43 protein-coding genes and 2 riboswitches (1 of these 45 running past the window's edge) are annotated in these 57,671 nt (G+C 71.8%); of the genes, 25 read left to right on the top strand and 18 right to left on the bottom strand.

Translation table 11 applies throughout. From position 1 onward, the window contains the following. Positions 1-313: the beginning of an enhanced serine sensitivity protein SseB gene (locus tag ACWDZ4_RS08915; RefSeq protein WP_451507740.1), read on the bottom strand. The gene continues 461 nt to the left of window position 1, outside the view; only the first 313 of its 774 coding nucleotides appear in the window; the start codon lies at positions 311-313; its stop codon lies beyond the left edge, outside the window. 10 nt (positions 314-323) lie between these two features. Further along, positions 324-1,064: an AAA family ATPase gene (locus ACWDZ4_RS08910; RefSeq protein WP_451507739.1), complete on the bottom strand. Its 741-nt coding sequence runs from the start codon at positions 1,062-1,064 to the stop codon at positions 324-326. A gap of 170 nt (positions 1,065-1,234) precedes the next feature. Then, positions 1,235-1,353: riboswitch (glycine riboswitch) on the top strand. Then, positions 1,354-1,453, top strand: a riboswitch (glycine riboswitch). It abuts the riboswitch before it with no gap. A 40-nt stretch (positions 1,454-1,493) separates the two neighbouring features. On the opposite strand from ACWDZ4_RS08910, the gene gcvT reads away from it, so the two are divergent. From gcvT to ACWDZ4_RS08860, 10 genes are all read left to right on the top strand, one after another. Then, positions 1,494-2,609, top strand: a complete 1,116-nt coding sequence (gene gcvT / locus ACWDZ4_RS08905) for a glycine cleavage system aminomethyltransferase GcvT (protein ID WP_451507738.1) — start codon at positions 1,494-1,496, stop codon at positions 2,607-2,609. A 58-nt stretch (positions 2,610-2,667) separates the two neighbouring features. Beyond that, positions 2,668-3,048, top strand: coding sequence for a glycine cleavage system protein GcvH (gcvH, locus tag ACWDZ4_RS08900; protein WP_451507737.1), 381 nt, complete (start codon positions 2,668-2,670; stop codon positions 3,046-3,048). A gap of 19 nt (positions 3,049-3,067) precedes the next feature. After that, positions 3,068-4,330 carry a serine hydroxymethyltransferase gene (glyA, locus tag ACWDZ4_RS08895; RefSeq protein WP_451507736.1) on the top strand — a complete coding sequence of 421 codons (1,263 nt, stop codon included), beginning with the start codon at positions 3,068-3,070 and terminating at the stop codon, positions 4,328-4,330. A 140-nt stretch (positions 4,331-4,470) separates the two neighbouring features. Next, positions 4,471-5,838, top strand: a complete 1,368-nt coding sequence (locus tag ACWDZ4_RS08890) for an L-serine ammonia-lyase (protein ID WP_451507735.1) — start codon at positions 4,471-4,473, stop codon at positions 5,836-5,838. Positions 5,839-6,008: 170 nt separating this feature from the next. Continuing rightward, on the top strand, positions 6,009-6,464 hold the full coding sequence (locus tag ACWDZ4_RS08885) for a GNAT family N-acetyltransferase (protein WP_451507734.1): 456 nt from the start codon (positions 6,009-6,011) through the stop codon (positions 6,462-6,464). 143 nt (positions 6,465-6,607) lie between these two features. After that, a complete protein-coding gene (locus ACWDZ4_RS08880) occupies positions 6,608-7,183 on the top strand; it encodes a TerD family protein (protein WP_451507733.1) in 576 nt (191 codons plus the stop codon). A gap of 166 nt (positions 7,184-7,349) precedes the next feature. After that, positions 7,350-8,540: a serine hydrolase domain-containing protein gene (locus ACWDZ4_RS08875; RefSeq protein ID WP_451507732.1), complete on the top strand. Its 1,191-nt coding sequence runs from the start codon at positions 7,350-7,352 to the stop codon at positions 8,538-8,540. Between the two features lie 133 nt (positions 8,541-8,673). Beyond that, positions 8,674-9,096: a MerR family transcriptional regulator gene (locus tag ACWDZ4_RS08870; protein ID WP_451507731.1), complete on the top strand. Its 423-nt coding sequence runs from the start codon at positions 8,674-8,676 to the stop codon at positions 9,094-9,096. A 70-nt stretch (positions 9,097-9,166) separates the two neighbouring features. Beyond that, positions 9,167-11,215, top strand: a complete 2,049-nt coding sequence (locus ACWDZ4_RS08865) for an oxidoreductase (protein ID WP_451507730.1) — start codon at positions 9,167-9,169, stop codon at positions 11,213-11,215. A 25-nt stretch (positions 11,216-11,240) separates the two neighbouring features. Further along, positions 11,241-11,837, top strand: coding sequence for a PadR family transcriptional regulator (locus ACWDZ4_RS08860; protein ID WP_451507729.1), 597 nt, complete (start codon positions 11,241-11,243; stop codon positions 11,835-11,837). Positions 11,838-11,875: 38 nt separating this feature from the next. On the opposite strand, the gene ACWDZ4_RS08855 is transcribed toward ACWDZ4_RS08860, so the two are convergent. Next, complete coding sequence (locus tag ACWDZ4_RS08855; RefSeq protein ID WP_093798949.1) at positions 11,876-12,091, bottom strand: EF-hand domain-containing protein; 216 nt, start codon at positions 12,089-12,091, stop codon at positions 11,876-11,878. Between the two features lie 563 nt (positions 12,092-12,654). On the opposite strand from ACWDZ4_RS08855, the gene ACWDZ4_RS08850 reads away from it, so the two are divergent. Continuing rightward, complete coding sequence (locus ACWDZ4_RS08850) at positions 12,655-13,707, top strand: cytochrome P450 (RefSeq protein WP_451507728.1); 1,053 nt, start codon at positions 12,655-12,657, stop codon at positions 13,705-13,707. A 36-nt stretch (positions 13,708-13,743) separates the two neighbouring features. Here ACWDZ4_RS08850 and ACWDZ4_RS08845 read toward each other — a convergent pair whose 3' ends face one another. The 5 genes from ACWDZ4_RS08845 to ACWDZ4_RS08825 form a co-directional block, all read right to left on the bottom strand. Further along, positions 13,744-14,928: a YncE family protein gene (locus ACWDZ4_RS08845; protein WP_451507727.1), complete on the bottom strand. Its 1,185-nt coding sequence runs from the start codon at positions 14,926-14,928 to the stop codon at positions 13,744-13,746. A gap of 453 nt (positions 14,929-15,381) precedes the next feature. Continuing rightward, positions 15,382-15,918 carry an ATP-binding protein gene (locus tag ACWDZ4_RS08840; RefSeq protein WP_451507726.1) on the bottom strand — a complete coding sequence of 179 codons (537 nt, stop codon included), beginning with the start codon at positions 15,916-15,918 and terminating at the stop codon, positions 15,382-15,384. Between the two features lie 237 nt (positions 15,919-16,155). Beyond that, positions 16,156-16,923 carry an enoyl-CoA hydratase/isomerase family protein gene (locus tag ACWDZ4_RS08835; protein WP_451507725.1) on the bottom strand — a complete coding sequence of 256 codons (768 nt, stop codon included), beginning with the start codon at positions 16,921-16,923 and terminating at the stop codon, positions 16,156-16,158. A gap of 80 nt (positions 16,924-17,003) precedes the next feature. Then, positions 17,004-18,251, bottom strand: coding sequence for a L,D-transpeptidase (locus ACWDZ4_RS08830; protein WP_451507724.1), 1,248 nt, complete (start codon positions 18,249-18,251; stop codon positions 17,004-17,006). Positions 18,252-18,437: 186 nt separating this feature from the next. Then, the gene (locus ACWDZ4_RS08825) at positions 18,438-19,649 is read right to left on the bottom strand and encodes a L,D-transpeptidase (RefSeq protein WP_451507723.1); all 1,212 of its coding nucleotides are present in this window, start codon (positions 19,647-19,649) and stop codon (positions 18,438-18,440) included. 154 nt (positions 19,650-19,803) lie between these two features. Between ACWDZ4_RS08825 and glgX the strand changes: the two genes are divergently transcribed. Genes glgX through ACWDZ4_RS08810 form a run of 3 tightly spaced genes read left to right on the top strand, consistent with a single transcriptional unit; the run spans position 19,804 to position 25,872 of the window. Next, on the top strand, positions 19,804-22,098 hold the full coding sequence (gene glgX / locus ACWDZ4_RS08820) for a glycogen debranching protein GlgX (protein ID WP_451507722.1): 2,295 nt from the start codon (positions 19,804-19,806) through the stop codon (positions 22,096-22,098). 43 nt (positions 22,099-22,141) lie between these two features. Then, positions 22,142-23,971: an ABC transporter ATP-binding protein gene (locus tag ACWDZ4_RS08815; protein WP_451507721.1), complete on the top strand. Its 1,830-nt coding sequence runs from the start codon at positions 22,142-22,144 to the stop codon at positions 23,969-23,971. Further along, positions 23,968-25,872: an ABC transporter ATP-binding protein gene (locus tag ACWDZ4_RS08810; RefSeq protein ID WP_451507720.1), complete on the top strand. Its 1,905-nt coding sequence runs from the start codon at positions 23,968-23,970 to the stop codon at positions 25,870-25,872. The genes ACWDZ4_RS08815 and ACWDZ4_RS08810 overlap by 4 nt, the downstream gene beginning before the upstream one ends. 19 nt (positions 25,873-25,891) lie before the next feature. Here the strand turns inward: ACWDZ4_RS08810 and ACWDZ4_RS08805 are convergent, their stop codons facing one another. After that, positions 25,892-26,725, bottom strand: a complete 834-nt coding sequence (locus ACWDZ4_RS08805; protein WP_451507719.1) for a hypothetical protein — start codon at positions 26,723-26,725, stop codon at positions 25,892-25,894. Positions 26,726-27,302: 577 nt separating this feature from the next. Here ACWDZ4_RS08805 and ACWDZ4_RS08800 point away from each other — a divergent pair. Continuing rightward, a complete protein-coding gene (locus ACWDZ4_RS08800) occupies positions 27,303-29,330 on the top strand; it encodes a M4 family metallopeptidase (RefSeq protein WP_451507718.1) in 2,028 nt (675 codons plus the stop codon). Positions 29,331-29,404: 74 nt separating this feature from the next. Here ACWDZ4_RS08800 and glgP read toward each other — a convergent pair whose 3' ends face one another. The 3 genes from glgP to ACWDZ4_RS08785 form a co-directional block, all read right to left on the bottom strand. Then, a complete protein-coding gene (glgP, locus tag ACWDZ4_RS08795; RefSeq protein WP_451507717.1) occupies positions 29,405-32,056 on the bottom strand; it encodes an alpha-glucan family phosphorylase in 2,652 nt (883 codons plus the stop codon). 126 nt (positions 32,057-32,182) lie between these two features. Next, complete coding sequence (locus ACWDZ4_RS08790) at positions 32,183-33,079, bottom strand: FAD-dependent monooxygenase (RefSeq protein WP_451507716.1); 897 nt, start codon at positions 33,077-33,079, stop codon at positions 32,183-32,185. Between the two features lie 137 nt (positions 33,080-33,216). After that, complete coding sequence (locus tag ACWDZ4_RS08785) at positions 33,217-33,639, bottom strand: FAD-dependent monooxygenase (RefSeq protein WP_451507715.1); 423 nt, start codon at positions 33,637-33,639, stop codon at positions 33,217-33,219. A gap of 747 nt (positions 33,640-34,386) precedes the next feature. Here ACWDZ4_RS08785 and ACWDZ4_RS08780 point away from each other — a divergent pair. The 4 genes from ACWDZ4_RS08780 to glgB all read left to right on the top strand — a co-directional run bounded on the left by ACWDZ4_RS08780 (position 34,387) and on the right by glgB (position 42,920). Next, positions 34,387-36,375, top strand: coding sequence for an alpha-1,4-glucan--maltose-1-phosphate maltosyltransferase (locus tag ACWDZ4_RS08780; RefSeq protein ID WP_451507714.1), 1,989 nt, complete (start codon positions 34,387-34,389; stop codon positions 36,373-36,375). Next, positions 36,372-38,093: a maltose alpha-D-glucosyltransferase gene (gene treS / locus ACWDZ4_RS08775; protein ID WP_451507713.1), complete on the top strand. Its 1,722-nt coding sequence runs from the start codon at positions 36,372-36,374 to the stop codon at positions 38,091-38,093. The genes ACWDZ4_RS08780 and treS overlap by 4 nt, the downstream gene beginning before the upstream one ends. 203 nt (positions 38,094-38,296) lie before the next feature. After that, a complete protein-coding gene (locus ACWDZ4_RS08770; RefSeq protein WP_451507712.1) occupies positions 38,297-39,928 on the top strand; it encodes a maltokinase N-terminal cap-like domain-containing protein in 1,632 nt (543 codons plus the stop codon). Positions 39,929-40,298: 370 nt separating this feature from the next. Further along, positions 40,299-42,920 carry a 1,4-alpha-glucan branching enzyme gene (gene glgB / locus ACWDZ4_RS08765; protein WP_451507857.1) on the top strand — a complete coding sequence of 874 codons (2,622 nt, stop codon included), beginning with the start codon at positions 40,299-40,301 and terminating at the stop codon, positions 42,918-42,920. Positions 42,921-42,926: 6 nt separating this feature from the next. On the opposite strand, the gene ACWDZ4_RS08760 is transcribed toward glgB, so the two are convergent. The 5 genes from ACWDZ4_RS08760 to ACWDZ4_RS08740 all read right to left on the bottom strand — a co-directional run bounded on the left by ACWDZ4_RS08760 (position 42,927) and on the right by ACWDZ4_RS08740 (position 47,920). Continuing rightward, complete coding sequence (locus tag ACWDZ4_RS08760) at positions 42,927-45,200, bottom strand: HelD family protein (protein WP_451507711.1); 2,274 nt, start codon at positions 45,198-45,200, stop codon at positions 42,927-42,929. A gap of 159 nt (positions 45,201-45,359) precedes the next feature. Next, positions 45,360-45,695 (bottom strand): thioredoxin, encoded by a 336-nt coding sequence (gene trxA / locus ACWDZ4_RS08755; protein WP_451507710.1) that lies wholly within the window; start codon positions 45,693-45,695, stop codon positions 45,360-45,362. Between the two features lie 33 nt (positions 45,696-45,728). Next, a complete protein-coding gene (locus ACWDZ4_RS08750) occupies positions 45,729-46,133 on the bottom strand; it encodes a MerR family transcriptional regulator (RefSeq protein ID WP_451507709.1) in 405 nt (134 codons plus the stop codon). A 53-nt stretch (positions 46,134-46,186) separates the two neighbouring features. Continuing rightward, positions 46,187-46,375, bottom strand: a complete 189-nt coding sequence (locus tag ACWDZ4_RS08745) for an imine reductase family protein (protein WP_451507708.1) — start codon at positions 46,373-46,375, stop codon at positions 46,187-46,189. A 186-nt stretch (positions 46,376-46,561) separates the two neighbouring features. Next, complete coding sequence (locus tag ACWDZ4_RS08740) at positions 46,562-47,920, bottom strand: cation:dicarboxylate symporter family transporter (RefSeq protein WP_451507707.1); 1,359 nt, start codon at positions 47,918-47,920, stop codon at positions 46,562-46,564. A gap of 130 nt (positions 47,921-48,050) precedes the next feature. On the opposite strand from ACWDZ4_RS08740, the gene ACWDZ4_RS08735 reads away from it, so the two are divergent. The 3 genes from ACWDZ4_RS08735 to ACWDZ4_RS08725 all read left to right on the top strand — a co-directional run bounded on the left by ACWDZ4_RS08735 (position 48,051) and on the right by ACWDZ4_RS08725 (position 51,279). Further along, the gene (locus ACWDZ4_RS08735; RefSeq protein WP_451507706.1) at positions 48,051-49,739 is read left to right on the top strand and encodes a sensor histidine kinase; all 1,689 of its coding nucleotides are present in this window, start codon (positions 48,051-48,053) and stop codon (positions 49,737-49,739) included. A gap of 79 nt (positions 49,740-49,818) precedes the next feature. Next, positions 49,819-50,502, top strand: a complete 684-nt coding sequence (locus tag ACWDZ4_RS08730; RefSeq protein WP_451507705.1) for a response regulator — start codon at positions 49,819-49,821, stop codon at positions 50,500-50,502. A 102-nt stretch (positions 50,503-50,604) separates the two neighbouring features. Further along, positions 50,605-51,279, top strand: coding sequence for a helix-turn-helix domain-containing protein (locus ACWDZ4_RS08725; protein ID WP_451507704.1), 675 nt, complete (start codon positions 50,605-50,607; stop codon positions 51,277-51,279). A gap of 107 nt (positions 51,280-51,386) precedes the next feature. Here ACWDZ4_RS08725 and ACWDZ4_RS08720 read toward each other — a convergent pair whose 3' ends face one another. Beyond that, positions 51,387-52,412 carry an ATP-dependent 6-phosphofructokinase gene (locus ACWDZ4_RS08720; protein WP_451507703.1) on the bottom strand — a complete coding sequence of 342 codons (1,026 nt, stop codon included), beginning with the start codon at positions 52,410-52,412 and terminating at the stop codon, positions 51,387-51,389. 282 nt (positions 52,413-52,694) lie between these two features. Between ACWDZ4_RS08720 and pta the strand changes: the two genes are divergently transcribed. The 3 genes from pta to pyk all read left to right on the top strand — a co-directional run bounded on the left by pta (position 52,695) and on the right by pyk (position 57,537). Then, the gene (gene pta, locus ACWDZ4_RS08715; RefSeq protein ID WP_451507702.1) at positions 52,695-54,770 is read left to right on the top strand and encodes a phosphate acetyltransferase; all 2,076 of its coding nucleotides are present in this window, start codon (positions 52,695-52,697) and stop codon (positions 54,768-54,770) included. Then, complete coding sequence (locus ACWDZ4_RS08710) at positions 54,767-56,029, top strand: acetate kinase (RefSeq protein ID WP_451507701.1); 1,263 nt, start codon at positions 54,767-54,769, stop codon at positions 56,027-56,029. The genes pta and ACWDZ4_RS08710 overlap by 4 nt, the downstream gene beginning before the upstream one ends. Before the next feature lie 74 nt (positions 56,030-56,103). Next, positions 56,104-57,537, top strand: coding sequence for a pyruvate kinase (gene pyk / locus ACWDZ4_RS08705; protein ID WP_451507700.1), 1,434 nt, complete (start codon positions 56,104-56,106; stop codon positions 57,535-57,537). Positions 57,538-57,671 lie beyond the last annotated feature (134 nt).

Raw genomic sequence — 57,671 nt, 5'->3', positions numbered from 1 at the left:
CGAACTCGCGGGCGGGCGCCACGGTGAAGGACATGTGGGGCCCGGCGCACCGGCGCAGCTGCTCCTCGGAGCTGTACACGGGGACGTACGCCTCGCCGTGGAGGTCCAGGGTGGGCAGGTCGAGGCTCGGGGAGTCGGGCCCGCCGCCGTTCGGCAGCGGCACCCACACCTGGCTGCGCCCCAGCACCTCGACGATGCGGGCGCCCGCGGCGGGGGCGCCGACCGAGGCGGCCAGCACTTCTTCGAGTTCGTTGCCGGGCCAGCCGCCTCCGCCGTGCGGGTGGGCGGGCAGGGGGAAGTCTGGGTAGTCCACGGGCACGACCCTAACGCGGCGCCGGCGGCACCCCGCGGGGCTGTTCCCGTAACCGGAGCTCCGTCCCGGCCGGGAAGTCGATCCCCGTCAGCGCCCCCGCCGCGTCCCGGTCCAGCAGCACCGCCGACGCGCACCCGGCGGGGAGCCGGCCGCCCTCCGCGTCCCGGACCAGCCGGCCCACCGCCCGCCGGTGCCGGGCGAACGCGTAGCCCGAGACCCCGCGGCCCCGCTCCTCCTGGCCGGCCCGCGCCACCTGCGGCGTCACGTCGAGCAGCACCAGGTGCAGGGCGACGCCCCGCCGGCGGGCGTCGCGCGCCAGCCAGCGCCGTACCCAGGCGAGCGTGCCGCAGTCGTGGACCACGACGCTCCCGCCGGAGCGCAGGGCCCGCCGCAGCCCGGCGTAGTGGGCGGCCCGTACGAGGGGGCGGTAGAGGGCGTACGGCAGCAGGCGCGGCATGCGCGCCTCCCACCGCTCGCGGACGTCCTGCGAGTCGATGCGGTGCGTCCCCGCCGTCGCCGCACGCCGGATCAGGGTGCTCTTGCCGCTGCCGGGCAGCCCCGAGACGACCACGACGTCGCCGGCCGCGAAGGCCAGCGTGCGCGGGCTGCGCCCGGCGCGTTCGCGCAGGTCGCGGACGGTGGGCACCGGCCGGCGGGTGGTCTCCCTGGCCGGCACGCCCTGTGGTGCGGGCACCGCGCCGTGCGTGGTGCCCGCGGTCGTCACGTACGCACCGGGCCGCTGCAACGTCATCGCACTCCCCCTGTCAGGTGTCCCCGCCCTTTTCCCCACCCTTGCCCAAGAAGTGTAAAGAAAAGGTAATGCGTCACAAGTGATTTGCCGCTGTGTCCAGGTACTGCCCGGCCGTCCCGCCACCGGAGGATGCGTGCAATGATGTGCCCGCCAACTCCATACCGGCCGCTTGAATCCGCGCGGGAGAGTCCGAAGCACGCAGAAGCACTCCAGGAGTGCCCGGTGCCCAGGACGCCGAAGGAGCAAGTCCCTCCCTTGAATCTCTCAGGCCCCGTACCGCGCGGGCGAGGCAGATCTGAAAAGCGGGCCGCCATGTCGCGGCTCCACCCAAGGTGCAAGCCGGGACTCTCCCGGTGAACCTCTCAGGTTCCGATGACAGATGGGGAGGATTGTCCTCACCTGTCATGCCCTGCCCTGGGAGCCCCACACATGAGCAATGCCCCCCGCCACACCGCCCTCGACGCAACTCACCGTTCGCTGGGCGCGACCATGACCGACTTCGCGGGCTGGGACATGCCGCTGCGGTACGCCAGCGAGCGCGACGAGCACAACGCCGTACGGACCCGCGCGGGCCTCTTCGACCTCTCCCACATGGGCGAGATCACCGTCACCGGCCCCCAGGCCGTGAACGCCCTCGACCACGCGCTCGTCGGCAACATCGGCACGATCGGCCCCGGCCGCGCCCGCTACACGATGATCTGCCAGGAGGACGGCGGAATCCTCGACGACCTGATCGTCTACCGGCTCGGTGAGACCGAATACATGGTCGTCGCCAATGCAGGGAACGCCCAGACCGTCCTCGACGCGATCACCGAGCGCGCCGCCGGGTTCGACGCCGTCGTACGGGACGACCGTGACGCGTACGCCCTGATCGCCGTCCAGGGCCCCGAGTCCCCCGGCATCCTGAAGTCCGTCACCGACGCCGACCTCGACGGGCTGAAGTACTACGCCGGTCTGCCCGGCACCGTCGCCGGCGTCCCCGCCCTCATCGCCCGTACCGGCTACACCGGCGAGGACGGCTTCGAGCTCTTCGTCGCGCCGGCCGACGCCGAGCAGCTGTGGCAGGCGCTGACGGACGCGGGCAAGGACGCCGGCCTCGTCCCCGCCGGCCTCTCCTGCCGCGACACCCTGCGCCTCGAAGCGGGCATGCCGCTGTACGGGCACGAGCTGACCACCGCGCTGACCCCCTTCGACGCGGGCCTGGGCCGGGTCGTGAAGTTCGAGAAGGAGGGCGACTTCGTCGGCCGCGCCGCCCTGGAGGCCGCCGCCGAGCGCGCCGAGACCGCGCCCCCGCGCAAGCTGGTCGGCCTGGTCGCCGAGGGCCGCCGCGTCCCGCGCGCCGGCTTCTCCGTGGTCGCCGACGGCAAGGTCGTCGGCGAGGTCACCTCGGGCGCCCCGTCCCCGACGCTGGGCAGGCCGATCGCCATGGCGTACGTCGACGCCGCGCACGCGGCGCCCGGCACCCCCGGCGTCGGCGTCGACATCCGCGGCACGCATGAGCCGTACGAGGTCGTCGCGCTGCCGTTCTACAAGCGCCGGAAGTGACCCCCCGCACAACCTTCCCGTTCACCAGCACTCCCCCGCGTACAGGAGAATTCAGGTCATGAGCAACCCCCAGCAGCTGCGTTACAGCAAGGAGCACGAGTGGCTGTCGACCGCCGAGGACGGCGTCGCGACGGTCGGCATCACGGAGTTCGCGGCCAACGCGCTCGGTGACGTCGTGTACGCCCAGCTCCCGGCGGTCGGCGACACGGTGACCGCGGGCGAGTCCTGCGGCGAGCTGGAGTCGACGAAGTCCGTCAGCGACCTGTACTCCCCGGTCACCGGCGAGATCGTCGAGGCCAACCAGGACGTCGTGGACGACCCGGCGCTGGTGAACTCCGCCCCCTTCGAGGGCGGCTGGCTCTTCAAGGTGCGCGTCGCGGAGGAGCCGGCCGACCTGCTCTCCGCCGACGAGTACGACGCCTTCTCCTCCGGCAACTAAGACCTCGAACGGGACCGTGATGACGCTTCTCAACACTCCCCTCCATGAGCTCGACCCGGACGTCGCCGCCGCCGTCGACGCCGAGCTGCTCCGCCAGCAGTCCACCCTCGAAATGATCGCCTCGGAGAACTTCGCTCCGGTCGCGGTCATGGAGGCCCAGGGCTCCGTCCTCACCAACAAGTACGCCGAGGGCTACCCGGGCCGCCGCTACTACGGCGGCTGCGAGCACGTCGACGTCGTCGAGCAGATCGCCATCGACCGCGTCAAGGCGCTCTTCGGCGCCGAGCACGCGAACGTACAGCCGCACTCGGGCGCCCAGGCCAACGCGGCGGCGATGTTCGCGCTGCTCAAGCCCGGTGACACGATCATGGGCCTGAACCTGGCCCACGGCGGTCACCTGACCCACGGCATGAAGATCAACTTCTCCGGCAAGCTCTACAACGTGGTCGCGTACCACGTGGACGACGCCACCGGTGAGGTCGACATGGCCGAGGTCGAGCGCCTCGCCAAGGAGTCGAAGCCCAAGCTGATCGTGGCCGGCTGGTCCGCGTACCCGCGCCGGCTGGACTTCGCCGCCTTCCGCCGCATCGCGGACGAGGTCGGCGCGTACCTCATGGTCGACATGGCGCACTTCGCCGGGCTGGTGGCCGCGGGCCTGCACCCGAACCCGGTGCCGCACGCCCACGTCGTCACCACGACCACGCACAAGACCCTCGGCGGCCCGCGCGGCGGAGTCATCCTCTCCACCGCCGAGCTCGCCAAGAAGATCAACTCCGCGGTCTTCCCCGGCCAGCAGGGCGGTCCGCTGGAGCACGTCATCGCGGCGAAGGCGGTCTCCTTCAAGGTCGCCGCCTCCGAAGAGTTCAAGGAGCGCCAGCAGCGCACCCTGGACGGCGCCCGCATCCTGGCCGAGCGCCTGGTGCAGCCGGACGTCACCGAGCACGGCGTGTCCGTCCTCACCGGCGGCACGGACGTCCACCTGGTCCTGGTCGACCTGCGGAACTCCGAGCTCGACGGCCAGCAGGCCGAGGACCGTCTCCACGGCCTCGGCATCACGGTCAACCGCAACGCCATCCCGAACGACCCCCGGCCCCCGATGGTCACCTCGGGTCTGCGGATCGGTACGCCGGCCCTGGCCACCCGCGGTTTCCAGGCCGAGGACTTCGCCGAGGTCGCGGACATCATCGCCGAGGCGCTGAAGCCGTCGTACGACGCCGAGGCCCTGTCCGCCCGGGTGACCGCCCTGGCCGGCAAGCACCCGCTTTACCCTGGTCTGAAGTAGTTACGTACGACACAGACTGGAATGCCGGGGCACCGCGCACACTGAACAGTGAGTGCGGTGCCCCGCACCTTGTACCCGCCATTGATCATCTGCACCACCCCGGCAGACAGCGGCGTCTACCCACCCTTAGGAGTTCCCCCGTGGCCATCTCGGTCTTCGACCTGTTCTCGATCGGCATCGGCCCCTCCAGCTCTCATACGGTCGGGCCGATGCGCGCCGCCCGGCTCTTCGCGGGGCGCCTCAAGAACGACGGCCTGATGGCCCACACCACCGCGATACGCGCCGAGCTGTTCGGCTCCCTCGGCGCGACCGGTCACGGCCACGGCACCCCGAAGGCCGTACTGCTCGGCCTGGAGGGGGAGTCCCCGCGCACGGTCGACGTCGAGACCGCCGACGACCGGGTCGAGCGGATCAGGGCGGGCGGGCGCATCAATCTGCTCGGTGTGCACGAGATCGGTTTCGACTTCGACGAGGACCTGGTCCTGCACCGCCGCAAGGCCCTCCCGTACCACGCCAACGGCATGACCCTGTGGGCGTACGACGCCCAGGGCGCGCCGCTGCTGGAGAAGACGTACTACTCGGTGGGCGGCGGCTTCGTCGTCGACGAGGACGCGGTCGGCGAGGACCGGATCAAACTCGACGACACCGTGCTGAAGTACCCCTTCCGGACGGGTGACGAGCTGCTGCGGCTGGCCGGGGAGACCGGGCTGTCGATCTCCGCGCTGATGCTGGAGAACGAGAAGGCCTGGCGGACGGAGCCGGAGATCCGCGAGGGGCTGCTGGAGATCTGGCGGGCCATGCAGGACTGCGTCGCGCGCGGCATGTCCCAGGAGGGCATTCTGCCCGGCGGCCTGAAGGTGCGCCGGCGCGCCGCGAACACCGCCCGCAAGCTGCGCTCCGAGGGCGACCCGCTGGCCCTGTCGATGGAGTGGATCACGCTCTACGCGATGGCGGTCAACGAGGAGAACGCCGCGGGCGGCCGCGTCGTCACCGCCCCGACCAACGGCGCCGCCGGCATCATCCCGGCCGTCCTGCACTACTACATGAACTTCGTACCGGGCGCGGACGAGGAGGGCGTGGTCCGCTTCCTGCTCTCCGCGGGCGCGATCGGCATGCTCTTCAAGGAGAACGCCTCGATCTCCGGCGCCGAGGTCGGCTGCCAGGGCGAGGTCGGCTCCGCCTGCTCGATGGCGGCCGGCGCGCTGGCCGAGGTCCTCGGCGGCACCCCCGAGCAGGTCGAGAACGCGGCCGAGATCGGTATGGAGCACAACCTGGGCCTGACCTGCGACCCGGTCGGCGGCCTGGTCCAGATCCCGTGCATCGAGCGCAACGGCATGGCGGCGGTCAAGGCCGTCACGGCGGCGAAGATGGCGATGCGGGGCGACGGCAGCCACAAGGTCTCCCTGGACAAGGTCATCAAGACCATGAAGGAGACCGGCGCGGACATGTCGGTGAAGTACAAGGAGACCGCGCGCGGCGGTCTGGCGGTGAACATCATCGAGTGCTGAGGGACAGCGCCCGAAGCGGCGGCGCCTGACCTGAAGGGGCGGCACCTGAAGGGGCAGCGTCTGAAGGGGCAGCGTCTGATCAAGGGCTCCCGTCCTCGGGTTCCGCCGTGGCCGTGCGCCGGCCGGTGCGGGGTGCGAGGACGAGGGCGAGGGCGAGTAATACTTTCTTCATGCCCTCACGTATTACGCACGTCCGGCGGGCCACCGCACGGGACGGGAAGCGGCTCACCACGCTGGTGCGGTCTTCCCGCGCCTACGAGGGTCCGTACGCCCCGATGGTCGCCGGGTACCGGGTCGGGCCCGACTACATCGAGGCGCACCGGGTCTTCGTGGCCGTCGGCCCCGACGACCGGGTCCTCGGGTTCTACGCCCTCGTGCTCGACCCGCCGGAGCTCGACCTGATGTTCGTCGCCGACTCCGCCCAGGGGCTGGGCATCGGCCGCCTGCTCGTCGCGCACATGCTCGGTGAGGCGCGCGACGCGGGGGCCGGCCGCGTGCGCGTGGTCGCGCACCCGCCCGCCGAGGGGTTCTACCTCAGTGTGGGCGGTGAGCGGACCGGAACCGAGCCCGCCAACCCGCCCGCGGTGATGTGGGATCGCCCGGAACTCACCATTCCGGTCGGCTGACACCTTCCGGCGGGCGGGTTCCGTTCCGGTCGCGCGGCCATTCGGAGGACTCCCGGGAACCGAGCGGGCCGCACAACCGTTGGCGGGATGGGCAAAGAGATCGTCAAAGGGCGCGGCCCGCGCCGGATTGAGCAGGGATCTTCATGGGTGTCAGTCTCTCCAAGGGCGGCAACGTCTCACTCTCCAAGGAGGCCCCCGGCCTGACCGCTGTCATGGTGGGCCTGGGCTGGGACGTACGCAGCACGACCGGGACCGACTTCGACCTCGACGCCAGCGCCCTGCTGCTCGATGTCAGCAACAAGGTCGTCTCGGACCAGCACTTCGTCTTCTTCAACAACCTCAAGAGCCCCGACGGCTCCGTGGAGCACACCGGTGACAACCTCACCGGTGAGGGCGAGGGCGACGACGAGCAGATCAAGGTCAGCCTCTCGACGGTTCCCGCCGAGGTCGACAAGATCGTCTTCCCGGTGTCGATCCACGAGGGCGAGAGCCGTGGCCAGAGCTTCGGCCAGGTGCGCAACGCCTTCATCCGGGTCGTCAACCAGGCGGACAACAACGAGCTCGCTCGTTACGACCTCTCGGAGGACGCCTCGACCGAGACCGCCATGGTCTTCGGCGAGCTGTACCGCAACGGCGCGGAGTGGAAGTTCCGTGCCGTCGGCCAGGGGTACGCCTCGGGCCTGCGCGGCATCGCGACGGACTTCGGCGTCAACATCTGATACGCCGCCGCAGGGCTGTCCGCGCCGGCAGGTCCGGCCCGGACAGCCCGGTCCGGCGGGTACGCCTCCTTCCCGCCAGTCCGACCAGTCGGTACGGTCCGTTCCTGGAACCCGGAAACCCGGAAATCCGGAAACCGGGGAAGCCGACTGCCGCCTGGAGGGCCCGATGAACCAGCCCGTGTCCCACCCCCAGCCCCCGTCCGTACCGCAGATCCACGGCCACTGCGACGACCGGTTCACCGCCGTGCGCACCGCGTTCGAGGAGAACTTCCGGGAGCGCGGGGAACTGGGCGCGGCCGTGACCGTGCGGGCCGGCGGGGAGACCGTGGTCGACCTGTGGGGCGGCTGGGCCGACGCCGCGCGCAGCCGGCCGTGGGAGCGGGACACCGTGGTCAACGTGTGGTCGACGACCAAGGGCCCGACGGCCCTGTGCGCCCACCTCCTGGCCGACCGCGGGCTGCTCGACCTCGACGCCCCGGTCGCCTCGTACTGGCCGGAGTTCGCCGCCGCCGGCAAGGAAGCCGTTCCCGTACGCCACCTCCTGTCGCACCGCGCGGGGCTGGCCGGACTGCGCGAGCCGCACTCCCTCTCCGAGCTCTACGACTGGGAGCTGACCTGCGCGCGGCTGGCGGCGACCGAGCCCTGGTGGGAGCCGGGCACACGGTCCGGCTACCACGCGATCACGTACGGCTTCCTCGTGGGCGAGGTGGTCCGGCGCGTCACGGGCCTGCTGCCGGGCGAGTTCCTGCGCCAGGAGGTCACCGGACCGCTCGGCATCGACTTCACCGTGGGTCTGCCGGAGAAGGAGGCCGGCCGGGCCGCCGAACTGGTGCATTCCCGGAGCGTGCCCGCCGATGAACAGGTGGCGCTGTTCGCCGCCCTGGAGCCGGTCGCGCGTGCGGCTCTGCTCAACCCGGGCACCGGCGCGGCCCAGGCCAACACCCCCGAGTGGCGGGCCGCCGAGATCCCCGCCGCCAACGGCCACGGCACGGCCCGCGCGGTGGCCGCCCTGTACGGGGTGTTCGCCGAACGCGGCCGCTGCGGCGAGCACCGCGTGCTGTCCCCCGAGGCCGCCGAACGGGCCCGCGAGGGGCAGGGCAGCTGCCGGGACCTGGTGCTCGGCCCGGGTCTCGGCCGCGAAATGGAGGCCGGCCTGGGCCTGTGGCTGAGCGGTCCGAGCGGCTCGTACGGGCCGAACCCGCGAGCCTTCGGCCACGACGGCTTCGGCGGGTCCTGCGGACTCGCCGACCCCGAGGCGGGCGTCGCCATGGGGTACGTCATGAACCGCATGGGCCCCCACATCGCCGACGACCCGCGCAAGATGGCGCTGGTGGAAGCCGTGTACAGCGCCCGGTGACCCCTGGTCCGCGCCCGGCGTACGGCGGGGCGCGCCCGGCGTACGGCGTCCGACGGGGCGGCTCCACCGTGACGTTAGATGGGGGGACGGCGACGGTACGGGAGCGCGACACGGCGACGAGAGGCCACCGGGCGTGGACAGCAGGCACATGCGGATCGGCGAGGTCGCCACCAGGACCGAGCTGTCCCTGCGGACCATCCGGCATTACGAGGAGACCGGCCTGGTCACGCCGTCCGCGCGCTCCCAGGGCGGCTTCCGCCTCTACACCGAGAGCGACGTTGCGCGCCTGATGGTCGTACGCCGCATGAAGCCGCTCGGTTTCACGCTGGACCAGATGCGGGACCTGCTGGGCGCCACCGACCGGCTGGACGCACCGGAGCCGCCGGCGGCGGACGTGCGGGAGGCGCTGCTGGAGCGCGTACGGGGGTACGAGCGGGCCGCCGCCGAGCGCGTGAGCGATCTGCGGCGGCAGCTGGAGCGGGCCGAGGAGTTCGCCCGGACGCTGCGCGAGCGCACCTCCCGGGTGGAGCGGGAGGAGCAGGCGGAGCGGGTGTAGCCGAACTAACACCGACCCTCTTTATGCAACTTGTTGCACAACACGTCCCGGGTGGACTACACATTGCGGCATGAGTCCGACGACTGAGACCGCGTACCCGCACCTGCTGAGCTCCCTCGACCTGGGCTTCACGACCCTGCCCAACCGTGTGCTGATGGGTTCGATGCACGTCGGACTCGAAGAGGCCGAGCGCGGCTTCGAGCGGATGGCCGAGTTCTACGCGACCCGGGCGCGCGGCGGCGTCGGCCTCATGGTCACCGGTGGCATCGCCCCCAACGACAGCGGCCGCCCCTACCCCGGCGGCGCCAAGCTGACCACGCCCGAGGAAGCGGCGCAGCACCGGCAGGTGACCGACGCCGTGCACCGCGAGGGCGGCAGGATCGCGATGCAGATCCTGCACTTCGGGCGGTACGCCTACCACCCCGGCCTCGTCGCCCCCAGCGCGATCCAGGCCCCCATCAGCCCGTACACCCCGAACGCCCTGACCGACGCCGAGGTCGAGCAGACCATCGAGGACTTCGTCCGTGCGTCGGAGCTGGCCAGGTCGGCGGGGTACGACGGCGTGGAGATCATGGGGTCCGAGGGCTACCTGATCAACGAGTTCATCGCCGCGCACACCAACCACCGCGACGACCGGTGGGGCGGCTCGTACGAGAACCGCATGCGCTTCCCCGTCGAGATCGTCCGCCGGGTGCGCGAGCGCGTGGGCCCGGACTTCATCCTCGTCTACCGCCTCTCGATGCTCGACCTGGTCCCCGGCGGCTCCTCGCTCGACGAGGTCATCACGCTCGCCCGCGCGATCGAGGCGGCCGGCGCGACCATCATCAACACCGGCATCGGCTGGCACGAGGCCCGCATCCCCACCATCGCTACCTCCGTGCCGCGCGGCGCGTACGCCTGGGTGACCAAGCGGGTCATGGGCTCGGTGGGCATCCCCCTCGTCACGACCAACCGCATCAACACCCCCGAGCTGGCCGAGGAACTCCTCGCCGACGGCTGCGCCGACATGGTCTCGCTCGCCCGGCCCTTCCTCGCCGACCCGGACTTCGTCGCCAAGGCCGAGGCCGGCCGCGCCGACTCCATCAACACCTGCATCGGCTGCAACCAGGCCTGCCTCGACCACACCTTCAGCGGGCTCATCACCTCCTGCCTGGTCAACCCGCGCGCCTGCCACGAGACCGAGCTGGTCCTCTCCCCCACCCGCCGCCGCAAGCGCGTCGCCGTCGTCGGCGCCGGGCCCGCCGGGCTCGCCTGCGCGGTGACGGCGGCCGAGCGCGGCCACACCGTGACGCTGTACGACGCCTCCGACGTGATCGGTGGTCAGCTCAACATCGCGCGCAGGGTGCCGGGCAAGGAGGAGTTCAACGAGACGCTGCGGTACTTCCGCAACCAGCTGGACGAGCACGGCGTCGACGTCCGCCTCGGCACGCCCGCCACCGCCGAATCCCTCACCGCCGCCGGATACGACGAGATCGTCCTCGCCACCGGTGTCACCCCCCGCGTCCCGGACATCGAGGGCATCGACCATCCCAGCGTCATCAGCTACCTCGACCTCCTGCGGGACGACGCGAAGGCGGGCGACCGCGTCGCCGTCATCGGCGCGGGCGGCATCGGCTTCGACGTGGCGGAGTTCCTCACGGACACGTCCACGGGCGCCGACGACTCGGCGAGCCTCAGCCCCGAGGTCTTCTTCGCCCAGTGGGGCGTCGACATGGAGTACGGCGCGCGCGGCGGCCTCCAGGCTCCGGTGCGCGTCCCGCAGACCCGTACCGTCCACCTGATCCAGCGCAAGGCCACCAAGGTCGGCGCCGGACTCGGCAAGACCACCGGCTGGATCCACCGCACCGAGCTCAAGCACCGTGGCGTCACGATGGTCGCGGGCGCGGCGTACGACCGTATCGACGACGAGGGACTGCACGTCACGGTCGAGGGCGAGCAGCGGCTGATCCCCGTCGACACGGTCGTCCTGTGCACCGGGCAGGAGCCTCGCCGCGAGCTGTACGACACGCTGCTCGCCGCCGGGCTGCCGGTGCACCTCATCGGCGGCGCGGACGTCGCGGCCGAGCTGGACGCCAAGCGCGCGATCCGGCAGGGAACGGAACTCGCGGCCACCCTGTGACAGGGGCCCTGCCTAGGATGCGCTCATGTCCCTCCCGCACGCCATCCTCACCGCCCTGCTCGAAAAGCCGTCGTCCGGGCTGGAGCTGACCCGCAGGTTCGACAGGTCCATCGGCTACTTCTGGTCCGCCACGCACCAGCAGATCTACCGCGAGCTGGGCAGGCTGGAGGAGGCCGGTGCGATCCGGGCCCTGCCTCGGCCGGACCAGCCGACGCGGGGACAGAAGAAGGAGTACGAGGTCCTGCCGGCCGGGCGTGACGAACTGGCCGCGTGGGTGGGGAGGGTCGAGGACCCCAAGCCGATCCGTGACGCCCTCCTGCTGCGCCTGCGCGCGGCGGGAGTGGTGGGCACGCAGGGCCTGGAGGCCGAGGCGCGGCGCCATCTGGAGCTCCACCGGGCGCAGTTGGCGGAGTACCGGGCGATCGAGGAGCGCGACTTCGGCGGCGGCAGGGGCAGCGAGGGCGACCGGCTGCGGCACCTCGTCCTGCGGGCGGGGATCGACCTGGAGAACTTCTGGCTCGGCTGGCTCGAGGCGGCGCGGGCTGAACTCGTGGGCATGGGCGCGGGCATGGGCGCAGACATGGCGGCGGATGTGCGGACGGGCCCGGAGCCCGCCCCCTGAGCGGGGGCCGGGCTCCGGGCCCGTACCCTGCGGCGGTGTCAGCCCTTGTTCTGGGACGCCCAGAACTCGTCGAAGGTGAGCTTGCCGTCACCGTCGGAGTCGTGGGAGTTGATCACGGCCTGGGCCACCGTCTCGGTGACGTAGGGGTCACCGAGCTGCGCCATGACGCTCTTGTACTCGACCGCCGAGATCGTCCCGTCCCCGTTGATGTCGTACCGCTCGAAAGCCTTGCGCGCCGACTCGATGTCCGCCACTGGATCCACCCCTTCTGGTGCTGATCAGAACCCGCACAGATTATCGGGCCGGCAGACGGCCCCGGCGGGCACCCGGCCCCAGCCCCAGGCCCACCAGGCCCACCAGGCCCAGCCCCAGGTCCCTTCGCCCGCTGCCACTGCCGCTACCGCTACCGCCGGGCAACGCCCGCGGCGTGCGCGCCTTTCGGCGGGCGGGGCACCGCCCGGTGGGCTCGGAGGCGTTGATGGTGGCCCGCTGAATGGTTCGGCGTAAAACCGTTCCGGCCCGCGGAGAGTTCACTTTCCGCCCCGGAGTGCCGAATTCCGGCCAATACCGGGGCCGCTTTCGTAACTCTCCGCCGTCGGAGGATAACTTCATGGCGTCGTCGCCACACCAGGAGCACAGGGCTCCCCGGGACTAGCGGCGGCCAAGGGCGTTTCCCTCAGTGGCCATGAAAACTGACGCATTCACCGGGGACTCTCCGGGCGATGGTAATCCGGCAGTGCCGTATACGGAATGTCTTTCCTTCCGGCGGAGTGACGCACTGTGCGAAGAGCGTTCCTGGCTGCGCGGCCAGGAGCCGGTGGCACGGGTACACACGTCCACCGGTGACAGTGTCTGGCTGGTGAGCAGTTACCCGTCGGCCAGACAGGTCCTGGAGGACGCGCGGTTCGGCCCCGTCGGCACGGCCGTCCCCCGCGTGCCGCACGGCGGCGCCGCGCTGCGCGGAGCGGTGATGAGGGGACTCAACCCGCGTGCGGACGAAGGGCTGCACGGCTGGCTGCGCGCCACGGCGGACCGGCTCATCGACGACCTGATGGCCTGGGGACCCCCGGTGGATCTCAGGGCGGGATTCGCCGATCCCTTCGCGGCGGCGCTGCACTGCAAGGTGCTCGGGGTGCCGTCCGGCGACTGGCCGCGGCTGATGTCGAGCCTGGACATCGCGTTCATGGCCAGCGCGCACCCCTTCGAGGGCGTGCGGCCCGACTGGTACAAGGACGCCGGTTACATGGCGGAGCGGCTGAACGCCCCCGCGTCCGAACGCTCCGGGCTGCTGGGGCAGTTGGCGGCGCTGCGCGAGGGGCCGGAGTCGGCGCGCCCGGCGGACGGGACGCTCGCCGCCGTCGCCGTCTCGCTGTTCGGCGCGGGCGCGGTCTCCACGTCCGCCTTCCTGGTCATGGCGGTACTCGCGCTGCTCCGGCACCCCGAACTGATCGGCCATCTGCGCGGCCGCCCCGAGCGGACGGGCCGCGCCGTCGACGAGTTGCTGCGCCGGAACCTGCCGGTCGCCGACGGCGTGCGCCGCGTCGCCCTCGCCGACGTACACCTCGGCGACGTGCTCGTCCGCCGGGGCGAGCCGGTGGTCGTCCTCGTCGAGGGCGCCGACTTCGACCCGCGGGCTTTCGAGGCCCCCGGGAGGCCGAACCCCGGCCGCGGGCGCAACCCGTACCTCGCCTTCGGCGGGGGCCGGCACCTGTGCCCGGCGTCCGCGCTGGGGCGCGTCCACGCCGAGACCGCGCTCGCCGCGCTCGTGGACCGGATGCCGGGGCTGGGGCTCGCCGTTCCGGCGGAGCGGCTGGTGTGGCGTACGGGGTTCATGCGGCGCCTGCCGGAGAGGGTGCCGGTGCTCTGGTAGGCACCGGTGCGGGCACCCCGCTGCACGCCGGCCGCCTCAGCGGAAGATGCCGGTGTGGCCCAGCGAGTAGCGTCCCGGCTGCGGGTAGACCGCGAGGCCGTGCGGGCCGCCGCCGACCGGGACGCGGGCGAGCTGCTTGCCGGTCACGGTGTCGATCGCGTACACCTCGGAGTCGTAACGCCCGGACAGCCACAGCACCTTGCCGTCGGCCGAGACCCCGCCCATGTCGGGGCTGCCGCCGTCGGGCAGGTTCCACTTCTTGGTCAGCCTGTTCTTCGTGAAGTCGAAGACGGAGACGGAACCCTCGCCGCGGTTGGAGACGTACATCTCCCTGGAGTCGCGTGAGACGTAGAGACCGTGGCAGCCCTTGCCCGTCGGCAGCAGCTTGGGGGTGGTGAACTCCTTGCCGTCCAGGACCCACATGCCGTGCGCCATCATGTCGGCGATGTAGAACGTCTTGCCGTCGGGCGAGATCTTCACGTCCTGCGGCATCGCGCCCGCGAACGGGAGCTTCTGCTGGCCGACGACCTTCATCTTCTCGGTGTCGACCTTGAGCAGTTCGCCGGAGAACTCGCAGGAGACGACGAAGTACCGGCCGTCGGCGGAGAAGTCCGCGTGGTTGACGCCCGCGCAGGTGACCGGCACGGTCTTGACCCGGTCCATGGTGCGCGGGTCGCGGAAGACCAGTTCGCGGTCCATGGACGCCATGACGACGGCGTACTTGCCGTTGGGCGTGAAGTAGAGGTTGTACGGGTCGTGCACCTCCACCGGCTTGCCCACGGCGCCCGTCGCCGGGTTGATCGGGGTGAGGGTGTGGCCGCGGTTGTTGTTGACCCACAGCGTCTTCATGTCCCAGGACGGGACGACGTGCTGCGGCTGGACACCGACCGGGATCGTCTTGATGACCCTGTACGTCTTGGGGTCGATCACCGACACCGTGTTGGAGTTGGTGTTGGGGACGTAGACCCGGGACGGGAAGTCCTTGACGACCGGTGACAGCTTGTTCGGGCGGTCGGCGGCGTAGACGTCCTTCGGGTCGAGCACCGGCGGCATCCCCGGCAGCCCGGGGGGCGCGGCCTTCTTCGCCTTGACGGGCGGCGCGGCGCCCTTGGTGCCGAGCGCCTCGGTCGCCCCCTCCGGGTCGGGGCCGGCGCAGCCCGCGAGGGCGGCCAGGAGGGCGCCGGCGAGCAGCGCGGTGGTACGTCGAATGATCGTCGTCATCGGGTCAGCAGCTCCGTGGTGGTCACTGCGCACAGCACGCTGCGGCATGTCAGTGTCACGCGCCCTATTTAAGGGGTAATGGGAGCAGAAGGTAATGATTGAGCCAATTCGGGGCCCAGCGGGTCGTCAACCGTGAGGGGCCCTTCACCCCCGCCAGGCAATGATTCACCCACTCTGTCTTATATTTATGCACCCATTACGAGGTGAGTGGCCCAACTCACCTGCGATTCATCCCCCACCTGCGCAACTCATTGGCGTTTGCCCGATTATGGACTTTTGGCACCGTGCTCACCTGTCTGCCATAGTCGGTGCCGCGACCCCCATTGACCCGGGCCAGGTCGTCGTCACCAACCGCCGTGGGTCACACCCCCTCGCTCCACGGCGCTCCACAGAAGCCCCCGAAGCGTCGCGACCCCGACCCGCAGGGGGCTTCCGTGCGTCCGGGAGCGGGTCTCAGCGTTCGGCGCGGTCGGCGGTGCGGTCGCAGACGCGCATCTCGAACCAGGTGTTCTTGCCGCGCGGCAGCAGGTCCACTCCCCACCGGTCGGAGAGCTTGTCGACGAGGAAGAGCCCGCGGCCGCTGGTGTCGAGTTCGTGCACGGGCATCAGGCAGGGCAGACCCCGCGACGGATCGCACACCTCGATCCTGATCCAGCCCCTGCGGCGCAGCATGCGCAGCCCGAAGGTGCGGGCGCCGGTGTGCCGCACGGCGTTGCCCACGAGCTCCGAGACGAGCAGCACCGCGTACTCCGCGGTCTGCGGGGAGAGCCCCCACTGGCGGAACACCACGCAGTGCGTGAGCCGCCGGGCCGTGGCGGCCGACTCCGGACGGGAGGGCAGCCGCACTTCCTCCTCCGTCGGATTCCCGAACAACTCCACTGCCTGGAACGCCTGTTCGTCCTCCACCGCCGGCGTCCACCGTGCGGCGGTCGCACCGCCGCGCGACCGCGGTTGCTCCACATTCTCCAGCCCCGCCATGCCCCCCATCATGACCGCCCGGGAAGCCGCCCGGGGCCGTTCCCGTGGATTCGGCCCACCCGCACCACCCTGTCCGGGGGTGCGGTCCGGCATATGCCGGTGGCAGAAAATGTCTCGCCGCACCCCCTCCGACCTGCGGTGACGTAATGCTCATATCTGATCACCGGGCAATCGGAGCACGGCTGCCTCAAGGCTCCGTCGAGGCCGGGTCAATCCGCCCGGGAGGAGTACGCGCCAACTGGACAGCGGTCAGAGGAACTTGGCCTTTCCGGGCCCCTCCTCGACGAAACTGCGCATACCGCGCTCCCGGTCCTCGGTCGCGAACAGTCCGGCGAACCAGTTCCGTTCGACGGTCAGCCCGGTCTCCAGGTCCGTCTCCAGTCCCGCGTCGACGCACTCCTTCGCCGCGCGCAGCGCCAGCGCGGGCCCCTGGGCGAGCTTCGCCGCCCACGCGTGCGCCTGCTCGTACACCTCGGCCGCCGGCACCACCCGGTCGACCAGGCCGATCGCCAGCGCCTCGTCCGCCCGCACCTGGCGGCCGGTGAAGATCAGGTCCTTGGCCCGGGACGGGCCGACCAGCCGCGCGAGCCGCTGCGTGCCACCCGCGCCCGGGATCAGGCCGAGGAGGATCTCGGGCTGGCCGAGCTTGGCGTTGTCCCCGGCGATACGGAAGTCGGCGCACAGGGCGAGCTCGCAGCCGCCGCCCAGCGCGTAGCCGGTGACCGCGGCGACCACGGGCTTGGGGATGCGGGCGACGGCGGTGAAGGCGTCCTGGAGGCCCTTGGACCGTACGACCATCGCCGCGTGGTCCATCGCCTGCATCTCCTTGATGTCCGCGCCGGCCGCGAACACCTTCTCACCGCCGTAGAGGACCACGGCGCGCACGTCCGCGCGCCGGGCCGCCTCTTCGGCGAGCTCGCGCAGCCGGTCCTGGGTGGCGATGTCCAGCGCGTTCATCGGGGGGCGTGCCAGGCGGATGGTGCCGACGCCCTCGGAGACTTCGAGATTCACAGTCATACGAGCGAGGTTAGCCCCCGTTAACGACAACGGGCCCTGTGCTGTGGACAACAGCACAGGGCCCGCAGGTACGGCGCGGGTTACTTCTTCCACTGGGCCCAGGACATGTTCCAGCCGTTGAGACCGTTGTCCGGCTGGATCTCCTTGTCGTGGGAGTTCTTCACGACGACCACGTCACCGAGGACCGAGTTGTCGAAGAACCAGGCCGCCGGGGTCTGCTTGTCCCATCCGCCCCGCACGTCCCGCAGCCCCACGCACCCGTGGCTGACGTTGGCCGATCCGAAGGTGCCCGCGCCCGCCCAGTAGTTGCCGTGGATGAAGGTGCCCGAGGCCGACAGGCGCATCGCGTGCGGCACGTCCTTGATGTCGTACTCGCCGCCGAAGCCGACGGTGGCGCCGTTCATGCGCGTCACCTGGTACTTCTCGCTGATCACCATCTGGCCGTTGTACGTCGTCGTCGACGGGGCTCCCGCGGTGATCGGGATGGTCCTGAGGACCTTGCCGTCGCGCTTGACCGTCATCGTGTGCGCCGCGGCGTCCACGACGCTGACCTGGCTGCGGCCGACCGTGAACCTCACGGTCTTGGTCTGCTTGCCGTACACCCCGGGCCGGCCCTCGACGCCGTCGAGGTTCAGCTTCAGCGTGACCTTGGTGCCCGCGGCCCAGTACTTCTCGGGACGGAAGTCGAGGCGGTCGTTGCCGAACCAGTGGCCCGCGACCGGCACCGAGGGCTCGGCCGTCACCTTCACGGCCTTCTCGACGTCCTCGGGCGCGGTGATGCCGCGGCTGAAGCGCAGCGAGACCGGCATTCCGACGCCGACCGTCGAGCCGTCCTCGGGCGTGAAGTGGGCGATGAAGGTGTTCTGCGGCACGAGCGTGGTGAAGGTGGTGTCCTTCGCGGACTCGCGGCCCTCGGAGTCCTTGGCGATCGCGTGGACCTTGTACTTGGTCGCGGCGCCGAGGTGGCGGGCCGGCTCCCAGACGGTGCCGTCCTTGCTGACCTTCCCCTCGACCTCGTTGCCCTTGGTGTCCTCGACCGTGACGGACGTCAGCCTGCCCCTGTCCGCGCCGATCTTCAGGGCCCCGCTGGTGGCGACGTTCTCCGCCTCGTCCTTGGGCGTGACCGTCACCACCGCCTGCGACGCCCTGGTGTCATCGGGCTTCGCCGCCCCGCCCTTGCCGCCGCCCTCGCCACCGCCGGAGCCACTGCTTGCGCCGCACGCCGTCACCAGCAGCAGCACGGCGCCCAGCAGCAGGGCCAGCAATCCCCGGCTCCCGCGCCCCCGCCGCGCTCCGGCCGATGTCCCCGATATCTGCTGCCTGTTCAATTCGGTGTTCTCCCCTCGCACGGCCTGGCCCCAGCCACGGCCCGCACCCCCACGCGCAGCGACAGCGCGCACGAGAAAAGGTAATCACACCGGCCCTGTCACGGACTCCCCCCGTATGTCACCGTTCAGTTCCAAGTGCCCGGGGGGCGGTACGGGCCCGTGCAGGTCAGCGGGGGTCAGGGCGGGTCACCGGAGAGCGGACCCGGCCTTCCAGCGGGTCCAGTCCATGTTCCAGCCGCCGAGGCCGTTGTCGGGGGCGACCTTCCGGTCGCGGGAGTTCACCACTTCCACCACGTCCCCGACGAGTGTGCGGTCGAAGAACCAGCCGCCCGGGGTGTCCGGGCTGCCGCCCTTCACGTCCCGCAGCCCGATGCATCCGTGGCTCGTGTTGACCGATCCGAACGTCTCCGGCGGAGCCCAGTAGTTGCCGTGCAGGAAGGTTCCCGAATCCGTCAGCCGCATCGCGTGCGGGACGTCCGGGATGTCGTACTCGCCGCCGAAGCCGACGGTCCTGCCGTCCATCCGCGTCACGTCGTACAGCTCCGTGACGACCATCTTCCCGTTGTACGTCGTGCTCTTGGGCGCCCCGGCGCTGACCGGGACCTTCGCGAGCACCCTGCCGTCGCGCCGTACCACCATGGTGTGCTCCTGCGCGTCCACCGTCGACACCTGGGAGCGGCCGACCGTGAACCCGACGGCCTTGTGCTGGATGCCGAACACGCCGGGCGCCGCCTCGACGTCGCGCAGCCGCAGGTCGACGCCGACGCGGGTGCCGGGCTTCCAGTAGTCGTGCGGCCTGAAGTCGAGGCGCTGGGCGCCGAACCAGTGGCCGGCCACCTCCACCGGCGGCTGCGAGGTCACCTTGATCGCGCGTTCGACGGCGGCCCGGTCGGCGACGGGCCGGTTGAAGGAGAAAGAAACGATCATGCCGGTGCCGACGGTGGACCGGTTCTCCGGCTTGAAGTATCCGATGAAGCGGTGTTCGGGGACGACCGTCGTGAACGAGGTGTGCCGGGCGGAGCGACGGCCGCGGCCGTCGACGGCGACCGCGTCGACCGTGTACTTGGCGGCCAGCCGCAGCGGTCCGCCGTCCGGCCGCCAGCTCCGCCCGTCGGCCGAGATCCGTCCCGTGACCTCCTGCTGGTCGGCGTCCTCGACCCGTACGACCTCGACCCGCTCCAGCCGCCCGTCGGCGACACTCACTTCGATGCGGTCGTCGGCCCTGATGTCCTTCGCTCCGTTCCCGGGAACGATCCGGATGGCGTCCTGGGGCGAACGCGGCTTTCCGCCGAACACCGGTTCGCCGCCGGCCGTGCAGCCCGCGAGCCCGGCGATCAGCCCTGCCCCTGTCAGTACGGCGGCCAGGGCCGCCCGTGCGCGTCTCACTGCGTCTCTCACGTCCGACCCAACGATCTCCCCCCTGCGGGGGAAACGTGAGTACGACCGCTGTTGCGGGCAGAACAGGTGGGAGGACCACGCGGAGCGGCCGCGGCCGGGACGCCGCGGGGTCTCATGGATCCGCCGGTCCCAACGAGCCGCGGGAGGCTTACAGGTGTCCAGCGCAGCCGAGCAGGAGGCAGTACAGGAGGCGGTGCGGGAGCCGGGGGACGACGGCCGGCCCGCCCCCGCCCCGGCCGTGGTCAACGGGCGGCGCCCCGGCCGGGGCGCGGGCGGGCCACCCGTGTGGCCGGGCGCGCCGACCCCCCTGGGGGCGCGTTTTCGCGTCGGCCCCGACGGGGTCGCCGGCACCAACTTCGCGCTGTGGGCGGGCGGGGCCGAAGCCGTCGAGGTGTGCCTCTTCGACGAGGACGGCACCGAGACGCGGTGCCCGCTGACCGAGCTGACGCACGAGATCTGGCACGGCTTCCTGCCGGGCGTCCGCGCGGGGCGGCGCTACGGCTTCCGCGTGCACGGCCGCTGGGACCCGTGGACCGGCGCCCGCTGGAACCACGCGAAGCTGCTCCTCGACCCGTACGCGCGGGCCGTCGACGCGCCGCCCGGGAAGGAGTACAGCACGCTGCCCGGCGAGGTGTACGGGCACGTCAGGGACTGGCCGCAGCAGCACGTCGCGGACACCGTGCGCGACGACCGGGACTCGGCGCCGTACGTCCCCAAGGGCGTGGTCGTCCACGACGACGCGCCCGACGACGACTGGACGGACGACCGGCGGCCCAAGACGCCGTGGGCGGACTCGGTCATCTACGAGCTGCACGTGCGCGGCTTCACCAAACTGCACCCGGACATTCCCGAGGAGCTGCGCGGTACGTACGCCGGGCTCGCGCACCCGGCGGCGGTCGAGCACCTCCAGCGGCTGGGCGTGACGGCGGTGGAACTGCTGCCGGTGCACCAGTTCGCCCACGAGGACCACCTGCTGCGGCGGGGCCTGCACAACTACTGGGGCTACAACTCCATCGGGTACTTCGCGCCGCACGCCGCCTACGCGGCGACGGGGACGGCCGGGCAGCAGGTCGGCGAGTTCAAGGCGATGGTGCGGGCGCTGCACGCCGCCGGTATCGAGGTGATCCTCGACGTGGTCTACAACCACACGGCGGAGGCGGGCGAGCTGGGGCCGACGCTGTCGCTGCGCGGCATCGACAACCGCGGCTACTACCGCCTCCAGAACGACCCCAGGCGCTACGCCGACTACACGGGCTGCGGGAACACCCTGCACGTCGTGCAGCCGAACGTCCTGCGGCTGATCACGGACTCGCTCAGGTACTGGGTCACCGAGATGGGCGTGGACGGCTTCCGCTTCGACCTCGCGGCGGCGCTGGCGCGCTCGATGCACGACGTCGACATGCTGTCGCCGTTCCTCGCGGTGATCGCGCAGGACCCGGTGCTGCGGCGCGTGAAGCTGATCGCCGAGCCGTGGGACGTGGGCAGCGGCGGTTATCAGGTGGGTGCCTTCCCCCCGCTCTGGACCGAGTGGAACGACCGCTACCGGGACGCCGTGCGGGACTTCTGGCGGGGCGCGCTGCCGGATGTGCGGGACCTGGGGTACCGGCTGTCGGGATCGAGCGACCTGTACGCGTGGGGCGGCCGGCGCCCGTACGCCTCGGTCAACTTCGTCACCGCGCACGACGGCTTCACGCTGCGGGACCTCGTGTCGTACCACCAGAAGCAGAACGCGGCGAACGGCGAGGGCAACCGGGACGGGACGAACGACAACCGTTCGTGGAACTGCGGCGCCGAGGGCGAGACGGACGACGCCGGGGTGAACGAGCTGCGCAGGCGGCAGCTGCGCAACCTGGTGACGACGCTGCTGCTGTCGACGGGGGTGCCGATGCTCGTCGCGGGCGACGAGATGGGGCGCACACAGGGCGGCAACAACAACGCGTACTGCCAGGACAACGAGGTCAGCTGGATCGACTGGTCGCTCCTGGAGGACCCCGGCTGGCGGGAGCTCTTCGAGCTGACGTCCCGCCTGCTGAGGCTGCGCCACGCGCATCCGGTGCTGCGCCGCCGCGCCTTCTTCTCGGGCCGGGCCCAGGCGGCGGACGGGCTGCGCGACCTGGCGTGGTTCACCCCGCGCGGCGAGGAGATGACGGAGCGGGACTGGTACGCCCCGGCGTCGACCCTGGGGATGTACCTGTCGGGCCGCGACATCCCGGGCCGTGACGCGCGCGGGGCGAAAATCACGGACGACAGCTTTCTCGCCATTCTGCACACGGGGGACCGCCCGGCGGACTTCCTGCTGCCCGGGCCGCCGTGGGCACGCACGTACGAACTGGTCGTCGACACGTCACGGGAGAGCCAGGAGAGCCCTCCGGGGACGGTCCACGCGGGCGGCGGGGTGATCACCGCGGCGGCCAGATCGGTGCTCTTGCTGAAGGCGCGTACGGCGTAAAACCAGTGAGCGGTGTCAGTGGCGAACCGTACGCTCGATCCTGATGACCGGAACCGACGCGCCCGCCAAGGACCGATCGGCCGTACGTTCGCTGCTGCGCCTGTGGCCCTACGTACGGCCGGTGCGCGCGCGCCTGGCCGGCGCGGCCCTCGTCGCGGTGCTCGCCTCCTGCCTCGGCCTGGTCATCCCGCTCGTCCTGAAGTGGATCGTGGACGGTCCGGTCGCGCACCGGGACCCGGGCGGGGTGTGGCTCGGGGCGCTGTACCTGCTGCTGCTCGGGCTCACGGAGGCGGCGCTCTTCGGGCTGCGGCGGTGGCTGGTGGCGCGGCCGCTGGCCGGGGTGGAGGCGGCGATGCGGGGCGATCTGTACCGGCATCTGCAACGGCTTCCGGTGGCCTTCCACGACCGGTGGCCGTCGGGGCAGTTGCTGTCGCGCGGGACCACGGACCTGATGCTGCTGCGGATGTTCCTGGCGTTTCCGCTGACGTTCCTGCTGGTCAACGGGGTGACGATCCTGGTGGGGGTCGTCATTTTGCTGCTCCAGCAGTGGTCGCTGGGGCTGGTGCTGCTGGCGCCCGTGATCCCGCTGGTGGTGCTGTGCTCGGTCTTCGAGTCGAAGTACTCGCTGGTCGCGCGGCGTTCGCAGGACCAGGTCGGTGACCTGACGACCGTCGTCGAGGAGAGCGTGCTCGGCATCCGCGTCATCAAGGGGTTCGGGCACAACCGCAGCCAGGCCCACGCCTTCCGGGAGCTGTCACTGACGCTCCGGGGCACCGAGCTGGCCAAGGCCCGGCTGCTCGCGGGGATCTGGGCGACGATCACCGCCCTGCCGGAACTGGCCGTCGGGGCCGCGCTGGTGCTCGGGACGGTGCAGGTCGCCGACGGCGCGCTCTCGGCGGGCACGCTGGTGGCGTTCCTGTCCACGGCGCTGGCGCTGCGCTGGCCGGTGGAGTCGATCGGCTTCCTGCTCGCGATCAGCCAGGACGCGGCGACGGCGACCGAACGGTACTTCGAGGTGATGGACGCGCCGGAGGAGGCGGAGGGGGACGGGCCCTCCTCCGGCGCGGGGCCGGTCGCGGGGCCGGTGGCTGTCGAGCGCGGGATCGTCTTCGAGGGGGTCGAGTTCCGGTATCCCGACGCGCACGAAGGGGCGCCGCCCGTCCTCGCGCACATCGATCTGCACGTACGGCCGGGCGAGACCATGGCCCTCGTCGGAGCCACCGGCAGCGGCAAGACCACGCTCACCATGCTCGTACCGCGGCTGCACGAGGTGACGGGCGGACGGATCACGCTCGACGGGGCGGACATCACGGCCATGGAGCGCGAGCGGCTGCGGGAGCTGGTGTCCGTCGCCTTCGAGGAGCCCACGCTGTTCTCGGCGAGCGTCGGGGAGAACGTACTGATGGGGGCGGGGAGGGGCGCGGGCGAGGCCGATCTGGCGCGCGCGCTGGACACCGCCCAGGCCGGCTTCGCGCACCGGCTGCCCCAGGGCACGGCCACGCAGGTCGGCGAGCAGGGCCTGAGCCTGTCCGGCGGGCAGCGGCAGCGGCTCGCGCTGGCCAGGGCGGTGGTGGGCAGACCGCGTTTCCTCGTACTCGACGATCCGCTGTCGGCGCTCGACGTGCATACGGAAGCCCTGGTGGAGGCGGCGCTGCGGCGCGTGCTGGAGGACACCACCGCGCTCGTCGTCGCGCACCGGCCGTCGACCGTGCTGCTCGCCGACCGGGTGGCGCTGCTGTCCGGCGGCCGCATCGCGGCCGTCGGCACCCACCACGAACTGCTGCGCACCAGCGACGAGTACGCCTGGCTGATGTCCGGAGCCGGAGCCGGCGTCGGCGCCGACGGGAAGAAGGACGACGGGGAGGGCGCATGACGACCACCGCGGACAACCGTTCCGCCGCCGGCTCCGGGCCGGAGCCCGAGCCCGAGCCGGACCCAGGCCCAGGCACCGGCACCGGCACGCAGGGCGGCAGCGCGCGGGGCGGCGACCCCTTCGACCGCGACGCGCTGCCCGCGCCCCGGGGCGCGACGCTCGCGCTGCTGCGCTCGCTGCTGCGGCCCCGGCGCGCCAGGGTCGCCGTCGCCGCGCTGATCCTGCTGCTCCAGCTGGCGGCGGTGCAGGCGGGACCGCTGCTCGTCGCGTACGCCATCGACCGCGGCGTACCGGCCCTGCGGCGCGAGGACTTCGGGCCACTGGCCTCCGTCGCGGCCGGCTACCTGCTGTGCTCGGTGGGCGCGGGCGCCCTGCAGTACGCCTTCGTCCTGGTCTCCGCCCGTGTCAACCAGGACGTGCTCCTCGATCTGCGCGGCAGGATCTTCCGGCACGCGCAGGCACTGAGCGTCGACTTCCACGAGCGGTACACGTCGGGGCGGCTGATCTCCCGGTCGACGACCGACGTGGAGTCGCTGCGGCAGCTGCTCGGCGAAGGTCTCCAGGAGCTGATCGGCGTGGTCCTCTCCTCGGTCTTCATCTGCGCGCTGCTGCTCTGGCTCGACGTGGGGATCGGCGCGCTCGCGGTGGGGTCGTTCGTACCGCTGTACCTGCTCGTCCGGCGCTACCGCAGGCGCGTCTCCGTCGTCTTCGGCAAGCGGTCGACGGCGATCGCCGCCGTCATCGTGAAGTTCGCGGAGACGATGAACGGGATCCGGCCGGTGCGGGCGTTCCGGCGTGAGCGGACGAACGAGGCGCAGTTCCGCGTGCTCAACCACCGCCACGAGCGGACGAACGGCGACGGCCTGCTGGAGATGGCCCAGTACGTCGTCGGCTCGCGGCTGGTCGCCAACACGGCGGTCGCCTCGATGGTGCTGTGGGGCGCCCACCAGGTCGCAGGCGGCGGCCTGGAGCTCGGCGTCCTCGCCGCCTCCGTGCTCTACCTGCGGCGGCTGTACGACCCGATCGACCGGCTCGGGATGTTCCTGAACTCCTACCAGTCCGCGGCCGCCTCCCTGGAGAAGATCGCGGGCCTGCTCGCCCAGGACCCGGCCGTCCCCGAGCCCGCCGAGCCGCGGAAGCTGCCCGCGCCCGCCGGTGGCGGGCCGGGCCGCGAGGTCGTCTTCGACGGCGTCAGCTTCGCCTACCGCACCGGCGGCGAGGTCCTTCCGCGCTTCAGCCTGACCCTGGCGGCCGGCCGGACGGTCGCCGTCGTCGGCTCGACGGGCGCGGGCAAGTCGACGCTCGCCAAGCTGCTGGCGCGCTTCTACGACCCGACCGAGGGCCGCATCCTGCTCGACGGCACCGATCTGCGCGATCTCGCCGTGCCGGAGCTGCGGCGCGGGGTGGTGATGGTGACCCAGGAGGCTTTCCTGTTCTCCGGCACGGTCGCCGGGAACATCGCCGTCGGCCGCCCCGACGCCACCCGCGAGGACATCGAGCGGGCCGCGAAGGCGATCGGCGCGCACGACTTCATCAGCGGCCTTCCGCAGGGGTACGACACCGACGTACGCAAGCGGGGCGGCCGGATCTCGGCAGGGCAGCGGCAGCTGGTGGCCTTCGCCCGCGCGCTGCTCGCCGACCCCGCGGTGCTGATCCTCGACGAGGCGACGTCGTCCCTGGACATCCCGGGCGAGCGGGCGGTGCAGCGCGCGATGAACACGGTGCTGCGCGGGCGTACGGCCGTGGTGATCGCGCACCGGCTGTCGACGGTGGAGGTCGCCGACCGGGTACTGGTCATGGAGCAGGGCCGCATCGTCGAGGACGGCTCCCCCGCCGGACTCATCGGCGCTGCGGGACGCTTCGCGGACCTGCACCGGGCCTGGCGCGACAGCCTGGCCTGACCCGGTGCAAAGGAGTTCTTCAATGGCCGTCGGGGGCCGAGGAAGAGTCGCCCTGGCCCATCACGCGGTAACCCGACCCGCCGTCGCGCCCGCGATCCTCTTCCTCGCCGTTGAGCGTCACGCTGCCGTACTTCCCGTCGGCCACCCACTCCACCTTCACGGTGAACCGGACGTCCTTGCCGCCCGGGCTGAGCCGGAGGTTCAACTGCTCGGGATCGTCGGCGGTGACGGTGAAGGGAAGGTCCGCGCTCTGGCGGCCGTCGGCCTCGTCGACAGCCGGTACGACGGGTGTCGGGGTGCGGGTGAGATCGACATCGAAGGCACGGCCCTTGAGGACGACCGGGCAGCCCTTCGGCTCGGCCACCGCCCCGCCCTCCGGCGGCGATCCGCTGGACACGACGCTGACCTCGACACCGATGACCATGACGGCCTCGTCCGTCTTGGCCTGCAGCGTGACGGGAAGGCTCGCCGGCTTGCCCGGTGCGGCGACGGGAACACCTCGCTTGCACGCTGCAGCGGGGTCCGTGGCCGCCTTCGGGTCGAGATACAGGTGGTCTCCTCCGACGGCCCGGGAGGCGAACGCCGTGACTCCGGGCGGGCCGCTGAGCGCACTCCAGGCCCACGCCCACAGCCCCTGCACGGCCCAGAAGCCGACAGCCCCGATGAGCGGCAGCAAGACCAGCGTCACCCAGTGCGTACGGTCCCGCAGCGGGGGCGGCGACGGGTGCGGCAGCCTCCGGCCCTCCGCCGCCGGCTGCCGCGGGGCAGACGACCCGTCCTGAACAGCCTCGCGTGAAGTGCGCTCCTGCGCACCGCTCTCGCGCGACGTGTGCTCGTCCGCCGGCACAGCCACCCCCGATTCCAGAACGGCGCCGGACGGCCCGCGGCCATGGGCCGACGGCACGCCATCACCCGTTCGCCGTACGCCAGTTGTTCCCGGGACGCCGCCGGCCCCGATCACGGACCCAGTCCATCATGCCGCCGCCGCTGCTGTCATGAGCGTGCCGGAACGGCCACCGTTCGGCTTGCGGTTCGCCGTCCGTACGGCCGCGCCCTCCGCCGGCGGCCGGTCCACCAGGGGCGCCCCCGTGTACCGGTGGCGCCCGTCACCACGGTCGGTCCGCCCATCGCCACGTTCCCGTCCCTCCGCAGCACGCTGAAACCGGTCAGTCCGCAGCATCATCGCGCGCCGGTCCCGGGCCGGCGCCGGACCCCCGGTGGCGTTGCGGCAACACCCCGCGAAACGTCCGCTGAACGGACACGGCTCTTCGAGCAACGGACGATTTCCGGCCAACTTGTTGACGCGGTCCTGACAGACAACCCCCACTCCTGCCACTCTTCCCCCGTTCCGCGCTCCACCTTGCTCCGCACGGCTCCGCCCGGGCAGCCCACCCAAGCCGCCCGACACCCCCCTTGCAGAAGGAGTTCGCGTGAGATCCACGACCGGACGACGTGCCACCGCGACCGGCGCACTGCTGACCGCAGCGGCGCTGCTCACCGTCGGCGTACAGGCCGGCACCGCATCGGCCGACGATCCCCGGGCCGCCGCCCCGAAGACCGCCGCGGCCGGGAAGGCCGACCCCGGCGCCCTGCCCGCGAAGCTCTCCCCCGCCCAGCGCGCGGAGCTGATACGCGAGGCCAACGCCACCAAGGCGGCCACCGCCAAGTCCCTCGGCCTCGGCGCCAAGGAGAAGCTCGCCGTACGCGACGTCGTCCAGGACCGCGACGGGACCACCCACACACGGTACGAGCGCACCTACGACGGACTCCCGGTCCTGGGTGGCGACTTGATCGTCGCCGAGACGAAGACGGGGAAGACCGAGGGCGTGACCAAGTCGTCCAAGGCGCAGCTCACGTCGGTCGACACGAGCGCCGAGGTCGCGCCGGCCGCCGCCGAGAAGCAGGCGCTGGGCGCCGCGCGGGCCGAGGGCTCGAAGAAGACCGAGGCCGACCGCGCCCCGCGCAAGGTGGTGTGGATGGGGCAGGGCGAGCCCACGCTGGCGTACGAGACGGTCGTCGGCGGCCTGCAGCACGACGGCACCCCGAACGAGCTGCACGTCGTCACCGACGCCTCCACCGGCAAGAAGATCTTCGAGTGGCAGGCCGTCCACAACGGCACCGGCAACACCCAGTACAGCGGCCAGGTGACGGTGGGCTCCGCCCCGTCGTACACCCTGACCGACACCGGGCGCGGCAACCACAAGACGTACAACCTCAACCGGGGTACGTCGGGCACCGGCACCCTCTTCTCGGGACCGGACGACGTCTGGGGCGACGGCACGCCGCAGAACGCCGAGACCGCGGGCGCGGACGCGGCGTACGGCGCCGGCCTGACCTGGGACTACTTCAAGAACGTGCACGGCCGCAGCGGCATCCGCGGTGACGGCGTCGGCGCGTACTCGCGGGTCCACTACGGCAACGCGTACGCCAACGCCTTCTGGACGGACTCCTGCTTCTGCATGACGTACGGCGACGGCGCGAACAACACCAAGCCGCTCACCTCGATCGACGTCGCCGCGCACGAGATGACGCACGGCATCACCTCCAACACCGCCGGCCTCGTCTACAGCGGCGAGTCGGGCGGCCTCAACGAAGCGACCTCCGACATCTTCGCCGCGGCCGTCGAGTTCAACGCCAACAACTCCAAGGACGTCGGCGACTACCTGGTCGGCGAGAAGATCGACATCCGGGGCAACGGCACGCCGCTGCGCTACATGGACAAGCCGAGCCGGGACGGCTCCTCCAAGGACGCCTGGTACTCGGGCATCGGCTCCATCGACGTCCACCACTCCTCGGGCCCGGCGAACCACTGGTTCTACCTGCTCTCCGAGGGCAGCGGCGCCAAGACCGTCAACGGCGTCAGCTACGACTCGCCGACCTCCGACGGCCTGCCGGTGACCGGCATCGGCCGGGAGAAGGCCGCGCAGATCTGGTTCAAGGCGCTCACCACCAAGTTCGGCTCGTCGACCAACTACGCGGGTGCCCGCACCGGCACCCTCGCGGTCGCCGGTGAGCTGTACGGCACCACCAGTGCCGAGTACAAGGCCGTCGCCCACGCCTGGGCGGGCGTCAACGTCGGGGCCCGACCCGGCGGCGGCGACCCGGGCACCGGCACGTCCTTCGAGAACACCACCGATGTCGCCGTCCCGGACAACGGCGCGGCGGTCACCTCGTCGGTCACCTCCACCAAGACGGGCGCCGCGCCCAGCAACCTCCAGGTCGGCGTGGACATCGTCCACACCTGGCGCGGCGACCTGGTCGTCGACCTGCTCGCCCCGGACGGCACGGCGTACCGCCTGAAGGGCTCCAGCTCGTCGGACTCCGCGGACAACGTCAAGGAGACGTACACGGTCAACGCGTCCTCCGAGACGGCGAACGGGGTCTGGAAGCTCAGGGTCCAGGACGTGGCCAGCCAGGACACCGGCTACATCAGCGGCTTCAAGGTGACGTTCCCGTAAGGCACCGGAAACGCGGAACAGCCCTGCGGGAGCGGAGGACCGTTCCCGCAGGGCTGTTCCCTGTGCCGAAGACGTCAGCGCATCAGTACGCCCGCGCCCTCCCCCGTCGCCCCGGTCGGCAGCGCCACCAGGCCCAGGTCCGCGCTGTGCGGCAGCAGGCGGTGGGACGGCAGTATCCGGACCGTGTAACCGAAGGGGCCCGTGCGGTCGAGGGTCAGGGGGCCCTCGTACATCCAGCGGCCCTCCAGGTCCGGACCGCCCGCCGGCTTCAGCGGGAAGGTCTGGGCGTCGCCGATCGCGTCGTCCGGGTCGACCCGGCCCGCGACCGCCTGCACCTCCACGTCGTCCGGGCCGAGCCGGCCCAGGGCGACGCGCACCCGCAGGCCGAGCGTCGAACCGAGCTCCGCCGTGCCGCCCACGGCGGTGGCCGCCACGGCTTCGACGTGGTCGACCGCGACCTGCGGCCACGCGGCGCGCACCCGCGCCTTCCACGCCGCCAGTTCACGGGCCGTGTCCGGGGTCAGCGCCCGGTGCGCCTCGGCGGCCGGGGCGTACAGCCGCTCGACGTACTCCCGCACCATGCGTCCCGCCAGTACCTTCGGGCCGAGTGTGGCCAGGGTCTGACGGACCATCTCGATCCAGCGGCCGGGCAGTCCGTCCGGGCCCCGGTCGTAGAAGCGCGGCGCGACGCGCTGCTCGATCAGCTCGTACAGCGCGTTGGCCTCCAGGTCGTCGCGCCGGTCCACGTCGGTCACCACGCCGTCGGCGGTCGGGATGGCCCAGCCGAAGTCCGGCTCGAACCACTCGTCCCACCAGCCGTCGAGCACCGACAGGTTGAGGCAGCCGTTGAGCGCGGCCTTCATCCCGCTGGTGCCGCACGCCTCCAGCGGGCGCAGCGGGTTGTTCAGCCAGACGTCGCAGCCCGGGTAGAGCTTCTTCGCCATGCCCATGCCGTAGTCGGGCAGGAAGACGATCCGGTGGCGCACGCGCGGGTCGTCCGCGAACCGCACCAGCTCCTGCACCAGCCGCTTCCCGCCGTCGTCCGCCGGGTGCGCCTTGCCCGCCACCACGATCTGCACCGGCCGCTGGGGATGCAGCAGCATGTCCATCAGCCGGTCGCGGTCGCGCAGCATCAGGGTGAGCCGTTTGTACGAGGGGACGCGCCGCGCGAAGCCGATGGTCAGGACGTCCGGGTCCAGCGCGGCGTCGGTCCACCCGAGCTCCGCGTCCACGGCGCCGCGCTGGCGCCACGAGGCGCGCAACCGCTCCCGCACCTCCTGGACCAGCTGCCGGCGCAGGGTGCGCCGCAGGTCCCAGATCTCGGCGTCCGCGATGTCGCCGACGGCGTCCCACCGCTGCGCCTCGTCGCCGGAACTGCCGGAGCCGGCCGGCAGGGCGTCCCCGCCACGGCCCCCGCCGGTCTGCCGCGCCCCCAGGCGCATGACTTCCGGGGCCACCCAGGTGGGTGCGTGCACCCCGTTGGTGACGGAGGTGATCGGCACCTCCTGGGGGTCGAATCCCGGCCACAGACCGGAGAACATCCGGCGGCTGACCGCGCCGTGGAGGGTGGAGACGCCGTTGGCGCGCTGGGCGAGCCGCAGGCCCATCACGGCCATGTTGAAGAGGTTCGGCTCGCCGCCGGGGTACGTCTCCATGCCGAGCTGGAGAACGCGCCCGACGTCGACGCCCGGCAGTTCGCCCGCGTCCCCGAAGTGGTGCGCGACGAGCTCGCGGTCGAAGCGGTCGATGCCGGCCGGCACGGGCGTGTGCGTCGTGAAGACGGTCCCGGCCCGTACCGCCTCCAGGGCGGCGTCGAACTCCACGCCTTCGCCCGCCAGTTCGCGGATCCGCTCCAGGCCGAGGAAGCCGGCGTGTCCTTCGTTGGTGTGGAACACCTCGGGGGTCGGATGGCCGGTCAGGCGGCAGTACGAGCGGACCGCCCGTACCCCGCCGATGCCGAGGAGCATCTCCTGGAGCAGCCGGTGCTCGCTGCCGCCGCCGTAGAGCCGGTCGGTGACCTCGCGCTCTCCCGCGGCGTTCTCCTCGACGTCCGAGTCGAGCATCAGCAGCGGTACGCGCCCGACCTGCGCCTGCCAGATGTGGGCCCGCAGCGCCCGCCCGCCGGGCAGCGTGAGCGCGACCTGGCTGGGGGTGCCGTCGGCCTCCCGGAGCAGGGACACGGGCAGCTCGTTCGGGTCGAGCAGCGGGTACTGCTCCTGCTGCCAGCCGTCCCGGGACAGGCTCTGCCGGAAGTATCCGTGCCGGTAGAGCAGTCCGACCCCGATGAGCGGTACGCCCAGGTCGCTGGCTGCCTTCAGGTGGTCACCGGCGAGGATGCCGAGGCCGCCCGAGTACTGCGGGAGGGCCGCCGTGACCCCGAATTCGGGGGAGAAGTAGGCGACGGCGGCCGGCAGCTGCGGCGTGGGTGACTGCGACTGGTACCAGCGCGGGCCGCGCAGGTACGTGTCCAGATCGTCGGCGGCGGCGGTCAGTCCGGTCAGGAAATTCTGGTCCTCGGCCAGCTCGGCCAGCCTTCCGGCAGGCACGGCCCCGAGCAGCCGTACGGGATCACCCCCAGAGGCCGCCCAGCCTTCGGGGTCCACGGCCTGGAACAGCTCGCGGGTCTCGGTGTGCCACGACCACCGCAGATTGCGGGCCAGGTCGCTCAGGGGTCGGAGGGGTTCGGGAAGAACGGGGCGCACGGTGAATCGACGAATGGCCTTCACGTGTTCCACCTTCGCAGGGGACGTACGAACCGGGTCGGACGCACGACGGTGTGTGTCCGGCCTTTCCCTCCAGAAGGTAGTGCCACTCCACCCCCCTCAGCCACGGCGCACGGCGGGCGTGGAGGATCAGTGCAGGGCGTGCACCGGCACGTCGTACGGCGAGCCGAGGCTGACCGTGGCCGGATCGAAGGCCCCGGTGGCCGCGTACCTGGCGCAGACGGCCGCCCGTTCGTGCGCCGGGATCACCTCGTCGATGTCCGTGAAACCACCGGGCGCCCGTTGGTGCGCCAGACTGATGACGACCTCGGGGCCGAGCTGCCGGTTGGCCCGCTGGAGTGCGGTCGTCGCGGGCCTGCGCTCCGTCTCGTACGCCGCCAGCGCCTCGGCCGGATCGGCGTGCAGTGCCAGGGCGAGGGCGCGGGCGTCGACGACGGACTGGGTCGCGCCGTTCGACCCGACCGGGTACATGGCGTGGGCGGCGTCACCGATCAGCGTCGTACGGCCGTGGCTCCAGCGTTCCAGGGGTTCGATGTCCACCATGGGATATTCGAACGCGCTGTCGGAGGCCCGCAGCACCTCGGGGACACTGACGCCGTCGGACTCCCAGCCTTCGTAGTGGTGGAGGAACCTGGTCAGCGGGACCGGTCTGTTCCAGTCACCGCGCGCGGCGTCGTCGACGGAGTCCGCGGGTCCCACCGGGGCCCGGTCGACCAGCACTTCACCGGTGCCGGCGGCCGGTCCGGTCAGCGGGTACACCACGGCCTTCTGCCGGTCGGAGCCCGCGATGAACATGAAGGGCCGGACCCGTTCGGCGGGCATCCGCGAGACGCCGCGCCACACGAGCAGGCCGTTCCACGCCGGCGCGCCGCCGCCCGGGTCGAGCGCGGCGCGGACGGTGGAGCGGATGCCGTCGGCGCCGATCAGTACGTCGGGCTCCAGGGTGGTGTGCCCGTGGGCCCTGCCGTCGCGGTGCTCCGGCCGCACGCGGGCCCGGCCGTCGGGCAGGATGGCCGGCACGGACACCCGTACGCCGGTGACGAGGGCGTTCGCGCCCAGCCGGTCCCGTACGGCGTCGGCCGGCGTCCGCTGGAGGTGCGCGCGGTGGACGGAGAGCTGGAGCCGGCGGTAGCCGGCGCCGAGACCGCGCCGCTCGCGGGGGATCAGGCCGCCGCCGCAGTGGTAGGAGCGCAGTTCGGGGTGCGTACGGCCTGCCGGTCGAGGGCGTCGAACAGCCCGAGCGCGTCGAGTTCGCGCACCGCGTTGGGCATGATGTTCAGCCCGGCGCCGACCGGCTGGATCGTGCGGGCCGCCTCGGCCACGGTGATCCGGCCGAAACCCGCCGCGTGCAGGCTCAGTGCGGCGGTGAGTCCGGCTGTGCCGCCGCCGGCGATCAGGATGTGCGTCATGGGCGGGTGGTCCTTCGGATGCTCGGAGCGCGACAGCTCGACAGGGGGCGCCGCCGGGGCCGGCTCGTCCAGCCGTGCCTCTCCGCCGTACGCCCTGCGCGCCGCGGTGCCGATGTGACGCGCACAGAAGATCTTGAGGATACGCGGCACGCCGGCGCGGGAGACGGCGGAGGCCATGGCCGATTCCGCCCTTTCACGCGGTCGCGCAGCGCTTCGCACCGCACGGAGCCGGTGGAGGAGGCGGCCCAACTCCTGGACCTGCGGCCCGGGTTGCGGAGGGGAACACAGCACATGGCACGACCGTGGGACAACGGCGTCGCGAAGGAGGCCGGGTCCGTCGGTGTACGGGGGCTCGACGACCGGGACGCGGGCTTCTCCGCCTGGGGCGCGCGGCTCGGCCTGCTCGCTCCCGGAGTGGGAACCGCGTCCGCCTGGGCCACGGGTGACGCGGCGACAGAGACCTTGCCCGGTACGCCGATGACGGCCCCGCGCGCGGCGGGCGCGGCGGAAGTGGGCAGGGCCCGCCCGCGCAGACGGTCCGGGGCGAGGCCACGGGCGCGGGCCCCGGCCCGCCGGACCACCCGCCCCAGGCGGCCGGCTGGCCCGAACGGCACAACGCGCACCCGGCAGAAGGGCGGTCCCGACCGAACAGAAGGGGCCGTTTCCCGCCCGCGCTGTTACAGGGCCGCGTTACGCGGCAGTAGTTAACAAAGCGCCGGATTGCACACCCGAGGTACGAGGGAAGGCTCCTCCGGTACGCACGCCCGCGCGCCCCAAGTCGGTCCACCCGAGTGAACGTGGACAGGAGCGGTGATGCCCGCACCCCGCCAGTCGCCAACGGAGCGGCTAAAAAGGACAGACCCCAAGAAAGCCCCCGACCGCGAGCCGCGCCCGTCCGCGGCCGCACAGCCACCAGGTGAGCCAATGATCGGTCGCATTCCTGTCCTGGACGTACGTCCCGCCGTCGACTGCGGCAGAAGGCCCGCCAAGGCGGTGGCCGGTGAGACCTTCGAAGTCACCGCCACCGTCTTCCGCGAGGGCCACGACGCCGTCGCCGCCAACGTCGTCCTGCGTGACCCGGCGGGCCGGGAGGGCCCCTGGACCCCGATGCGCGAGCTCGCGCCGGGGACCGACCGGTGGGGCGCGCGCGTGACGCCCGTCGCCGAAGGGCAGTGGACGTACGCCGTGGAGGCCTGGTCCGATCCCGTGACCACCTGGCGCCACAACGCCCGGATCAAGATCCCGGCCGGCCAGGACACCGAGCTCGTCCTCGCTGAGGGCGCGGAGCTGTACGAGCGCGCCGCGTCCGGGGTGCCCAAGAAGGACGGGCGCGAGGCCGTCCTGGCCGCCGTCGACGCGCTGCGCGACACCGCGCTCCCCCCCTCGGCCCGGCTCGCCGCCGCGCTCGGACCCGAGGCGGACGCGGCGCTCGCCCGTCACCCGCTGCGCGAGCTGGTCACGTCCTCGCCGCGGATGCCGCTGCTCGTCGAGCGCGAACGCGCCCTCTTCGGCTCCTGGTACGAGTTCTTCCCGCGCTCCGAGGGGGCCCGTACCGACCCGGAGGGCAAGCAGGTCAGCGGCACGTTCAGGACGGCCGCCGAACGGCTGCCCGCCGTCGCCGCGATGGGCTTCGACGTGGTCTACCTGCCGCCCATCCACCCGATCGGCACCACCCACCGCAAGGGCCCCAACAACACCCTGTCGGCGTCCGCCACGGACGTCGGCGTGCCCTGGGCGATCGGCTCGGCCGACGGCGGCCACGACGCGATCCACCCCGACCTCGGCACGTTCGAGGACTTCGACGACTTCGTCGCCCGCGCCCGGGACCTGCGCATGGAGATCGCGCTGGACTTCGCGCTGCAGTGCTCACCCGACCACCCCTGGGTCACCGAGCACCCCGAGTGGTTCCACCACCGCGCCGACGGCTCGATCGCGTACGCCGAGAACCCGCCGAAGAAGTACCAGGACATCTACCCGATCGCGTTCGACGCCGACATGCCGGGGCTGGTCCGCGAGACGCTGCGGGTGCTGCGGCTGTGGATGAGCCACGGCGTGCGGATCTTCCGCGTCGACAATCCGCACACCAAGCCGGTGGTCTTCTGGGAGAAGGTCATCGCGGACATCAACCGCACCGACCCCGACGTGATCTTCCTGGCCGAGGCCTTCACCCGTCCCGCGATGATGCACACCCTCGGCGCGATCGGCTTCCAGCAGTCGTACACGTACTTCACCTGGCGCAACACCAAGCAGGAGCTGACCGAGTACCTCACGGAGCTGACCGGTGACGCCGCCGCGTACATGCGCCCCAACTTCTTCGTGAACACCCCGGACATCCTGCACGCCTACCTCCAGCACGGCGGCCGTCCGGCCTTCGAGGTGCGGGCGGTGCTCGCCGCCACGCTGGCGCCCGCATGGGGCGTGTACGCGGGCTTCGAGCTGTGCGAGGGCACACCGGCCCGGGAGGGCAGCGAGGAGTACCTCGACTCGGAGAAGTACCAGCTGAGGCCGCGCGACTGGGAGAGCGCGGAGCGCGAGGGCCGCAGCATCGCCCCGCTGATCACCACCCTCAACCGGGTGCGCCGCCGTCACCCCGCCCTTCAGCAACTGCGTGACCTGCACTTCCACCACGCCGACAACGACGCGGTCCTCGTCTACTCGAAGCGGTCGGGTTCGAACACCGTTGTGGTGGTCGTCAACCTCGACCCGCACCACACCCAGGAAGCCACGGTCTCGTTGGACATGCCGGAACTCGGCCTCGAATGGTCCGATTCCGTCCCGGTGCGCGACGAGCTCACCGGCGAGACCTATCACTGGGGCAGGGCCAACTATGTGCGCCTCGAGCCGGGCCGTACGCCCGCGCACATCGTCGTTCTGCGACCGTCCCCGCCGATCGGAGGGTCACCCACATCATGATCGTCAATGAGCCCGTCCACGACACCTTCGAGGACACGCCCGCCAAGGACCGCGACCCCGAGTGGTTCAAGCGCGCCGTGTTCTACGAGGTGCTCGTCCGTTCCTTCCAGGACAGCAATGGAGACGGCGTAGGTGACCTCAAGGGCATCACCGCCAAGCTGGACTACCTCCAGTGGCTGGGAGTCGACTGCCTCTGGCTGCCGCCGTTCTTCAAGTCCCCGCTGCGCGACGGCGGTTACGACGTGTCGGACTACACGTCCGTGCTCCCCGAGTTCGGCGACCTCGCCGACTTCGTGGAATTCGTCGACGCCGCGCACCAGCGCGGCATGCGCGTGATCATCGACTTCGTCATGAACCACACCAGCGACCAGCACCCGTGGTTCCAGGAGTCCCGTTCCGATCCGGACGGGCCCTACGGCGACTACTACGTCTGGGCCGACGACGACAAGCAGTACCAGGACGCCCGGATCATCTTCGTCGACACGGAGACCTCCAACTGGACCTTCGACCCGGTCCGCAAGCAGTACTTCTGGCACCGCTTCTTCTCCCACCAGCCGGACCTCAACTACGAGAACCCGGCCGTGCAGGAGGAGATGATCTCCGCCCTGCGCTTCTGGCTCGACCTCGGCATCGACGGCTTCCGCCTCGACGCCGTTCCCTACCTCTACCAGGAGGAGGGCACGAACTGCGAGAACCTTCCCCGCACCCACGAGTTCCTGAAGCGGGTCCGCAAGGAGATCGACGCGTCCTACCCGGACACCGTGATCCTCGCCGAGGCCAACCAGTGGCCGGAAGACGTCGTCGACTACTTCGGCGACTACAAGGCCGGCGGCGACGAGTGCCACATGGCGTTCCACTTCCCCGTGATGCCGCGCATCTTCATGGCCGTACGCCGTGAATCGCGCTACCCGGTCTCGGAAGTCCTGGCCAAGACCCCGGCCATCCCGTCCCACTGCCAGTGGGGCATCTTCCTGCGCAACCACGACGAGCTGACCCTCGAAATGGTCACGGACGAAGAACGCGACTACATGTACGCGGAGTACGCCAAGGACCCGCGGATGCGCGCCAACATCGGCATCCGGCGGCGGCTGGCCCCGCTCCTCGACAACGACCGCAACCAGATCGAGCTGTTCACGGCCCTGCTCCTCTCCCTCCCCGGATCGCCGATCCTGTACTACGGCGACGAGATCGGGATGGGCGACAACATCTGGCTGGGCGACCGGGACGCCGTACGCACCCCCATGCAGTGGACGCCCGACCGCAACGCCGGCTTCTCGTCCTGCGACCCGGGACGCCTCTTCCTCCCCACGATCATGGACCCGGTCTACGGGTACCAGGTCACCAACGTCGAGGCGGCGATGACCTCGCCCTCCTCGCTGCTGCACTGGACGCGGCGGATGATCGAGATCCGCAAGCAGAACCCGGCGTTCGGTCTCGGCTCGTACACCGAGCTGCCGTCGACCAACCCCGCGGTGATCGCGTTCCTGCGCGAGTACAAGGACGACCTGGTGCTGTGCGTTCACAACTTCTCGCGGTTCCCGCAGCCGACGGAACTGGATCTCCGGGCCTTCAACGGGCGGCATCCGGTCGAGCTGATCGGCGGGGTGCGTTTTCCCGCCATCGGCGAATGGCCGTATCTGCTGACCCTCGCAGGTCACGGCTTCTACTGGTTCCGGCTGCGCAAGGACGCGTCGCCGCTGCCGGCCAAGCGCGCCTGAAGTCCCGTCCGGGGCGGGGCGGTTTCCACTGCCCCGCCCTGGGCACTCTCCCCCTCGTATCGGGTCCGTACGGACGATCCCCGACCCGACACTCCCCGCGTTTCGACTGCGGGGAGAACCCCACGCACCGCCCGGACAGCTACGGTCGCAATCCGGGACACTCTGCGCATCCTGTGGTGTGCCCGGGGAAAGGACGCGATGCCATGTCGGAGGCTGCATCCACCCGGAGTACGGCCGCCCGCCGCGCCACTCCTCCAGCCCCACCCCCGGCGCTGCTCCCCTCGCTGGCGCCGCTGCTCCATGAATGGCTGCCCAGGCAGCGGTGGTTCGCGGGCAAAGGGCGCCCGGTCACCGGGTTCTCGCTGGTCGCTGCCACGGAGTTGCTGCCCGCCCAGGGCAGTCCCGGTCTGCTGCACCTGCTCGTGAGCGTCCAGCAGCCCGTCGCGGCGTCACCCGGTCCACCGGCGCCGCCGGTCGCCGACTGCTACCAACTGCTGCTCGGCGTACGGCCCGCGCTGCCGCCGCGTCTCGCGCCGGCCCTCATCGGGCACGTCCAGGAGGGGCCGCTGGCCGGACTCACCGTCTACGACGCGCTCCTGGACCCGCGCCTGGCCGGTCTGCTCCTCGAACGGCTGCGTACCGCCGGTGCGCCGGGAGCGCTGCGCTTCGACCGCGACCCGTCGGCCGTCATCCCGCCCGGGCTCATTCCCAGGCCGCTGGGCGCCGAGCAGTCCAACTCCTCGCTGGTCTATGGAGATTCGTTCATCCTCAAGGTGTTCCGCCGGGTCAGTCCCGGCTCCAACCCCGATCTGGAGCTGCCGCTCGCGCTCGCCCGCAAGGGCTGCGAGCGGGTGCCGGCGCCGGTCGCCTGGTACGAGGCCGCCAACGCCGACAACCCGTACGAGCCGTACACCCTCGGGGTCCTGCAGCCCTTCCTGCGCGGCTCCGAGGACGGCTGGCAGCGCGCGCTGCGGTCCCTCGCCACCGGCGAGGACTTCACCGCCGACGCGCAGGCGCTGGGCCGGGCCACCGCCGAGGTGCACACCGCGCTCGCCGGCGCCCTGCCGACGACGACCCTGCGCAGGCAGCAGACGGAGCTGCTGGCGGCGGCGATGACCGAGCGGCTCGACGCGGCGGCGCAGGCGGTGCCCGCACTGGTCCCCTACGTCCCCGCGCTGCGCACCGCGTTCGACGCGTTCGCGGCGCTGGGGCGGGCGGGGCGGGCGTGGCCGGCCCAGCGCGTCCACGGCGACCTGCACCTGGGCCAGACGCTGCGCGCGCCGGGCGGCGAGTGGTCGGTGATCGACTTCGAGGGCGAGCCGTCACGCCCGCTCGCGGAGCGGCGGCGCCCGCAGCCGGTCGTACGCGACGTGGCGGGCATGCTGCGGTCCTTCGACTACGCGGCCCGCTCCCACCAGCCGTGGGACGCGGACTGGGCGACGCGGTGCCGTGAGGCGTTCTGCACCGGGTACGCGAAGTCGTCGGGGGCCGACCCGCGCGACGAGCCGGAGCTGCTCCGGGCGTACGAGACGGACAAGGCGGTGTACGAGGTCCTCTACGAGGCCAGGCACCGCCCGGACTGGCTCCCGGTCCCCCTGGCGGCCGTCCAGCGCCTGGCCTCGGCGACCCCGGAGGCCCGCGCCGCCCGCCACCGCCCGGAGACCACCACGCACCGCACCACCGGCCCGCTCCCGGGCACGGCCAGGCACAGCGGCCCCACCCGGCCCCCGGGGACGCCCCCGCACAGTGGCCCCGCCCCGTCCTCGGACACCGTCGGCCACCGCGCGCCCGAACCGCCCCCGGACACCGACCGCACCCCGGGAGCGGCGCCATGACCCACCGCGCCCCCGGAGCGGCGGATCTCCTCCTTCCCCGCCCCGCCCCTTCCCGAAGGCCCCGATCGCCGGCCGGGGCCGAAAGCGCGGCCCGTCCGGCGCCGGTCCGGCGCGCCCGGTGCCGGCGGTTTCGGTGCGCGGCCCGCCCGCCGTGCCCCCGCGCCTTCGTGAAGCGTCCTTCGACCACCCTCCCCCCGTTCACCGAACCCGACCGGATCCTCCCGAGGAGGCCGCACCCGTGACCCCCCGTCCACCGTCCCGCAAGTCCGCCGACACCCCGAACGTGTCCGACGCGCCCGCGCTGCCCGGCGTGCCCACGCTGCCTGACGCCGTACAGCCCGACGCCGTACAGCCCGACGCCGCGCAGCCCGTGCCGCCCCGGAAGCGCGCCAGGCCCGCGAGGGCCCCGAAGCAGGCCGAGGCCACCGAGCCGCCGCAGGCCCCGCAGCCCTTGAAGGCCGCCGAGACCCCGCAGCCGCGCAAGCCCGCCCGGGCCGCCAAGACGGTGAAGCCGGCCAAGACCGCCAGGACGGCCAAGAGCGCCAAGGCCGCCAAGGCACCGCAGGCCCCGGAGCCCGCGGCCGCCGCCGGGCCGCCCGACTCCGCGCCCAAGGCCGCGCAGGACGCCGAGGCCGGCCGCGGCGCCCGCGGGCGTGCGAAGCCGGAGACCGCCGCGGCGCCCGCGGTGAAGCCGGCCAGGGCCACCAGGTCGCGGCGGGCCCCGCAGCCCGGCGCCGCGGACGGGCCGCCCGACTCCGCACCGAAGGCGGCGCAGGACGCCGGGGCCGCCGCGCGCACGAAGCCGCGGCCCGGCCCCCTCGCGCTCGACGACGTCGAGCGGGGCCGGCTGCTCGCCGGGGACCACCACGACCCGCACGGCGTCCTCGGCGCCCACCCGCTCCAGGGCGAAGCCACCGGCGTCGTCCTGCGCGCGCTGCGGCCCTGCGCCCGGGCCGTGACGGTGCTCGCCGCCGGTCACCGCACCCCGCTGCACGACGACGGCGACGGATTCTTCTCCGGCGTACTGCCGCTGGACGCCGTGCCGCCGGAGTACACGCTCCTCGTCACGTACGACGACAACGAGCTGGAGGTGCAGGACCCGTACCGCTTCCTGCCCGCCCTCGGCGAGCTCGATCTGTACCTGATCGGCGAGGGCCGCCACGAGGAGCTGTGGCGGGCGCTCGGCGCGCAGCCGACGGTCCACCAGGGGGTGGCCGGTACCCGCTTCACCGTCTGGGCGCCGAACGCCCGGGGTGTGCGGGTCGTGGGCGACTTCAACTTCTGGGACGGCATCGGTTTCCCGATGCGCTCCCTGGGCTCGTCCGGCATCTGGGAGCTGTTCGTGCCCGGCGTCGGTGAGGGCGCGCTCTACAAGTTCGAGATCATGCGCCCCGACGGCAGCCGTACGATGCGGGCCGACCCGATGGCCCGCCGCACCGAGGTCCCGCCCGCCAACGCGTCGATCGTGACGGCCTCGCACCACGTCTGGAACGACCAGGAGTGGATGGCCCACCGCGCCGACCGGCCGGTGCACGAGGCGCCGTTCTCGGTCTACGAGGTCCATCTCGCGTCCTGGCGGCCCGGCCTGTCGTACCGCGAACTGGCCGAGCAGCTCCCCGCGTACGTGTCCGATCTCGGCTTCACCCACGTCGAACTGATGCCGGTCGCCGAGCACCCCTTCGGCGGATCGTGGGGCTACCAGGTCACCGGCCTGTACGCGCCGACGGCCCGCATGGGCACGCCCGACGACTTCCGCTACCTGGTCGACGCGCTGCACCGGGCCGGCATCGGCGTCATCATGGACTGGGTCCCGGCCCACTTCCCGAAGGACGACTGGGCGCTGGCGCGGTTCGACGGGCCCCACCTGTACGAGCACGAGGACTGGCGGCGCGCCGAGCACCCCGACTGGGGCACGCTCGAATTCGACTACGGGCGCCCCGAGGTGCGCAACTTCCTGGTCGCCAACGCCACGTACTGGTGCGAGGAGTTCCACATCGACGGCCTGCGCGTCGACGCGGTCGCCTCGATGCTCTACCTCGACTACTCGCGCGAGGAGGGCCAGTGGGCGCCGAACGAGTTCGGCGGCCGCGACAACCCGGACGCCGTCGCCTTCCTCCAGGAGATGAACGCGACCGTCTACCGCCGCAACCCCGGCGTCGTGACGATCGCCGAGGAGTCCACCGCCTGGGAGGGCGTCACCCGCCCCACCGACAGCGGCGGCCTCGGCTTCGGCCTGAAGTGGAACATGGGGTGGATGCACGACTCGCTGGTGTACATCAGCAAGGAGCCGGTGCACCGCAAGTACCACCACAACGAGATGACGTTCTCGATGGTGTACGCGTACAGCGAGAACTACGTCCTGCCCATCTCCCACGACGAGGTGGTGCACGGCAAGCAGTCCCTGGTGAGCAAGATGCCGGGCGACTGGTGGCAGCAGCGCGCCACCCACCGCGCGTACCTCGCCTACATGTGGGCGCACCCCGGCAAGCAGCTCCTCTTCATGGGGCAGGAGTTCGCGCAGGGGGCGGAGTGGTCGGAGGGGCACGGCCCCGACTGGTGGCTGCTGGACCCGTCGTACTCGGCGGAGCCGGACCACCGCGGCGTGCGTGACCTGGTCCGCGACCTGAACCAGGTCTACACCGCCACACCGGCCCTGTGGGAGCTGGACACCGTCCCCGACGGCTTCGCGTGGGTGGCGGGCGACGCCGCCGAGGACAACGTCTTCGCGTTCCTGCGCTTCGACGCGCAGAGCGGTCCGCTGCTGGCCGTGTCCAACTTCTCGCCGGTCGTACGGCACGAGTACCGGCTCGGCGTCCCGGACCTCATCCCGGCCTGGACGGAGGTCCTGAACACGGACGAGGCCCGGTACGGCGGCAGCGACGTACGCAACACGGAGCCGGTCAAGCCCGAACCGGCCGGGGCGCACGGGCACCGGTCGAGTCTGCAGCTGACGCTGCCGCCGCTGGCGACGGTGTGGTTCAAGCCGGCCTGACGTCATTCACGACGTGCGCGCGAGCCCTTCCCGCAGGCATGCGGGGAGGGCTCCCGTGTGGACGACGGCGAGGTGCTGCGTGGCCCGGGTCAGGGCCACGTACAGGTCGCCCGCGCCGCGCGGCGATCCGGCGAGGATCCGTCCGGGCTCGACGACGACCACCGTGTCGAACTCCAGGCCCTTCGCCTGCCGCGGGTCGAGGAGCACGACGGACCGGGTGAGGTCGGGCGCGGCGCCGTGCGCGGCGCCGGGGAGGGCGGCGGCCAGCGCCCCGTGCAGCTCCCGGGGGGCCACGACGGCCAGCCGTCCCTCCCGTGGCGCCTCGTCCGCGACCGTTTCGGCGACGGCACGGGCGAGGGCGTCCGGCTCGGTGGCGCGCGCCCGGGGGCGTACACCGGTGGAGCGGACGGAGCCCGGCGGCTCGAAGGCCGGGTCCTGGGCCCGCCGCACACCGGCCGCGACCTCCATGATCTCGGCGGGGGTGCGGTAGTTGACCCCGAGCCGGGTGTAGGCCCAGCGGTCGCCGACGTACGGGCCGAGGATCTGCTGCCAGGAGTCGCAGCCCGCCGCGTCCCCGGTCTGGGCGGGGTCGCCGACCAGGGTCATCGAGCGCGTCGGGGAGCGCCGCATCAGCAGCCGCCAGGCCATCGCGGACAGCTCCTGCGCCTCGTCGACGATGATGTGGCCGAAGGCCCAGGTGCGGTCGGCGGCGGCGCGTTCGGCGGTGCTGCGGTGGTCGGCCTCCTCGTGGCGCTCGGCCATCCGCTCGGCGTCGACGATGTCGTGGGCGCCCAGCACCTCGGACGCGTCCTCGTCGACGTCCTCCTTGTCCTCGAACTCGTAGGTGCGGGAGGCGTACGCCATGTCCAGCACGCCCTGGGCGTAGGCGATGCGCTGCTGCCGCTCGGCCTCCTCGGCCGCCCGCGCGGCCGAGTCGTCCTCGCCGAGCAGTTCGGCGGCCTCGTCGAGGAGCGGTACGTCGGCGGGCGTCCACGCACCGCCGTCGCGCCGGATCAGCCGGGCGTCGGCGTCGGGGAGGTGAACGGGGCCGGCGAGGAAGTCGGCGACCAGCTGCTGGGGGGTGAGCGGTGGCCACAGCGCGTCGATGGCCTCGTGCACTTCACCGCTGAGCGCGACGGCCTTGCCGAGCTGGGCGATGTCGTCGGGCCCGAGGAAGTTGGGGCCGCCGTACGGGTCGTAGCCGATCCGGTCGGCGAGCTGCGCGGTGAGCGCGTCGATGATCCGGAAGGCGAAGTGCGGGCGGGCGAGGTTGTGCGGCAGCCCGGTCTGACGGGCGGCGGCCCGGGCGTCCTCCGCCATCGCCCGGTCCAGCAGCAGCGTGCCGTCGTCGTGCTCGATCTCGACGGCCGGGTCGGGCACGGTCTGCCGGTCCCGTACGAAGCGGTCGAGGGCGTCCGCCATGGCGGCCCGGCCCTTGACCTCGGCCGCCTCGGCGGTGTCGGTTCCGGTGGCGGCGACGCCCGGGAAGAGCTCGCCCACGGTCGCCAGCAGCACTCCGGTCTCGCCGAGCGAGGGCAGCACTTCGCCGATGTAGGAGAGGAAGGCCGGGTTGGGCCCGACGATCAGCACACCGCGGCGGGCGAGCAGGTCCCGGTAGGCGTACAGCAGGTACGCCGCGCGGTGCAGTGCGACGACGGTCTTGCCGGTGCCGGGACCGCCCTCGACGACGAGGACGCCCTGGTGGGACGCGCGGATGATGCGGTCCTGCTCGGCCTGGATGGTCTGCACGATGTCGTGCATCCGCCCCGAGCGCGCCGCGTCCAGCGCGGCGAGCAGCACGGTGTCCGCGGCGGAGCCCTCGTGGCCGGTGCGGGTGGTGTCGGTGAGGTCCAGGATCTCGTCGTGCAGCGCGGTGACGGTGCGGCCCTCGGTGGTGATGTGGCGTCGGCGGCGCAGTCCCATCGGGGAATGCCCGGTCGCGAGATAGAAGGGGCGGGCGATCTCGGCCCGCCAGTCGACGACGAGGGGCGTGCGCTCCGCGTCGTTCTGCCGGATTCCGATACGGCCCATGTGGTACTGGCGCCCGTCCTGGAAGTCGAGCCGCCCGAAACAGAGTCCGCTCTCCTCGGCATGGAATGCGGAGAGCAGCCCGGACTGTTCGGCCACCAGCACATCGCGCTCAAGTTTCGCCTGGTGACCCGTTGCCACCTGCGTCAATGCCGATGTGGCGGTGGCTTCGGCCTCTTCGCGCAGGTCATCGAGGCGCGCGTAGAGCCCGGTGATGAATTCCTGCTCCTTCTGAAATTCCTCGGTTGACAATTGAGCTCGCAACAAGCTAAGCTGTGTTCATACGGCACCTCTGTGACCCGTTTCGCACAAGGTCGCAGAAACGTCCAATATACGCAGCGAAATACCCCGGGTGTCAATTCCCCGGGGTATTTCTTTTGCCCGCGGCAGCCTGGGGCCCGCCGGGCCCGGTTACCTGCCCGCGTCCGCCAGTTCCTGGAGGAGCTTCCGCTTGGGGCGGGCGCCGACCATCTGCTTCACGGGCTCGCCGTCGCGGAAGACGATGAGCGTCGGCGTCGACAGCACGCCGTACCGGATCGTCGTCCCGGGATTGAAGTCCACGTTCAGCTGGACGATCTTGAGGCGGCCGGCCTCCTCCCGGGCCACCTCGCTCAGTACGGGCGCGAGCTGGCGGCACGGGCCGCACCAGTCGGCCGTGAACTGCACGAGGACGGGCCGGTCGCACTTCAGTACGTCCTCGTCGAAGGTCGCGTCCGTGACCGCGTCCACACCCACTGCTTGCACCATCGAAGTCTCCTCAATCCGTCGGTCCGTCGTCCGTCAGTCCGTCAGTTCGCAGCGCGGCTCGGGACCGCCCGGCAGCGCGGCGCCGGCTTCGAGCTCGGCGCGGGCGAGCTGGGTGCCCACCTGGGTGCGTACGGCCTGCAACTGGCCGATCAGCGCGTCGAGTTCGGACAGCTTGCGCCGGTACACCTCCAGCGAGGCCGGGCAGGAGTCCCCCGCCGGATGGCCCGCCCGCAGGCAGTCCACGAAGGGGCGGGTCTCCTCCAGGTCGAACCCGAAGTCCTGAAGGGTCCGGATCTGCTGGAGGAGCCGCAGGTCGTCCTCGCCGTACGTGCGGTAGCCGTTGACCGCGCGCCGGGCGGGGAGGAGCCCGCGGGACTCGTAGTAGCGCAGCGCCCGGGTGGTGGTCCCCGCCCGCTCCGCCAGCTCGCCGATTCGCATGCCCCGACGGTAATCCTTGACGTCGGCGTCAAGGCAAGGGAGGAGGCCGGGGTTCAGCCGTTGAGCTCGAGCTCGAGCACCTCGATTGCGCTCACCCAGTCGTCCGCGCCGTGCCCCTCGGCGATCGCACGGTCGGCGACGGCCTTGACCGCCCCCAGGTGGCCCGTGTCGAGGCCGCGCTCCCGCGACATGTGCGGGAGGTGGTCGACGCTCGCGGTCCGGTGACACCGGCCGGCCGGCAAGTACCGACTCGGAAGTCGGATACTCACCGGCAGGCAGGCAGGCATCGAGGCCAACGGCCAAGGCGGCTGCGGTTGTTCCGCGGGCTGTCGTTCCGCGGGCTGTCGTTCCGCCGCACGGCCGTCCGGCCGGTACGGAAGGGGATTCCGTACCGGCCGGGCCGCCCGCCGCGTCGTGGCGTCGTCACGTCACACGCGCGCCGCCGCCTTTTCGTCGTTCCGCTCCTCCGGCACATCCGGCACGTCGCCGTGCGCGTCGTCGACCAGCGTCTTCTCGTCGAACGGCACCAGACCGGCCAGTACCTGGTCGACCCGCTCCTTGTCGATCTCCTTCGTCCACGTGCCGACCAGCACCGTCGCCACCGCGTTGCCCGCGAAGTTCGTCAGGGCGCGCGCCTCGCTCATGAAGCGGTCGATGCCGACGATCAGGCCGACGCCGTCGACCAGTTCCGGGCGGTGCGACTGGAGGCCGCCGGCCAGGGTGGCCAGTCCGGCCCCGCTGACGCCCGCCGCGCCCTTCGACGCGACGAGGAGGAAGAGGAGGAGCGGGATCTGCTCCCCGACCGACATCGGGTCGCCCATGGCGTCGGCGATGAAGAGCGAGGCCATGGTCATGTAGATCATGGTGCCGTCGAGGTTGAAGGAGTAGCCGGTCGGAACCGTGATGCCGACCACCGGCTTGCTGATGCCCAGGTGCTCCATCTTCGCGATGAGCCGCGGGAGGGCGGACTCGGAGGAGGAGGTGGACAGGATCAGCAGGAACTCACGGCCCAGGTACGCGAAGAACGTGAGGATGTTGAGGCCCGCGACGATGCGCAGCAGCGCGGCGAGCACGATGAAGACGAAGAGGAAACAGGTGACGTAGAAGCCCAGCATGAGTACGGCGAGGCTCTTCAGGGCGTCCAGACCGGCCGAGCCGGTGACGGCCGCGATCGCGCCGAAGGCACCGATCGGCGCCGCCCACATCACCATGCCCAGGATGCGGAAGACAAGCCGCTGGATGTGCTCGACACCGCGCAGAACGGGCTGGCCGGCCGCGCCCATGGCCTGCAGCGCGAAGCCGGCGAGCAGCGCCACCAGAAGGGTCTGGAGGACCTCGCCCGTGGTGAAGGCGGAGATGAACGTGGTCGGGATGATCCCGAGCACGAACTCGACCGTGTCCTTGGCCTCGGCCGCGACCTGGCCCTGCCCCGCCTCCTTGATCGCGTCGGTCACCGCCAGGCTGTCACCGGGGTGCAGCACGTTGCCGACGAGCAGGCCGATGGCGAGCGCGACCAGCGACATCACCGTGAAGTAGCCGAGTGCGATGCCACCCACCGCGCCGACCTTGGCGGCCTTGCGGACCGAGCCGATGCCCAGCACGATCGTGCAGAAGATGATCGGCGAGATCATCATCTTGATCAGATTGACGAAGCCGGTGCCGAGTGGCTTGAGCTCGACGGCCACACCGGGAGCGGCGAAGCCCACCACGATGCCGAGTATCACGGCGGCTATGACGGCGATATACAGATAGTGCGTACGGTCCCGTCCTGCGGCTGTGCCTGCCACGGGGTCCTCCTCGTATGGTGGTGCGACGCCCACGTCCCGATGGGTCCCGGCGACTATCCACCACCCCTGTGACGCCCGTCACCCTTGCGTGCATTACGTTCACAGGTTTTCGGCCAGGCACACTTGCGGCATGCGCCTCCCCCGCCCACGCAGCCTGGCCGGCCAGCTCTTCGCGATGCAGGTCGTGCTGGTGGCGGTGATCGTCGCGGGGTGTGCGGCCTTCGCGTACGTCTCGGACCGGTCACAGGCCGAGGAGACCGCGCGGCGGCAGGTCTTCGCGACCGCCACCGCCGTCGCGAAGTCGCCCGCGGTGATCGAGGCGGCCCGCTCGGACCACCCGACCGGGCTCCTCCAGCCGTACGCCGAGGCGCTCCGCAAGGAGGCCGGCGTCACCTTCGTCACGATCATGGCGCCGGACGGCACGCGCTGGACGCACCCGGAGGCGCAGGAGATCGGCAGGACGTACCTGGGGCACACGGGGCCGGCCCTGGCGGGCCGCACCTTCGACGAGACGTACGTGGGGGTACTGGGGCGGTCGGTGCGCGTGGTGGCGCCGGTACGGGACACCGAGGCCCGCGGCGGGCGGATCATCGGGCTCGTCAGCGCCGGCATCACCATCGAGACCATCAGCGCGCAGGTGCGGCAGCAGGTGGCGGCGCTGCTCGGCGTGGCGTCGGGGGCGCTGGCCCTCGGCGGAGCCGGTACGTACGTCATCAACGCCCGGCTGCGGCGGCACACGCACGGCATGAACGCCGCCGAACTGAGCCGCATGCACGACTATCACCAGGCCGCGCTGCACGCCGTACGCGAGGGGCTGCTGATGCTGGACGGACGTCAGCGCATCGCGCTGATCAACGACGGCGGGCGCGAACTGCTCGGCCTCGGGCCGGACGCGGTCGGCCGCCCGGTGGCCGAAACGGACCTCCCCGAGCCGCTCACGGCGGCGCTGCTGGCCCCCGGGCCGCGCGTCGACGAGGTGCACCTGACGGCGGACCGGGTGATCGTCGTCAACAGCTCGCCGGTCAGCGGCGGGGAGCAGCGCGGCACGGTCGTGACCCTGCGCGACCACACCGAACTCCAGGCGCTGTCCGGCGAGCTGGACTCGGAGCGGGGCTTCACGCAGGCGCTGCGCTCGCAGGCCCACGAGGCGGCGAACCGGCTGCACACGGTCGTCTCCCTCATCGAACTCGGCCGCGCGGACGAGGCGGTGGAGTTCGCCACGGCGGAACTGGAGCTGGCCCAGGCCCTCACCGACCAGGTCGTCGGCGCGGTCGGCGAGCCGGTGCTCGCGGCGCTGCTGCTGGGCAAGGCGGCGCAGGCGAACGAGCGGGGCGTGGCGCTCGTACTGGACGAGGACAGCCGGATCGACGACGGGTTGCTGCCCGGTACGCTGCCGGCCCGGGACCTGGTGACGATCCTGGGCAACCTGATCGACAACGCGGTGGACGCGGCGCAGGGCAGCAACGGCGCACGGGTCACGGTCACGGCCCGCACCGAACGGAGCGGCGGCGGCGGCAGCGGCAGCGGCAGCGGCAGCGGCAGCGGCAGCGGCAGCGGCAGCGGCGTCGAACTGCTGCTGCGCGTGGCCGACACCGGGCCGGGGGTGGCGCCCGCGTCGGCCGACGCGGTCTTCGCCCGCGGCTGGTCGACGAAGAGCGCGGGGCGCGGACTGGGGCTGGCGCTGGTGCGCCAGGCGGTGCACCGGGGCGGCGGCACGGTGGCACTGGCCGAAGCTCACGGGGGCGGCGCGCAGTTCACGGTACGGCTGCCGCTGCGCGTGGCGGCGGAGAAAGAGGAAGAGAAGGGGACACGGGTATGACGCGGCAGAGCTTTTCTTCCCCCGCCCCTCCTCCTCTTCTTCCCCCTCCTTCCACCGCCCCGCGACCGGAGACGGCCCCATGAACCCGCCCCCCATCCGCGTCCTCGTCGTCGAGGACGACCCCGTCGCCGCCGGCGCCCACGCGCTGTACGTCGGCCGCGTGCCCGGTTTCTCCGTGGCCGGGGTCGCCCGTTCCCGGGCGGAGGCGGTGCGGGCGCTCGACCGGGAACCCGTCGGCCTGCTCCTCCTCGACCTCTACCTGCCCGACGGACACGGCCTCCAGCTCGTACGTTCGCTGCGCGGCGCCGGCCACACCGCCGACGTCATCGCCGTCACCTCGGCCCGCGACCTGGCCGTCGTACGCGAAGGCGTGTCCCTCGGCGTCGTCCAGTACGTCCTGAAGCCCTTCACCTTCGCCACCCTGCGCGACCGCCTCGTCCGCTACGCCGAGTTCCGGGCGGCCGCCGGTGAGGCCAGCGGCCAGGACGAGGTGGACCGGGCGCTCGCCGCCCTGCGCGCTCCCCAGCCCGCCGCCCTTCCCAAGGGGCTCAGCGCCCCGACGCTGGAGGCGGTGACCCGTACCCTGCGCGGCGCACCGGACGGCATCACCGCGACGACGGCCGCCGCCGAGGTCGGGATCTCGCGGATCACCGCCCGCCGCTACCTGGAGCACCTGGTCGCGACGGGCCGCGCCGAGCGCAGTCCGCAGTACGGGCAGATCGGCCGCCCGGAGCTGTACTACCGGTGGACCACCGCGCGCTGAAGGACCGCGCCGGTTCCCTTCCGCGGGATCGTAGGACGTTCCTACGAGTTGTGATGTTGGGGGAACGCACCGTAGTCGCCGTGGCCCCGCCCTCCGTACGGTGTGCCCGTGCACCCCACTCCGCCTTTCAACGCCCCCGCCGCGCGCCGCCTGCGCGAAGCCCTGGGAATGGCACCCGGCCACGTCGCCTACGGGCTGCGTGCGCAGTACGGGCTGAACATCGGCCCCGACCTGGTCACCGCCTGGGAGCGAGGGCTGCGCGCGCCCGACTCGCAGGAGATCACCGCGCTCGCCGGAGTCCTGTGGTGTTCGGTCGGCGACCTGCTCGCCACCCCCACCACGCTGCGCGAACACCGGATGGCCCGGGGCCTCGGGGTGCCCGACCTGGCACGGCTGGTGGGCCTGGACGAGGGCGCGTACCAGCGGATGGAGGACGCGGGGCGGTGGCGCGGCAACGAACGGCAGTCGGCGGCGCTCGCCGACGTGCTCGGCCTTTCGGCGAAGCAGTTCCTCACGGCGACGGGCCGCGACGAGGACCTGGCGCAGGTGCTGCGCAGCGCGGTGACGACGCGTTGGCAGGCGTACGTACGCCCGACGGCGAAGCTGGTCCCGCTGGAGCGGAAGCAGGTGGAGGACGCGCTCCAGCGGCTGCACGCCGACTACCAGTCGCGGATGGTGGCGACGCTGAGCTGGGGCGGCGGTGATGCGGGGGACGGTGCGGCGGGCCGGGAGTTCCTGGACGGGATCGTCAGCCGTTTCTGGCAGCTGGTGCGCTGAGGGGCGGGGCGAACCCGAGAACGGCCGGGCGGCCCCGGCCGGCCAGAAGGAGCCGGCCGGGGCCGCCCGGTGCGCGGCGGAACGCGCGAAGCGCGCGAGTGGCGCGGCTAGAAGACGGATTCCGCCTCGTACATCCGCTTCTCCGGCACTGTCTTCAGCTCCTCGACGCCCACAGCCAGCGGCACCGTCGTGATCTCGGTGCCGGTCAGCGCCGTCATCTTGCCGAAGTCGCCCCGGTGCACCGCCTCCACCGCGTGCCAGCCGAAGCGGGTCGCGAGGACGCGGTCGTACGCCGTCGGGGTGCCGCCGCGCTGCACGTGGCCGAGGATGACCGGCCGGGCCTCCTTGCCGAGCCGCTTCTCCAGCTCGCTCGCGAGCCGGTTGCCGATGCCGGTGAAGCGCTCGTGCCCGAACTGGTCGATGGCGCCCTTCTCGTACGGCATGGAGCCCTCGGCCGGACGCGCGCCTTCCGCGATGCACACGACCGCGAACTTCTTGCCGCGCGCGAAGCGTTCCTCGACCATCTTCACCAGGTCGTCGACCTGGAAGGGGCGCTCGGGCAGGCAGATGCCGTGCGCACCGCCCGCCATCCCGGACTCCAGCGCGATCCACCCCGCGTGCCGGCCCATGACCTCCACGACCATGACGCGCTGGTGGGACTCCGCGGTGGTCTTCAGACGGTCTATGGCCTCGGTCGCGACACCGACGGCCGTGTCGAAGCCGAAGGTGCGGTCGGTGCCGTTGATGTCGTTGTCGATGGTCTTGGGTACGCCGACGACCGGCATCCCCGCGTCCGACAGCATCCGGGACGCGGTGAGCGTGCCCTCGCCGCCGATCGGGATCAGCGCGTCGATGCCGGTGCGCTCCGACAGCTCGTGCCAGTTCTCGGCCGCTTCGCGCAGCCGGTTGCGCTCCAGGCGCGCGGAACCGAGGATCGTACCGCCGCGGGAGAGGATGCCGCTGACGGCGTTGAGGTCGAGCGGGCGGTAATGGCCGTCGAGCAGGCCCTTGAAACCGTCCTCGAACCCGATGACTTCGTCGCCGTGACCTGCCACGGCACGGTGCACGACCGACCGGATCACTGCGTTCAGCCCCGGGCAGTCTCCGCCTGCGGTGAGAACTCCGATACGCATCGTGCTGTGTCTCCTGCTCGCTAGTGGTACATGTGAGCCAGAACCCGATTGTTTCACGGCTCGCATGGGCTCCGCGCTTCCGGCTACTCCGGATCACAAGGCCCGGACAGGGCCTCGCCGGGGCACCGCGCGGCCGTAGCACAGCCGCCGCAAAACCGTCGTACAGCCCGTGCGGGGCCTTCGGTTCCGGGCCTCACAACCCCCTCGCCCGGCGGGCGCCCTATCCACCCGCACAGGTATTGTCAAGAGGGCAAGACCACCCTAACTGGACGGAGAGCACACGTGACGCGCAGCGTGTACGTGACCGGGATCGACCGGGGAGACGGCCGGCAGGTCATCGAGCTGGGAGTCATGGAGCTCCTGACGCGCCAGGTGGACCGGGTGGGCGTGTTCCGCCCCCTGGTCCACGACGGGCCCGACCGGCTCTTCGACCTGCTGCGCGCCCGGTACCGGCTGTCGCAGGACCCGGCGACCGGGTACGGCATGTACTACCAGGAGGCGGCGGCCCTCCAGGCCGAGAAGGGCACCGACGAGCTGGTGTCCCGCATCGTCGACCGCTTCCACCGGGTGGCGCGGGACTACGAGGTCGTCCTGGTGCTCGGTACGGACTTCGCCGACACCCAGCTGCCCGACGAGCTGGCCCTGAACGCCCGCCTCGCCAACGAGTTCGGCGCCTCGGTCATCCCGGTGGTCGGCGGCAGGAAGCAGCCCGCCGACGCGGTGCGCGCCGAGACCCGCAACGCGTACCGCGCGTACGAGGCCCTGGGCTGCCAGGTCCTCGCGATGGTGGCCAACCGCGTCGCCCCGGCCGACCGCGCGGAGGTCGCCGAGCGCCTGGAGGCCCGCCTCCCGGTGCCCTGCTACGTCCTGCCGGACGAGCCGGCGCTGTCCGCCCCCACGGTCGCCCAGATCACCCACGCCCTCGGCGGCAGGGTGCTGCTCGGCGACGACTCGGGCCTGGCGCGCGACGCCCTGGACTTCGTCTTCGGCGGCGCGATGCTGCCGAACTTCCTGAACGCCCTGACCCCCGGCTGCCTCGTCGTGACCCCGGGCGACCGCGCGGACCTGGTGGTGGGCGCGCTCGCCGCGCACAGCGCCGGAACCCCGCCCATAGCAGGCGTACTCCTCACCCTCGACGAGCGCCCCGGCGCCGAAGTCCTCACCCTCGCCTCGCGCCTGGCCCCCGGCACCCCGGTGGTCTCGGTGCCCGGGGGCTCCTTCCCCACCGCGACCGAGCTCTTCACCCTGGAGGGCAAGCTCAACGCCGCGACCCCCCGCAAGGCGGAGACCGCGCTCGGCCTCTTCGAGCGGTACGTCGACACCGCCGACCTGCTGGAGCGGATGGCGGTGGCCCGCAGCGGCCGTGTCACGCCGATGATGTTCGAGCACGAGCTGCTGGAGCGGGCCCGGTCCGACCGCCGCCGCGTCGTGCTGCCCGAGGGCACCGAGGAGCGCGTGCTGCGCGCCGCCGACGTGCTGCTGCGCCGCGACGTGTGCGACCTGACGCTGCTCGGTGACGTCGACGTCCTGCGCAAGAAGGCCGCCGACCTGGGCATCGACCTCACGAAGACCCAGCTCATCGACCCGCAGACCTCCGAGCTGCGCGGCCGCTTCGCGGAGTCGTACGCGATGCTGCGCGCCCACAAGGGCGTCAGCGTGGAGCTGGCGTACGACGTGGTGGCCGACGTCAACTACTTCGGCACGATGATGGTCCACGAGGGCCTGGCCGACGGCATGGTGTCGGGCTCGGTGCACTCCACCGCCGCGACCATCCGTCCCGCCTTCGAGATCATCAAGACCAAGCCGGACGCCAGGATCGTCTCGTCGGTCTTCTTCATGCTGCTCGCCGACAGGGTGCTGGTGTACGGCGACTGCGCGGTCAACCCGGACCCGGACGCCGTGCAGCTCGCGGACATCGCCGTCCAGTCGGCGGCCACGGCCGGGAAGTTCGGCGTGGCCCCGCGGATCGCGATGCTGTCGTACTCGACCGGCTCCTCCGGCACCGGCGCGGACGTCGACAAGGTGCGCGAGGCCACCGAGCTGGTGCGCGCCACCCGCCCCGACCTGCTGGTCGAGGGGCCGATCCAGTACGACGCCGCGGTCGAGCCGTCCGTGGCCGCCACCAAGCTGCCCGGCTCCGAGGTCGCGGGCCAGGCGTCGGTGCTGATCTTCCCGGACCTGAACACCGGCAACAACACCTACAAGGCCGTCCAGCGCTCGGCCGGCGCCGTCGCCGTCGGCCCGGTGCTCCAGGGCCTGAACAAGCCGGTCAACGACCTCTCGCGCGGCGCCCTGGTCCAGGACATCGTCAACACGGTCGCCATCACGGCGATCCAGGCCCAGGGCGAGACCGCATGACGTCCGCGCCCATCCCTCCGAGCCAAGAAAGCACCGCACCCGTGACTGCTGCCACGCGCGTCCTCGTCCTCAACTCCGGCTCCTCGTCGGTGAAGTACCAGCTGCTCGACATGCGCGACCACACGCGTCTGGCCGTCGGCCTGGTCGAGCGGATCGGCGAGGAGACCTCGCGCCTGGTGCACACCCCGCTGACCGGTGCCGGCGGCGACGGCGAGAAGCGCGAGCGCACCGGCCCGATCGCCGACCACGCGGCCGCGCTGGAGGCCGTCGCCGGGGAACTCTCGCGCGACGGGCTCGGCGTGGACTCCCCCGCGCTGGCCGCCATCGGCCACCGGGTGGTGCACGGCGGCCTGAAGTTCAGCGCGCCGACCGTGATCACCGACGAGGTGCTGAAGGAGATCGAGCGGCTCGTCCCGGTCGCCCCGCTGCACAACCCGGCGAACATCACCGGCATCCGCACGGCGCGGGAGCTGCGTCCCGACCTGCCGCAGGTCGCCGTCTTCGACACGGCCTTCCACACGACGATGCCGGAGTCCGCGGCCCGGTACGCGATCGACGTCGAGACCGCCGACGCCCACCGCATCCGCCGCTACGGCTTCCACGGCACCTCGCACGCGTACGTCTCCCGCGAGACGGCCAGGCTGCTGGGGAAGGACCCCTCCGAGGTCAACGTCATCGTGCTGCACCTGGGCAACGGCGCCTCGGCGACCGCCGTGCGGGGCGGGGAGTGCGTGGACACCTCGATGGGGCTGACGCCCTTGGAGGGGCTCGTGATGGGTACGCGCTCCGGTGACATCGATCCGGCGGTGACGTTCCACCTCATGCGGGTCGCCGGGATGTCCGCCGACGAGGTCGACGTACTGCTCAACAAGAAGAGCGGTCTGGTCGGCCTGTGCGGCGACAACGACATGCGGGAGATACGCCGCCGTATCGACGAGGGCGACGAGCGGGCGCGGCTGGCTTTCGATATCTACATCCACCGGCTGAAGAAGTACATCGGTGCCTATTACGCCGTTCTGGGCCGGGTCGACGCGGTGGCGTTCACGGCGGGAGTCGGCGAGAACGCGGCGCCGGTGCGCGCGGCCGCTATCGCGGGCCTGGAGGAAATGGGTCTGGCGGTGGACGCCGATCTCAACGCCGTACGGGCGGATTCGGCGCGGGTGATCTCGCCGGAGTACGCCCGGGTCGCGGTCGCCGTCGTACCGACCGACGAGGAATTGGAAATCGCCCGGCAGGCGTATGCATTGGTCAACGCCTGAGCGGCCTCCCGCCCATTTGTACATTCCACCAGACGGAATATTCCGCAGCGAAACAAACCGATAGGATCCGCCTCATGCGCCGTTCCAAAATCGTTTGCACACTGGGTCCCGCCGTCGACTCCCACGACCAGCTTGTGGCTCTGATCGAGGCAGGCATGAGCGTGGCCCGCTTCAACTTCAGCCACGGCACCCACGCCGAGCACCAGGGCCGGTACGACCTGGTCCGCAAGGCCGCCGAGGAGACGGGCCGCGCGGTGGGCGTGCTCGCCGACCTCCAGGGCCCGAAGATCCGGCTGGCGAAGTTCGCCGAGGGGCCGGTCGAACTGGTCCGCGGGGACGAGTTCGTCATCACCGCCGAGGACGTACCGGGCGACAAGTCGATCTGCGGCACGACCTACAAGGGTCTGCCCGGCGACGTCTCCAAGGGCGACCCGATCCTGATCAACGACGGCAACGTCGAGCTCAAGGTCGTCTCGGTCGAGGGCCCGCGGGTCCACACCATCGTGATCGAGGGCGGTGTGGTCTCCGACCACAAGGGCATCAACCTGCCCGGCGCGGCGGTCAACGTCCCGGCCCTGTCGGAGAAGGACGTCGATGACCTGCGCTTCGCCCTGCGGATGGGCTGCGACATGGTCGCGCTGTCCTTCGTGCGCGACGCCGACGACGTCAAGGACGTCCACAAGGTGATGGACGAGGAGGGCCGCCGGGTCCCCGTCATCGCCAAGGTGGAGAAGCCGCAGGCCGTCGAGCACATGGAGGGCGTCGTCATGGCGTTCGACGGTGTGATGGTCGCCCGCGGCGACCTGGCCGTCGAGTATCCGCTCGAAAAGGTCCCGATGGTGCAGAAGCGCCTCATCGAGCTGTGCCGCCGCAACGCCAAGCCGGTGATCGTCGCGACCCAGATGATGGAGTCGATGATCACCAACTCGCGTCCGACGCGCGCCGAGGCGTCCGACGTCGCCAACGCGATCCTGGACGGCGCGGACGCGGTCATGCTGTCCGCGGAGTCCTCGGTCGGGGCGTACCCGATCGAGACGGTCAAGACGATGTCGAAGATCGTCGTCGCGGCCGAGGAGGAGCTGCTCTCCAAGGGGCTCCAGCCGCTGGTCCCCGGCAAGAAGCCCCGTACGCAGGGCGGTTCGGTCGCCCGCGCGGCCGCCGAGATCGCGGACTTCCTGAACGGCAAGGCGCTGGTCGCCTTCACCAAGTCCGGCGACACGGCCCGCCGGCTCTCGCGCTACCGCGCGGCCCAGCCGATCCTGGCCTTCACGACCGACGTCGGCACCCGCAACCAGCTCGCGCTGAGCTGGGGCGTCGAGTCCTTCGTCGTCCCGCACGTGGACAACACCGACGCGATGGTGGAGCTGGTGGACGCCGAGCTGCTCAAGCTCCAGCGCTACAACAACGGCGACACCATGGTCATCACCGCCGGCTCGCCCCCCGGCATCCCCGGCACCACCAACATGGTCCGGGTGCACCACCTGGGCGGCGGCAGCGAGCGCGACTGAGCGGCCGAGGCCGTCCGCTTCCGCGGCACGTGAACGGCGGTGGCCCGTTCCCCGGTCGTCTCGACCGGCACTGCCGGCAGACGCTGCAGCGGCCCCGTCAGCGCAGCGCCACAGACAGCGCAGGCGAACACGGT

This window comes from Streptomyces sp. NPDC003016 (assembly GCF_053591455.1).
Note: the sequence above shows the minus strand (reverse complement) of the source record. Positions and strands in the feature narration are given on the sequence as shown.

Excerpts from the sequence above, each read along its gene's own strand:
- ACWDZ4_RS08815 (WP_451507721.1), top strand. The coding sequence starts at position 22,142 with ATGACCGGAACCGACGCGCCCGCCAAGGACCGATCGGCCGTACGTTCG.
- ACWDZ4_RS08785 (WP_451507715.1), bottom strand. The coding sequence starts at position 33,639 with ATGGCCTCCGCCGTCTCCCGCGCCGGCGTGCCGCGTATCCTCAAGATC.
- ACWDZ4_RS08810 (WP_451507720.1), top strand. The coding sequence starts at position 23,968 with ATGACGACCACCGCGGACAACCGTTCCGCCGCCGGCTCCGGGCCGGAG.
- ACWDZ4_RS08720 (WP_451507703.1), bottom strand. The coding sequence starts at position 52,412 with ATGCGTATCGGAGTTCTCACCGCAGGCGGAGACTGCCCGGGGCTGAAC.
- ACWDZ4_RS08780 (WP_451507714.1), top strand. The coding sequence starts at position 34,387 with ATGATCGGTCGCATTCCTGTCCTGGACGTACGTCCCGCCGTCGACTGC.
- pyk (WP_451507700.1), top strand. The coding sequence starts at position 56,104 with ATGCGCCGTTCCAAAATCGTTTGCACACTGGGTCCCGCCGTCGACTCC.
- glyA (WP_451507736.1), top strand. The coding sequence starts at position 3,068 with ATGACGCTTCTCAACACTCCCCTCCATGAGCTCGACCCGGACGTCGCC.
- ACWDZ4_RS08880 (WP_451507733.1), top strand. The coding sequence starts at position 6,608 with ATGGGTGTCAGTCTCTCCAAGGGCGGCAACGTCTCACTCTCCAAGGAG.
- ACWDZ4_RS08770 (WP_451507712.1), top strand. The coding sequence starts at position 38,297 with ATGTCGGAGGCTGCATCCACCCGGAGTACGGCCGCCCGCCGCGCCACT.
- ACWDZ4_RS08860 (WP_451507729.1), top strand. The coding sequence starts at position 11,241 with ATGTCCCTCCCGCACGCCATCCTCACCGCCCTGCTCGAAAAGCCGTCG.
- treS (WP_451507713.1), top strand. The coding sequence starts at position 36,372 with ATGATCGTCAATGAGCCCGTCCACGACACCTTCGAGGACACGCCCGCC.
- ACWDZ4_RS08910 (WP_451507739.1), bottom strand. The coding sequence starts at position 1,064 with ATGACGTTGCAGCGGCCCGGTGCGTACGTGACGACCGCGGGCACCACG.
- ACWDZ4_RS08835 (WP_451507725.1), bottom strand. The coding sequence starts at position 16,923 with ATGACTGTGAATCTCGAAGTCTCCGAGGGCGTCGGCACCATCCGCCTG.
- gcvH (WP_451507737.1), top strand. The coding sequence starts at position 2,668 with ATGAGCAACCCCCAGCAGCTGCGTTACAGCAAGGAGCACGAGTGGCTG.
- ACWDZ4_RS08730 (WP_451507705.1), top strand. The coding sequence starts at position 49,819 with ATGAACCCGCCCCCCATCCGCGTCCTCGTCGTCGAGGACGACCCCGTC.
- gcvT (WP_451507738.1), top strand. The coding sequence starts at position 1,494 with ATGAGCAATGCCCCCCGCCACACCGCCCTCGACGCAACTCACCGTTCG.
- ACWDZ4_RS08710 (WP_451507701.1), top strand. The coding sequence starts at position 54,767 with ATGACGTCCGCGCCCATCCCTCCGAGCCAAGAAAGCACCGCACCCGTG.
- ACWDZ4_RS08750 (WP_451507709.1), bottom strand. The coding sequence starts at position 46,133 with ATGCGAATCGGCGAGCTGGCGGAGCGGGCGGGGACCACCACCCGGGCG.
- trxA (WP_451507710.1), bottom strand. The coding sequence starts at position 45,695 with ATGGTGCAAGCAGTGGGTGTGGACGCGGTCACGGACGCGACCTTCGAC.
- ACWDZ4_RS08885 (WP_451507734.1), top strand. The coding sequence starts at position 6,009 with ATGCCCTCACGTATTACGCACGTCCGGCGGGCCACCGCACGGGACGGG.
- ACWDZ4_RS08735 (WP_451507706.1), top strand. The coding sequence starts at position 48,051 with ATGCGCCTCCCCCGCCCACGCAGCCTGGCCGGCCAGCTCTTCGCGATG.
- ACWDZ4_RS08840 (WP_451507726.1), bottom strand. The coding sequence starts at position 15,918 with ATGATGGGGGGCATGGCGGGGCTGGAGAATGTGGAGCAACCGCGGTCG.
- ACWDZ4_RS08845 (WP_451507727.1), bottom strand. The coding sequence starts at position 14,928 with ATGACGACGATCATTCGACGTACCACCGCGCTGCTCGCCGGCGCCCTC.
- ACWDZ4_RS08875 (WP_451507732.1), top strand. The coding sequence starts at position 7,350 with ATGAACCAGCCCGTGTCCCACCCCCAGCCCCCGTCCGTACCGCAGATC.
- ACWDZ4_RS08865 (WP_451507730.1), top strand. The coding sequence starts at position 9,167 with ATGAGTCCGACGACTGAGACCGCGTACCCGCACCTGCTGAGCTCCCTC.